Origin of the sequence: Streptomyces sp. NPDC085866 (assembly GCF_044541035.1) — a bacterium.
Lineage (GTDB): Bacteria > Actinomycetota > Actinomycetes > Streptomycetales > Streptomycetaceae > Streptomyces.
The window spans coordinates 1-57,671 of the sequence record NZ_JBITSQ010000002.1; the positions used below are offsets into that span (position 1 = coordinate 1).

Annotated in this window: 42 protein-coding genes and 3 pseudogenes; 24 read left to right on the forward strand and 21 right to left on the reverse strand. The window is 71.0% G+C overall.

What is annotated here, in order from left to right; translation table 11 throughout:
• Both ACIF83_RS03495 and ACIF83_RS03500 read left to right on the forward strand, forming a co-directional pair.
• Nucleotides 1–5,938 (forward strand): amino acid adenylation domain-containing protein (locus ACIF83_RS03495; protein ID WP_399723170.1); only part of this gene is annotated, 5,938 nt, incomplete at its 5' end.
• A 57-nt stretch (nt 5,939–5,995) separates the two neighbouring features.
• Nucleotides 5,996–6,988, forward strand: coding sequence for a class I SAM-dependent methyltransferase (locus ACIF83_RS03500; protein WP_393478291.1), 993 nt, complete (start codon nt 5,996–5,998; stop codon nt 6,986–6,988).
• A gap of 69 nt (nt 6,989–7,057) precedes the next feature.
• On the opposite strand, the gene ACIF83_RS03505 is transcribed toward ACIF83_RS03500, so the two are convergent.
• Nucleotides 7,058–7,618, reverse strand: a complete 561-nt coding sequence (locus tag ACIF83_RS03505) for an ATP-binding protein (protein ID WP_393478293.1) — start codon at nt 7,616–7,618, stop codon at nt 7,058–7,060.
• A gap of 284 nt (nt 7,619–7,902) precedes the next feature.
• Here ACIF83_RS03505 and ACIF83_RS03510 point away from each other — a divergent pair, with 284 nt between their 5' ends.
• Both ACIF83_RS03510 and putP read left to right on the forward strand, forming a co-directional pair.
• Complete coding sequence (locus tag ACIF83_RS03510) at nt 7,903–10,392, forward strand: SpoIIE family protein phosphatase (protein WP_399723173.1); 2,490 nt, start codon at nt 7,903–7,905, stop codon at nt 10,390–10,392.
• Between the two features lie 135 nt (nt 10,393–10,527).
• Nucleotides 10,528–14,109, forward strand: a complete 3,582-nt coding sequence (gene putP / locus ACIF83_RS03515) for a sodium/proline symporter PutP (protein ID WP_399723175.1) — start codon at nt 10,528–10,530, stop codon at nt 14,107–14,109.
• A gap of 95 nt (nt 14,110–14,204) precedes the next feature.
• Here the strand turns inward: putP and ACIF83_RS03520 are convergent, their stop codons facing one another.
• Nucleotides 14,205–15,896, reverse strand: a complete 1,692-nt coding sequence (locus ACIF83_RS03520; RefSeq protein ID WP_399723177.1) for an acetolactate synthase large subunit — start codon at nt 15,894–15,896, stop codon at nt 14,205–14,207.
• 264 nt (nt 15,897–16,160) lie between these two features.
• Here ACIF83_RS03520 and ACIF83_RS03525 point away from each other — a divergent pair, with 264 nt between their 5' ends.
• The 5 genes from ACIF83_RS03525 to ACIF83_RS03545 all read left to right on the forward strand — a co-directional run bounded on the left by ACIF83_RS03525 (nt 16,161) and on the right by ACIF83_RS03545 (nt 20,701).
• On the forward strand, nt 16,161–16,838 hold the full coding sequence (locus ACIF83_RS03525) for a flavodoxin family protein (protein WP_399724031.1): 678 nt from the start codon (nt 16,161–16,163) through the stop codon (nt 16,836–16,838).
• Between the two features lie 608 nt (nt 16,839–17,446).
• Nucleotides 17,447–18,883 carry a molybdopterin-dependent oxidoreductase gene (locus ACIF83_RS03530; RefSeq protein ID WP_399723179.1) on the forward strand — a complete coding sequence of 479 codons (1,437 nt, stop codon included), beginning with the start codon at nt 17,447–17,449 and terminating at the stop codon, nt 18,881–18,883.
• Nucleotides 18,884–18,885: 2 nt separating this feature from the next.
• Entirely contained in the window at nt 18,886–19,389 is a 504-nt protein-coding gene (locus ACIF83_RS03535) for a hypothetical protein (RefSeq protein ID WP_399724034.1), read from the forward strand.
• A complete protein-coding gene (locus tag ACIF83_RS03540; protein WP_393478306.1) occupies nt 19,386–20,078 on the forward strand; it encodes a class I SAM-dependent methyltransferase in 693 nt (230 codons plus the stop codon). The genes ACIF83_RS03535 and ACIF83_RS03540 overlap by 4 nt, the downstream gene beginning before the upstream one ends.
• Before the next feature lie 458 nt (nt 20,079–20,536).
• A complete protein-coding gene (locus ACIF83_RS03545) occupies nt 20,537–20,701 on the forward strand; it encodes a hypothetical protein (RefSeq protein ID WP_398139992.1) in 165 nt (54 codons plus the stop codon).
• 258 nt (nt 20,702–20,959) lie between these two features.
• Here ACIF83_RS03545 and ACIF83_RS03550 read toward each other — a convergent pair whose 3' ends face one another.
• Complete coding sequence (locus ACIF83_RS03550; protein WP_399723182.1) at nt 20,960–21,940, reverse strand: helix-turn-helix transcriptional regulator; 981 nt, start codon at nt 21,938–21,940, stop codon at nt 20,960–20,962.
• A gap of 288 nt (nt 21,941–22,228) precedes the next feature.
• On the opposite strand from ACIF83_RS03550, the gene ACIF83_RS03555 reads away from it, so the two are divergent.
• From ACIF83_RS03555 to ACIF83_RS03580, 6 genes and pseudogenes are all read left to right on the forward strand, one after another.
• A complete protein-coding gene (locus tag ACIF83_RS03555) occupies nt 22,229–23,539 on the forward strand; it encodes a S8 family peptidase (protein ID WP_399723184.1) in 1,311 nt (436 codons plus the stop codon).
• A 101-nt stretch (nt 23,540–23,640) separates the two neighbouring features.
• Nucleotides 23,641–25,350: an alkaline phosphatase family protein gene (locus tag ACIF83_RS03560; protein WP_399723187.1), complete on the forward strand. Its 1,710-nt coding sequence runs from the start codon at nt 23,641–23,643 to the stop codon at nt 25,348–25,350.
• A 103-nt stretch (nt 25,351–25,453) separates the two neighbouring features.
• On the forward strand, nt 25,454–26,728 hold the full coding sequence (locus tag ACIF83_RS03565) for an MFS transporter (protein WP_399723189.1): 1,275 nt from the start codon (nt 25,454–25,456) through the stop codon (nt 26,726–26,728).
• A complete protein-coding gene (locus ACIF83_RS03570; protein WP_399723190.1) occupies nt 26,725–27,738 on the forward strand; it encodes a TolB family protein in 1,014 nt (337 codons plus the stop codon). The genes ACIF83_RS03565 and ACIF83_RS03570 overlap by 4 nt, the downstream gene beginning before the upstream one ends.
• Entirely contained in the window at nt 27,735–29,069 is a 1,335-nt protein-coding gene (locus tag ACIF83_RS03575) for an L-serine ammonia-lyase (protein WP_399723192.1), read from the forward strand. The genes ACIF83_RS03570 and ACIF83_RS03575 overlap by 4 nt, the downstream gene beginning before the upstream one ends.
• Nucleotides 29,070–29,124: 55 nt before the next feature.
• Nucleotides 29,125–29,382: pseudogene (locus ACIF83_RS03580) on the forward strand (ATP-binding protein); the annotation flags it as partial.
• Nucleotides 29,383–29,577: 195 nt separating this feature from the next.
• Here the strand turns inward: ACIF83_RS03580 and ACIF83_RS03585 are convergent.
• From ACIF83_RS03585 to ACIF83_RS03600, 4 genes and pseudogenes are all read right to left on the reverse strand, one after another.
• The gene (locus ACIF83_RS03585; protein ID WP_399723194.1) at nt 29,578–30,798 is read right to left on the reverse strand and encodes a metallophosphoesterase; all 1,221 of its coding nucleotides are present in this window, start codon (nt 30,796–30,798) and stop codon (nt 29,578–29,580) included.
• Complete coding sequence (locus tag ACIF83_RS03590; RefSeq protein WP_399724075.1) at nt 30,761–31,864, reverse strand: hypothetical protein; 1,104 nt, start codon at nt 31,862–31,864, stop codon at nt 30,761–30,763. The genes ACIF83_RS03585 and ACIF83_RS03590 overlap by 38 nt, the downstream gene beginning before the upstream one ends.
• Before the next feature lie 1,043 nt (nt 31,865–32,907).
• On the reverse strand, nt 32,908–33,249 hold the full coding sequence (locus ACIF83_RS03595; RefSeq protein WP_393478329.1) for a hypothetical protein: 342 nt from the start codon (nt 33,247–33,249) through the stop codon (nt 32,908–32,910).
• A gap of 33 nt (nt 33,250–33,282) precedes the next feature.
• Nucleotides 33,283–33,589, reverse strand: a pseudogene (locus ACIF83_RS03600) (IS5/IS1182 family transposase); the annotation flags it as partial.
• 4 nt (nt 33,590–33,593) lie between these two features.
• On the opposite strand from ACIF83_RS03600, the gene ACIF83_RS03605 reads away from it, so the two are divergent.
• The 3 genes from ACIF83_RS03605 (at nt 33,594) to ACIF83_RS03615 (ending at nt 35,007) form a co-directional block, all read left to right on the forward strand.
• On the forward strand, nt 33,594–33,959 hold the full coding sequence (locus ACIF83_RS03605; RefSeq protein WP_399723196.1) for a hypothetical protein: 366 nt from the start codon (nt 33,594–33,596) through the stop codon (nt 33,957–33,959).
• A gap of 154 nt (nt 33,960–34,113) precedes the next feature.
• Complete coding sequence (locus ACIF83_RS03610; RefSeq protein WP_399723198.1) at nt 34,114–34,377, forward strand: hypothetical protein; 264 nt, start codon at nt 34,114–34,116, stop codon at nt 34,375–34,377.
• Between the two features lie 81 nt (nt 34,378–34,458).
• Nucleotides 34,459–35,007 carry a hypothetical protein gene (locus ACIF83_RS03615; protein ID WP_399723200.1) on the forward strand — a complete coding sequence of 183 codons (549 nt, stop codon included), beginning with the start codon at nt 34,459–34,461 and terminating at the stop codon, nt 35,005–35,007.
• Nucleotides 35,008–35,169: 162 nt separating this feature from the next.
• On the opposite strand, the gene adh is transcribed toward ACIF83_RS03615, so the two are convergent.
• The 7 genes from adh to xylB form a co-directional block, all read right to left on the reverse strand.
• A complete protein-coding gene (gene adh, locus ACIF83_RS03620) occupies nt 35,170–36,693 on the reverse strand; it encodes an aldehyde dehydrogenase (RefSeq protein WP_399723202.1) in 1,524 nt (507 codons plus the stop codon).
• Nucleotides 36,694–36,749: 56 nt separating this feature from the next.
• Complete coding sequence (locus ACIF83_RS03625) at nt 36,750–38,057, reverse strand: GAF domain-containing protein (protein ID WP_399723204.1); 1,308 nt, start codon at nt 38,055–38,057, stop codon at nt 36,750–36,752.
• Nucleotides 38,058–38,136: 79 nt separating this feature from the next.
• A complete protein-coding gene (locus tag ACIF83_RS03630; RefSeq protein ID WP_393478342.1) occupies nt 38,137–38,739 on the reverse strand; it encodes an N-acetylmuramoyl-L-alanine amidase in 603 nt (200 codons plus the stop codon).
• Nucleotides 38,740–38,801: 62 nt separating this feature from the next.
• Nucleotides 38,802–39,815, reverse strand: a complete 1,014-nt coding sequence (locus ACIF83_RS03635) for an acetamidase/formamidase family protein (protein ID WP_393478344.1) — start codon at nt 39,813–39,815, stop codon at nt 38,802–38,804.
• Nucleotides 39,816–39,900: 85 nt separating this feature from the next.
• Entirely contained in the window at nt 39,901–41,385 is a 1,485-nt protein-coding gene (locus tag ACIF83_RS03640) for an APC family permease (protein ID WP_399723206.1), read from the reverse strand.
• Nucleotides 41,386–41,630: 245 nt separating this feature from the next.
• The gene (locus ACIF83_RS03645) at nt 41,631–42,839 is read right to left on the reverse strand and encodes an ROK family protein (protein WP_399723208.1); all 1,209 of its coding nucleotides are present in this window, start codon (nt 42,837–42,839) and stop codon (nt 41,631–41,633) included.
• A 57-nt stretch (nt 42,840–42,896) separates the two neighbouring features.
• Entirely contained in the window at nt 42,897–44,342 is a 1,446-nt protein-coding gene (gene xylB, locus ACIF83_RS03650) for a xylulokinase (RefSeq protein ID WP_393478351.1), read from the reverse strand.
• Nucleotides 44,343–44,549: 207 nt separating this feature from the next.
• On the opposite strand from xylB, the gene xylA reads away from it, so the two are divergent.
• Both xylA and ACIF83_RS03660 read left to right on the forward strand, forming a co-directional pair.
• Nucleotides 44,550–45,716, forward strand: a complete 1,167-nt coding sequence (gene xylA / locus ACIF83_RS03655; RefSeq protein ID WP_399723210.1) for a xylose isomerase — start codon at nt 44,550–44,552, stop codon at nt 45,714–45,716.
• 354 nt (nt 45,717–46,070) lie between these two features.
• Entirely contained in the window at nt 46,071–46,343 is a 273-nt protein-coding gene (locus tag ACIF83_RS03660; protein ID WP_393478357.1) for a hypothetical protein, read from the forward strand.
• Nucleotides 46,344–46,352: 9 nt separating this feature from the next.
• Here ACIF83_RS03660 and ACIF83_RS03665 read toward each other — a convergent pair whose 3' ends face one another.
• The 3 genes and pseudogenes from ACIF83_RS03665 to ACIF83_RS03675 all read right to left on the reverse strand — a co-directional run bounded on the left by ACIF83_RS03665 (nt 46,353) and on the right by ACIF83_RS03675 (nt 51,957).
• A complete protein-coding gene (locus tag ACIF83_RS03665) occupies nt 46,353–47,693 on the reverse strand; it encodes an esterase-like activity of phytase family protein (RefSeq protein ID WP_399723212.1) in 1,341 nt (446 codons plus the stop codon).
• A gap of 130 nt (nt 47,694–47,823) precedes the next feature.
• The gene (locus ACIF83_RS03670) at nt 47,824–49,110 is read right to left on the reverse strand and encodes an SWF or SNF family helicase (protein ID WP_393478362.1); all 1,287 of its coding nucleotides are present in this window, start codon (nt 49,108–49,110) and stop codon (nt 47,824–47,826) included.
• Nucleotides 49,107–51,957 (reverse strand): annotated as a pseudogene (locus ACIF83_RS03675) (DEAD/DEAH box helicase). The gene ACIF83_RS03670 and the pseudogene ACIF83_RS03675 overlap by 4 nt, the downstream one beginning before the upstream one ends.
• 209 nt (nt 51,958–52,166) lie before the next feature.
• On the opposite strand from ACIF83_RS03675, the gene ACIF83_RS03680 reads away from it, so the two are divergent.
• Nucleotides 52,167–52,349: a hypothetical protein gene (locus tag ACIF83_RS03680; RefSeq protein ID WP_393478365.1), complete on the forward strand. Its 183-nt coding sequence runs from the start codon at nt 52,167–52,169 to the stop codon at nt 52,347–52,349.
• A gap of 100 nt (nt 52,350–52,449) precedes the next feature.
• On the opposite strand, the gene ACIF83_RS03685 is transcribed toward ACIF83_RS03680, so the two are convergent.
• Nucleotides 52,450–53,292, reverse strand: a complete 843-nt coding sequence (locus ACIF83_RS03685) for a hypothetical protein (RefSeq protein WP_398140009.1) — start codon at nt 53,290–53,292, stop codon at nt 52,450–52,452.
• Between the two features lie 138 nt (nt 53,293–53,430).
• Nucleotides 53,431–53,727, reverse strand: a complete 297-nt coding sequence (locus tag ACIF83_RS03690; RefSeq protein ID WP_393478371.1) for a hypothetical protein — start codon at nt 53,725–53,727, stop codon at nt 53,431–53,433.
• Nucleotides 53,728–53,823: 96 nt separating this feature from the next.
• Here ACIF83_RS03690 and ACIF83_RS03695 point away from each other — a divergent pair, with 96 nt between their 5' ends.
• The gene (locus tag ACIF83_RS03695; protein WP_399723216.1) at nt 53,824–54,729 is read left to right on the forward strand and encodes an oxygenase MpaB family protein; all 906 of its coding nucleotides are present in this window, start codon (nt 53,824–53,826) and stop codon (nt 54,727–54,729) included.
• Here ACIF83_RS03695 and ACIF83_RS03700 read toward each other — a convergent pair.
• Nucleotides 54,706–55,239, reverse strand: coding sequence for a PadR family transcriptional regulator (locus ACIF83_RS03700; protein ID WP_393478377.1), 534 nt, complete (start codon nt 55,237–55,239; stop codon nt 54,706–54,708). The genes ACIF83_RS03695 and ACIF83_RS03700 overlap by 24 nt on opposite strands.
• A 116-nt stretch (nt 55,240–55,355) precedes the next feature.
• Between ACIF83_RS03700 and ACIF83_RS03705 the strand changes: the two genes are divergently transcribed.
• Nucleotides 55,356–56,111 (forward strand): alpha/beta fold hydrolase, encoded by a 756-nt coding sequence (locus tag ACIF83_RS03705; RefSeq protein ID WP_399723218.1) that lies wholly within the window; start codon nt 55,356–55,358, stop codon nt 56,109–56,111.
• Nucleotides 56,112–56,124: 13 nt separating this feature from the next.
• Here ACIF83_RS03705 and ACIF83_RS03710 read toward each other — a convergent pair whose 3' ends face one another.
• Nucleotides 56,125–56,724, reverse strand: a complete 600-nt coding sequence (locus ACIF83_RS03710; RefSeq protein ID WP_393478383.1) for a class I SAM-dependent methyltransferase — start codon at nt 56,722–56,724, stop codon at nt 56,125–56,127.
• Between the two features lie 152 nt (nt 56,725–56,876).
• Between ACIF83_RS03710 and ACIF83_RS03715 the strand changes: the two genes are divergently transcribed.
• Entirely contained in the window at nt 56,877–57,650 is a 774-nt protein-coding gene (locus ACIF83_RS03715) for an MHYT domain-containing protein (RefSeq protein WP_399723220.1), read from the forward strand.
• The last annotated feature ends 21 nt before the right edge of the window (nt 57,651–57,671 follow it).

A 57,671-nucleotide genomic window follows, 5' to 3' on the forward strand; every position in this document is an offset into this window, starting at 1 on the left:
CGGGGGTGTCGCGGTCGATGTCCGGGTCAAGGACGGCAGTGCGCACAACGAGCTGACCCGGCACCGCTACGAGGTGGTGCTGCACAAGCCGGGCATCACGAAACCGGTGTCCCTGGACGCTGTTCCCACCGTGGTGTGGGACGGCGACCTCGACCGCCTCGCCGACCAGGTGGGCAGCCGTGACGAAGCAGTCGTACGGATCACCGGCGTCCCGAACGCGCGCCTGACCGAGGAGGTCGCGGCGGCACGTGAACTGGCCCTGGGGGAACCCCGCACGACGACGGCGCCGCCGCTCGACCCGTCCGCGATCCCCGCATGGGCCGAGCGACATGGGTGGGACGCGGTCGTCACGCTGTCGGCGGACGCGGTCGACCAGGTCGATGTGCTCGTCTTCCGGGACGGCCAGGTGGCGAGCCGGATCCTGACCGGGGCGTATCTGCCCGGGCGCGAGGACCGGGTGCCGGTCAACGACCCCGTGGCCGCCGGCGCCATCACCGCGCTGCTGCCCGCCCTGCGCGCGTACCTGCGGGAGACGCTGCCCGAGTACATGGTGCCGGCGGCGATCGTGCCGATCGGCAGCGTGCCGCTGACCGACAACGGCAAGCCGGACCGGCGCGCGCTGCCCGTGCCCGACTACTCGGCCGGCAGCAGCGGCCGGGCCCCTTCGACGCCGGAGGAGGAGTCGCTGTGCGCGCTCTTCGCCGCGGTGCTCGGACTCGACCGGGTCGGCGTGGACGACAACTTCTTCTCCGTGGGCGGGCATTCGCTGCTGGCCACCCGACTGGTCAGCCGTATTCGCGCCGTGCACGGCGTTGAGATCCCGATCCGGGTCGTCTTCCAGGCACCCACGGTCGCCGAGCTGGCGGCACACCTGACGACCGCGGGTACCGGCCGACCGCCACTGGTCCCCCAGGCCAGGCCGGAGCGGCTGCCGGTCTCCTTCGCGCAGCAGCGGCTGTGGTTCATCCACCGGTTCGAGGGGCCGTCGGCGACGTACAACGTGTCGCTGGCGCTGCGGATGCGCGGTGACCTCGACGGGGTTGCCCTCCGTGGGGCCCTGCGCGATGTCGTGGTGCGGCACGAGTCGTTGCGTACCGTCTTCGGTGAGGACGCCGGGCAGCCGTACCAGCAGGTCCTCCCGCCGACCGCGATCCAGGTGCCCTGGGAGGAACGCGAGGTCACGGAGGCCGAACTCCCCGACGCCCTGCGGGAGGCGGCGCGCCTGCCCTTCGACCTGGCGACCGAGATCCCGATCCGTGCGTGGTTGTTCCGGATCAGCGAGCTGGAGTCGGTGTTCCTGATCGGCGCGCACCACATCGCCGCGGACGGCTGGTCGGCCCGCCCGTTGGCGAAGGACCTCATCACCGCCTACGAGTCCCGTCGTGACGGCCGGACGCCGGAGTGGGAGCCGCTTCCGGTGCAGTACGCGGACTACACCCTGTGGCAGCGGAACCTGCTGGGGGACAGTGACACCCCGGAGAGCCTCTACCGGCGTCAGCTGGACTACTGGACGAACCACCTGGCCGGCCTGCCGGAGGCTATCGAGCTGCCTGCCGACCGGTCACGGCCCGCGGTGGCGTCCTTCGAGGGTGACCTGGTTCCGATCGAACTCGACGAGGAGCTGACCGAGGGCATCCGGAGGGTGGCCCGGGATACCGGCGCCACCGTGTCGATGGTGCTGCAGGCGGGGCTCGCTGCGCTGTTCACCCGGCTGGGCGTGGGCACGGACGTGCCCATCGGCTCGCCGATCGCGGGCCGTACCGACGAGGCGCTCAACGGACTGGTCGGCTTCTTCGTCAACACCTGGGTGCTCCGGGCGGACACCTCCGGCGACCCCGGCTTCAGCGAACTCGTCCGCCGGGTGCGGGAGCGGAGCCTGGCCGCGTACGACCACCAGGACATTCCGTTCGAGCATCTGGTCGAGGTGCTGAACCCGGTGCGCTCGACCGCGCACCACTCGCTCTTCCAGGTGCTCCTGGTGCTGCAGAACAACGCGGCAGCGGAGTTCACCCTGCCGGGCCTGAGCGTGACCGAGGAGCTGTTCAGCCCGGGTGTCGCGCACTTCGACCTGTCCATCAACCTCGGCGAACAGGACGACGACGGAGCGCGGGCCCGGATCGAGGGCTTCGCCGAGTACGCGACCGAGCTGTTCGACGCCGGCACGATCACCACGATGCTCGACCGCTGGGTCCGCTTCCTGCGGCAGGTGGTGGCAGCTCCGGACACGCCCATCGGGTCGGTGGACATCCTCGCGGGCAGTGAGCGGGCGACGCTGGACCGGTGGGGTGGTCAGGGCCGGGACGCCGGGTTCGAGGCCGGCACCGTCCACGAGCGGTTCGCCGCCACGGCCGCCGCGACGCCGGACGCGATCGCGCTGGTCTCCGCGGACGGCACGCACAGCTGGACCTACGCCGAACTGGACCGCTGGTCCAACCGCATCGCCCACCACCTCCGCGCGAGCGCCGCCCAGCCGCACAGCCGCGTGGCGCTGGTGCTCGACCGCTCACCGCTCCTGGTCGCGGCGATCCTCGGGGTGCTGAAGACGGGAGCCGCGTATGTGCCGGTCGACCCCACCTATCCGCCCGAGCGCATCGAGTTCATGCTCGGCGACCTCACTCCCACCGTCACCGTGGACGAAGGCCTCGCCGACGAGGACCTCGACGGGTGCCCGGACTCCCCGCTCGAAATCGGCGTCGGGGAGCACAGCACCGCGTACGTGATGTACACCTCCGGCTCCACCGGCCAGCCCAAGGGCGTCGAGGTGACCCACCGGAACGTGGTCGACCTCGCGCTCGACGACTGCTGGGCGGACGGGACGTACCGCCGTGTCCTGATCCACTCGGCCCACACGTTCGACGCGGCTACCTATGAGCTGTGGGTGCCGCTGCTCAACGGTGGCACCGCTGTGGTGGCGGCCGCCGGCCGGCTGGACACCGCGGTGCTTGCCGCCGTGATCGCGGAGCGCGGAATCACCGACGTGTGCCTGACCACGGGCCTGTTCGCCGTGATGGTGGAACAGCACCCGGAGTGCTTCGCGGGCGTGTCCGAGGTGTGGGCGGGCGGTGAGGTCATGCCGCCCTCCGCGGTCCGCCAGGTTCTCGACGCCTGCCCCGCCCTCACCGTGGTGAACGGGTACGGCCCGACGGAGACCACGGCCTTCGCCGCCCGGTACCGGCTGGCCTCGGTCGACGACTGCACCGACCCGGTGCCGATCGGTGGCCCCATGCAGGGCACCGTGCTGCATGTCCTGGACGAGCGCCTCCAGCCCGTGCCGCCCGGCGTGGTCGGGGAGCTGTACATCGCGGGCGCCGGTGTGGCTCGCGGGTACGCGGGCCGGCCGGGCCTGACCGGCGGCCGGTTCGTCGCCGACCCGTTCGGGTCGTCCGGGGCGCGCATGTACCGCACGGGTGACCTGGTGCGCTGGAGCTCCGCCGGGCACCTGGAATACGTCGGCCGGGTGGACGACCAGATCAAGATCCAGGGTTTCCGCGTGGAGCCGGGCGAGGTCGAGGCGGCACTGCGCAGGCGCGAGGGCGTGGCCCAGGCGGTCGTGGTCAGCCGCGAGGACCGGCTCGGCGAACGGCACCTCGTCGCCTACGTGGTGCCCGACGCGTCGGGGTCGTCCGACGGCGAGGCCGACCAGCAGGTCGGGGAGTGGCGCGAGATCTACGACTCCGTCTACGGCGACACCGAGGTGGACCTGGGCGGAGTCGGCGACGACTTCACCGGGTGGAACAGCTCCTACACCGGACAGGCCATCCCGCTGCCCGAAATGCGGGCCTGGCGCGATGCCATGGTGGGGCGGGTGCGCGCCCTGCGGCCGCAGCGAGTACTGGAGATCGGCGTCGGCTCGGGCCTGCTGCTGGGACCGCTCGCACCGGAGGTGACGGAGTACTGGGGCGTCGACTTCTCCGCCCCCGTCATCGAGCGGCTGCGCGCCCAGGTCCGCGCCGACCGGCGGCTGGCGGACAAGGTGACCCTGCGCTGCCGGCCCGCCGACGAGGCGGGCGACCTTCCGGCGGCTCACTTCGACACGGTGATCCTCAACTCGATCGTGTCGTACTTCCCGGACGCCGACTACCTCACCCGGGTGCTCGACATCGCCCTGGCCAGGCTGGCCCCGGGCGGGCGGATCGTCGTCGGTGACGTTCGCAACTACCGCACCCAGAAGGGGTTCACCGCGGCCGTCCACCGCTCGCGGCACCCGGACGACCGGGCCGCCGCCGTGCAGGCAGCGGTGTCCCGCGCGCTCGTGGACGAGAAGGAACTGGTCATCGATCCGGAGTACTTCACGCAGTGGGCCGATGCGCATCCGGACGTGGTCGCCACCGACATCCGCCTCAAACAGGGCAGCCACCACAACGAGCTGACCCGCCACCGCTACGAGATCGTGCTGCACAAGGGACCGAACCGGGCCCTGGACCTCGCGGACCTGCCGGTGGCGGCCTGGGGAAGCGACGTCCACCAGCTGTCCGACGTGGCCACCGCACTCGCGCGGCACGGCCGGGTCCGCCTGACCCGTGTGCCGAACGCCAGGCTGGCCACCGAGGCCGGCGAGTGGGGCGGCCCGATCGACGACCGGGGCACACTCGACCCGGCCGAGCTGGAGGCCTGGGGCACCGCACAGGGCCTCGCGGTGTACTGCACCTGGTCGCCTGAGTCGGCGGAGCACTTCGAGGCGGTCCTGCTGCCCGACGTCGACGCTCCCGTCTGCGACGGCGTGTACCGGCCCGCGCCGACGCCGTCCGGGCGGCTCGTCAACACGCCCGCGGTCTCCGGCCGTGCGTCCCGGCTGCCGTCGCAGCTGCGCGACGAACTGACCCGCGAGCTGCCCGCGTTCATGGTGCCGAGCGAGATCATGCTCCTCGACCGGCTGCCGCTCACCCAGAACGGGAAGGTGGACCGGGCAGCGCTGCCCGACCCCGACCCGACCGGCGGTGAGTACCGCGCCCCGCGCACACCGCGCGAGGAGGCACTGGCCGGACTCTTCGCCGAGGTGCTCGGCCTGGACCGGATCGGCATCGACGACGACTTCTTCGCCTGCGGTGGCCACTCGCTGCGACTGACCCGCCTGGTCTGGCAGATCCACGAGAAGCTGGGCATGGAGGTCCCGATCCGGACGGTGTTCCAGTACCCCACGGTGGCCGAACTGGCGGAACAGCTGTCCGCGGACACGGAGGTGACCTTCGAGGACCCGTTCGCAGCCCTCCTGCCGATCCGTACCGAGGGGGAGAAGCCGCCGCTGTGGTGGCTGCACCCCGGTGGCGGCCTGAGCTGGCCCTACCTGAGCTTCGGCCGGCACATCGACCGGTCCTGGCCGCTCTACGGGATCCAGGCGCGCGGCTTCGACGGGGTCACGCCCCGGGCGACGTCCATCGAGGACATGGTCGACGACTACGTGAACCAGGTGCAGGACGTCCAGCCGAGCGGTCCGTACTACCTGCTCGGCTGGTCCTTCGGCGGCACCCTGGCCCACGCGATGGCCGCGGAACTGCAGCGCCGCGGGCAGGAGGTGGCGCTGCTCGCGCTGCTGGACTCGGCACCCGCCAGCCACTTCGCCGACCTCGAACTCCTGGATGAGGACATGGTGCGCATGTTCCTCGTCAACTACATGGGCCACCTCAAGGGAATGGAGGAGTACGAGTTCCTGGTCAGCACCGCTTCGGAGATCTTCATCGAGCACCTGGAGCAGATGCGGCGCTACACCTCGCCCCGGTACTGCGGCGACGTCGTCTTCTTCAACGCCCTCCTCGACCCGGAGACCCACGACAAGCGCCATCTGGACGCGGAGATGGACGTGTTGTGGCACGAGTACGTCGACGGTCACGTGCAGCGCTACGACGTGGCCTGCGCCCACAACGAGATGTACTGGCCGCGCAACGCGGCCGAGATCAGCCGTGTCATCAACCGCGTGCTCCGGGAGGCCATGAACGGATAGCCCGAGCGGGACGAAATTCCGACAGTGATCCGGCAATTACTGAAAGGAACACAGTAGATGACTGCGAACCAGAACCCGGCCCGCGAGACGGCAGCGGACGCGGCGGGAGCGGCAGCGCTGTTGGAGATCGGCGACCGGATCGGGGTACTGCCCCACATCGACAAGGGCCAGCGGGTCGACGTCGAGCAGCTGGCGTCGGCCACCGGGCTGCCGAGGCAGGGCGTGGCGAACTACCTGGAGGCCCTGACCTCGGCGGCACTGGTCGTCGAGTCGGACGGGACGTACCAGGTGGCGGCGGACTTCGACCAGATCCTGTACGAGTCCGGCTACCTGTCCTGGGCGCTCAACGCGAACCGGCCGTTCGTGGAGAACGCGGTGGAGTTCCTCACCGACAACGTGGCCGCCGGCAAGCGGCACAGCCGCGACGGCCGGCAGGTCGCCGTCAGCTCGCAGTGGATGGGTTCGTTCGGCTTCTATCCCGTGGCACTGCAGACCATCCTCGACGCCCGTCCCTCGCACGTGGTCGACCTCGGCGCGGGCACCGCCCGGCTGCTCATCGAGATCATGCTGACCCTGAAGGACACCACGGCCGTGGCGCTCGACCTGGACGCCGAGGCGTGCCGGGAGGCGCAACTGGCGGCCGAGCGAGCGGGTGTGGCCGACCGGATCACCGTGTACGAGCGGTCGATCCAGTCGGTGGCCACCGACCCGACGCCGGTGAAGGACGCCGACGTGGTGCACGCCGGGTTCGTCTTCCACGACATGATGCCCGAGGAGGAGGACATCGCCGACCAGACCCTGGCCAGCTGCCGGGACGCGCTGCGGCCGGGCGGCATGATGGCGCTCACGGAGGCCGTGCCGTACGTGCCCGACCCGAGGGAGCGCCGGTTCAGCGCGATCGTGACGTACTACCACCAGCAGTTCATGCGTCGGCGGCTGCTCAACGAGCAGGAGTGGACCGACAAGCTGCTGGCGGCGGGCTTCTCGGACGTCCGGTGCCTGCCGCACCGGTTCCCCACGGGTCGGCTGTTCATCGCGAAGAAGCACTGACCCCACACCTGGCGGGCCGCGCCGCGCCGGTGGAAACCGGTGCGGCACGTCGACAAAGATCCAAGCAAGTCATGCATGGCCGACCGCTACGCCGCTCGCCGACCTGCCCTCGGCTTGGAGCTCGAACCAAGTGATCTTGCCGGTGGCCGTCCGGACGCTGCCCCAGGCGTCCGCGAGCAGTTCGAGCAGTTCGATGCCGCGACCACCCTCCGCGTCCGGATCGGCGACGTTGCGTACGGGGCCGGCGGACTCGGTGTCCTCGACCTCGCACAGCAGGCGGGAGTCGCGCAGCCGCAGGTTGAGCCTGAGCGGGCCCCGTGTGTGCCGCAGGGCGTTGGTGACCAGTTCGCTGACCAGGAGTTTCGCGGTGTCGGCCAGGCTGTCCACAGCCCAGTCGCCCAGCTGTGCGGTCACCAGCCGGCGGGCCTCGCGCACTGAGGTCAGTTCCCGCCGCAGGGGCCAGGAGGCGTCCCATGCGGTGGCGCGGCCGCGGGGCGCGTCCAGCGGCCGCAGCGGTGTGAGGCTGCGCGACCAGAGGGCCTGCTGCCTGGCGGCCCACGAGGGTGCACCGGTACGAGAGGGCCGACCTTCCCGGCGGTGGGCGAGGAGACGGCCAATGGCCCTGAGCATGGGGTCGGTCCCTTCTTGGCTGGTGGCGGACGGGTTCGGCGGTGACGTGCCGGCGTGCGCCAGGCTCGTACATGTAGCACCCGCTACACTTAAATATACACGTAACGGACGCTACGGTAAAGATGCCCCCAAAAGGGATTAAAACGGGCGCCTGGAGTCGCCTGGGTCGGTCCCTGCACGACCAGGGCCGCGTGACATGCGTTTTCGGCGCAGGGTGCGAGGGTGTCAAAGTATTCAGGGGGATAGTTCCGAGTCAGTCATTCGTCCACCAAGATGAGTGTTCAGTGACGACAGAGCATCAGACGCCCGAGTTGCCTGGCGCGCTTGGAGCAGAGCAGGCCGCGGACCTGCCGTACCAGCAGTCCGTCCTGGACGCTGCTTGCGCTGTGGCTCAGGGCGCCGCCCTGGCGGCAGCTGTGCTGGGCACAGCGGGTCTCTCCGGCTGGATCCTCGGCGTCGACGTCCTCAGGCGCATGCCCGGCGCCGACGAGACCATGAATGCGAACACCGCCGTGGCTCTGCTGGCACTCGGTGTCTCCGTGTTTCTGGTGGCTCGCGGACATGTCACCCCGTGGGTGATCACCGCGGCCCGTGCAGCCGCAGTCCTGGCCGCTTTGATCGGCGGGCTCACCGTGGTGGAGTACCTGACCGGGGCGGGCCTGGGCATCGATGAACTCCTCTTCAAGGACGACACGGCGCGGATGGCGACGGAAGTGCCCGGACGGATGGCACCGAACACGGCTGCGGCACTGATGGCCGGCGGTGTGGCGGCCCTCTGTGCGAGCACGCCCCGGCTTCCCGCCTGGACGAGTCAGGTCCCGGGCCTGGCCGTCCTCACACTGGGAATGCTGCGCCTGTACGGGTTCGCGTACGCCGTGCCCGAACTGGAACGGTTCGGCGCCTACAAGGGCATGGCCCTGTACACGGGGATGGCTCTCGTGCTGCTGGGCATCGCCGCCTTCCTCGTCCGGCCGGACCGGGGTCTGGCCGGACTGCTGATGAACGCGGGCACCACGGGCGCGCTGGGGCGCAGGCTGTTCGCCACCGTCCTCGTCGTACCACCTCTGCTGGGCTGGCTCGTCCTGGCCGGTGAGGATGCAAGGCTGTTCGGAGCGCGTCTGGGTACGGCGCTGCTGGTGTGCGGGCACGTGGCCGTGTTCACCACGGTCGTCTTCGCGACGTTGGCGGTGGGGCGCCGCATCGAGCTGGCGCACGCCCGTGCCGAATGGCAGGTGCGGCAGAACGCACTGCTGCAGGCGTTCATGGACCACACGCCCGCGGTGATGTTCGTCAAGGACCTGGACGGCCGCTTCCTGGCGGTCAACACGAGGTTCGAGCAGAGTACGGGCCTGTCCCGCGAGCAGGTACTGGGCCGCCGTGACCGGGATGTCATGCCGCCCGACCTCGCACGTCAGGCCCGCGCCGCCGACCTCGCCATGCTGGCACGGGGGACCCCTGTTCAGCGGGAGGAGATGCTCCCCCTGCCCGGAGGTCCACGGGACTTCCTCACCAGTCTGTTCCCGCTGAACACGCCGTCCGGCAGGCCCTACGCCGTATGTGGTGTGGTCACCGACATCACCGACCGGGTCGTGGCGCAGCGCGAGGTCCGGCGGGCCAACCAGCGCTTCCTCGCACTGCTGGACTCCGCGCCCGACGCCACCCTGATCACGGACGGCCGCGGCACCATCGTCATGGCCAACGCACAGGTGCAGCGCTTGTTCGGTCATGGTCCGGACGACCTCGTCGGCACCCAGGTCGTCGATCTGGTGCCCGTCCTTCGGCGCCGTCGGCACAGCGCACTCCTCCGCTCCTACCTGCGGCAGACGGACCCGAAGCCGATCGTGCTGGACCAGGGCTTGTACGGGCTGCACAGCCACCACGGTGAGTTCCCCGTCGAGGTGAGCGTCAGCAGCCTGCAGGCCGCGGAGGAGACGCTGGTGTTCCTTACCGTGCGGGACATCACCGAACGCAGACAGGTCGAGGCCGAACGCGCCGAGCGCTACGAGGAGCACCGGCGCATCGCCTACACCCTGCAGCACAGCCTCATGGGCGAGCCGCCCCGTCTGCCGTACCTGCCCAGCGCCCACCGGTACCTGGCATCCGTCCAGGATCCCGGGGTCGGCGGCGACTGGTTCGACATCATTCCCCTGGACCGAAACCGCACCGGCATCGTCGTCGGCGACGTGATGGGCCGCGGCCTGGAGGCGGCGGCCGTGATGGGCCAGCTGCGTGCGGCCTCGCACGCGCTGGCCCGCACGAACATACCGCCCAGTCGGCTCATGACCGGGCTGGACGCGTTCGTCGGCGACCTGGCGGACCAGCTCGTCACCTGCGTCTACCTGGTGATCGACCAGAGTTCCCACGACGTCACCCTGTGCTCGGCAGGGCACCTGCCCGTCATCGCCCTGCCGCCCGACGGTCCGGCCCGCCGACTTCAGGCACCGGTCGGCGTACCGCTGGGTGTCAACGATTCGTACGGCGGCGGGGTGGCGTTCCGGCAGACGACCCAGCAGCTGCCGCCGGGCAGCACTCTCGCTCTCTACACCGACGGACTGGTCGAAAGGCCCGGCACCGACATCGAGGACCAGATCGACATCCTCGCCCACACTCTCGATGTCGCGATGAAGGGCGCTCCCACGAATCCCGAGAGCCTCGATCAGGCCGCGGATCGGCTGCTCAGAACCCTCATCCCGGACATGGCCGCGCACGACGACGACGTGACCCTGCTCCTGGTCGGGCTGCCCGAGCCCCGGGGGAAAGGCAGCCGTGCCTGATCGGCACGGCGGGCGCCGACACGTTGCTGCTGTCGACCGACGGTGACCGAAATCTGTACATTTGCATGGAAGGACCAGGCTGTCAGGCGTGCGGCAGTCGCACCCGTGCTCGGGGACCTCGCAGGCGAGGGCAATATGTTCGAGTTGAGTGCGCCGATCATGGCCACATTCTTCGTGTACGTGGCCGTCATGGTCGGAACAGGAGTCTGGGCCTACAGCCGCACTCACACTTTCGCCGACTTCGCCCTGGGGGGCCGCAGGCTCAGCGCGTTCGTCGCCGCCCTGTCCGCAGGGGCCAGCGACATGTCCGGCTGGCTGTTCCTCGCGTTTCCCGGAGCGGTGTATGCGGCCGGCGTCGGCGCCAGCTGGATCGCGGTCGGTCTGGTGCTCGGCACCTACTTCAACTGGCTGTTCGTCGCGCCGAGGCTGCGCACCTACACCGAGCGAGCCGGGAACGCGGTAAGCCTGTCCGCCTATCTGGAGGAGCGGTTCGAGGACCGCACGCGGACGCTCCGGATGGTCTCGGCGGCGGTCACTCTTGTGTTCTTCACCGTCTACGTCGCCAGCGGGCTGGTCGCCGGCGGCCTGCTGTTCGAGCACATCTTCGACGTCGGGTTCGGGCTCGGAGTGACCGTGACCGCCCTCGTGATCGTCATCTACTCGTGCCTGGGCGGCTTCCTCGCCGTGAGCCTGACACACGTGATGCAGGCCACGCTGATGTTCCTCGCCCTGCTCGTGCTTCCCCTCGTCGGCATCGGGGCGCTGGGCGGCTTCGGGGCGCTGCGCGACACCCTCAACGACAAGACACCCAGCCTGCTGGACATGGGTGCCAAGGCCGACTTCACGGACGGACGGTGGTCGGCAGGCGGGTCGCTCGGCGCCGTCGCCATCATCTCGCTGCTGGCCTGGGGCCTCGGCTATTTCGGCCAGCCGCACATCCTGGCCCGCTTCATGGGCATCCGCAGCACCGGCGCCATCCCCAGCGCCCGCCGTATCGAAACCGGATGGGTCGTCGTCGTGCTCGCCGGCGCCACGCTCGTCGGCCTGGTGGGAATCGCGCAGACCGGCGCGCCGCTCCACGACCCGCAGACCGTGTACATCAGTCTCAGCCGGACACTGCTCGATCCCTGGGGCGCCGGGGTGATGCTGATCGCCGTACTGGCCGCGATCGTCTCGACCGCGGACAGTCAGCTGCTCGTGTCGTCCGTCGCTCTCACGGAGGACTTCTACCGCGCGTTCCTCAACCGGCGCGCCTCGGACAGAGCACTGGTGTGGGTCGGTCGTACCGCCGTCGTCGCGGTGACCCTGGTGGCCTTCGTGATCGCGCTCAGGGGCGGAGGGCTGCTGGGCATCGTCGCCTACGCCTGGGCGGGCTTCGGAGCCGCCTTCGGCCCGGTCGTCCTGCTCTCGCTGTACTGGCCGCGCATGACCTGGGCGGGGGCCATGGCCGGGATCGTGTCGGGCGCGGCCACGGTGCTGCTGTGGAAGAAGATCAATCCGCTGCTCGGCCCCTTCGAGTCGAGCATCTACGAAATGGTCCCCGGAGTCATTGTCGCCTCGGCCGCCGCGCTGGTCTTCGGCAGGTTCGTCGGCCGGCCCCCGAAACGGGCCTTCTGGCGGATGCCGGGCGGCGGGGTGAGCCAGCTGATGCTGACTCCGTTCCTCACCCACGCGCCCGTGGGCATCGCCGTCCTCGACATGGATCTGCGATACGTCTGGGTGAACGAACCCCTGGCCCGCCAGATCCCCCTCGAACGACGACTGGGCCGCCGGATGGCGGAAGTGCTGCCGAAGCCGGAGGCCGAGGCCTTCGAGGAGAAGATGCGCGCTGTCCTGCAGACCGGCACTCCGGTGATGGACTACGAGTACCGCGGGCCCAGCAACAACGATCCTGACGCCGACCGTGCGATCTCCGCATCCTTCTTCGCCATGAAGGACCGCCACGGTCGCAACGTGGGTGTCTGGTACATGGTCATCGATGTCACCGAGCGCTGGCGGGCACAAGGACGCCTGGCCCTGCTCAACGACGCCGCCGGTCGCATCGGCAGCACCCTGGACGTGACGCGAACCGCGCAGGAACTGGCCGACGACGCCGTGCCGTCCGTCGCCGACTTCGTCGCCGTCGACCTGCTGGACTCGGTCATGAGGGGCGAGGAACCGGCACCCGGGCCGGTCGGGATGTCACCCGTCATCCGGCGCGCAGGGCAGCGGTCGGTGCGGGAGGGCTCTCCCGAGTCGTCACTGGCCGTGGGGGAGACGGTCCGGCGCGCCCCTTCGTCGCCCGTGACCCGCTGCCTGCTGGAGAGCAGGACCCTCGTGGAAAGGGTCCTGGACCACACCGCCAGCCCGTGGGTGACCGAGGACGAGTCACTGGGTGCCTCCCTGCGCGATTACGACGTCCGCTCGATGATGGTGGTGCCGGTGCGGGCGCGTGGCGTCACCCTGGGCGCGGCGACGTTCGCCCGATCCCGGCGGCTCGGCCCCTTCGAGGAGGACGACGTACGTCTCGCCGAGGAACTCGTCTCGCGAGCGGCGGTGTGCATCGACAACGCGCGCCGTTTCACCCGCGAGCGCACTGCGGCCCGCTCCATGCAGCGCTACCTGCTGCCGCAGGAACTGACGGGAGGCTCCGCCCTGGAGGTGGCGTCGTGGTACCTCCCGGCGGACGCCCCCACCGGTGTGGGCGGCGACTGGTTCGACGTGATTCCGCTCTCCGGAACACGGGTCGCACTGGTCGTCGGGGACGTGGCCGGGCACGGCATCACCGCTGCGGCGACCATGGGACGCCTGCGCACCGCCGTGCGCACGCTGGCCAACCTCGAACTCTCCCCGGACGAAGTGCTGGCCCACCTGGACGACCTGGTCATCGGCCTCATGGGCGTGCACGACAGCGACGCTTCTCAGGCGCCCGAGGGTGAAGCCGCGGGCACCGCGTTCATGGGAGCCACCTGCCTGTACGCCGTGTACGACCCGGTCAGCAGGCGGTGCACGCTGGCCCGGGCCGGGCACCTTCCACCCGTGGTCGTCGGCCCCGACGGCGGCGCCGAGATCCTGGCCCTGCCCGCCGGACCGCCACTCGGCCTCGGGTATCTCCCCTTCGAGTCCGTCGAAGTGGAGCTGGCCGAGGGCAGCCTCATCGCGCTCTACACCGACGGCCTCATCGAGTCCTTCGACCGGGACATCGACGTCGGACTTGCCCGGCTGGAGGATGTCCTCGCGGTTCCCCGGCCGGCACTGGAGGAGACCGGCCGCAAGGTGATCGACAATCTGCTGGCCGGCCCGCCTGCCGACGATGCGGCCCTGCTCCTCGCCCGGACCCGTGTCCTGGCCCGGGACCGGGTCATCTCCTGGAACCTGCCCAGCGATCCGGCCGCCGTCGCACAGGCCCGCACCCTCGCCGCCCGGCAACTGACGGAGTGGGGCGTCACCGATCTGACGTTCACCACGGAACTCATCGTCAGCGAACTGGTCACCAACGCCATCCGCCATGCGAGCGGGCCGATCAGTCTCCGCCTGATCCTGGACCGTGGCCTGATCTGCGAGGTCTCCGACGCCAGCAGCACCTCACCACGCATGCGCCATGCCCGGACCACCGACGAGGGAGGACGGGGTCTGCTGATCGTGGCCCAACTCGCCCGCCGATGGGGCACCCGCTACACGGCCACCGGCAAGATCATCTGGACGGAGCAGGCTGTTCCGGACGACACCGCCGCCTAGCCGCCTCGGCGGCTAGGCGACGCGGCAGTCATCGGCTCCCCTACGCAGCGCTCGTACGGACTGCCCCGGCCGTTCTCCCGGAGTGGGCCGTCAGGTCAGAACGGGCCGTGGAGAGTGCCGAGTCGGTCGGTCAGACGCAGGTTCTCGGAGTAGTCGACGGGACAGGCGATCACGGAGACCGTGTCGTCGTCGAGGGCGCGGCGCAGCACGGGCAGGAGTTGGTCGGCGGCTTCGATCGTGTAGCCGCGGGCGCCGAAGCTTTCGGCGTAGGCGACCAGGTCCGGGTTGGTGAACCGGGTGTGGCTGTGGCGGCCGATCTCGAGTTCCATCTTCCAGGTGATCAGGCCGTATTCCTCGTCGACCAGGACCAGGACGACCAGCGGGATGTGTTCGCGGACGGCGGTCTCCAGTTCCTGGGAGTTCATCAGGAACGAGCCGTCGCCCATCATCGCCAGCACGCGCCGGTCCGGCCGTGCCAGCTTCGCGGCGATCGCGCCCGGCAGGGCGAACCCCATGGTCGACAGGCCGTTGGAGACCAGGCACGTGTCCGGCTCGTAGGTGGGGTAGAGGCGGGACATCCACATCTTCCCGGCGCCGGTGTCGGCGAGGACGATGTCGCGGCGGTCCAGCGCGGTACGCACGTCGGCCACGACACGCTGCGGCACCAGCGGGAACGTCTCGTTGTCGCGCCCGTACTGAAGCTCTTCGTCGAGCAGTGTCCGGATCTTCTCGTTGCTCCCGAAGTCGTAGGTGAGCCCGTCGGGCAGTGCTGCCGCGAGTGCGTCCAGCGCTTGTGAGGGGTCACCCTCGACGCCCACCGTGACCGGATAGTGGGCGTCCACCTCGGCGGGGAAGCGGTGCACGTGGACGATCCGCTTGTCGCCGTTCGGGTTGATCTTGACCGGGTCGAACTCCTGGATCTCGTAGCCCACGCAGATCAGCACGTCGGCCGCATCGAAGCCGAAGTTGCTGTAGTCGTGCCGCATGAATCCGACCGCGCCGAGGGCGTTCGGGTGGTCGTCGGGGAAGACGCCCTTGCCGTGAAAGGTGGTCGCGACCGGGATGTTCAGCCGCTCGGCGAACCGCACGAGGGCGGCTGTGGCTCCGGCTCTGGCAGCGCCGTGGCCTGCCAGCACGACCGGGTGCCGGGCAGCGGTGAGCACCTCCACCGCACGTGCGACCTGGGAGGGCGAGGGTGCATCGGTGTGCACCGCGTCGATCTGCAGGGGTGCCAGCGGCTCGGCGGGACGCTCCGCTTCGATGTCTTCCGGCACCGCCAGGAACACGGCACCGGGCCGCTCGCTCTGCGCGGTCTTGAACGCCTTGCGGGTCATCTCCGGCACCGCGTCGGGACACTCGATGCGGGCCGACCACTGGGTGACCGGAGCGAACATCGACACCAGGTCGATGACCTGGTGCGACTCCTTGTGGATACGGCGCAGCGACCCCTGCGCCGCCAGGGCCACCATCGGGGAGCTGTTGGTCATCGCGTCCGCGGTGCCGAGCAGCAGATTGATCGCACCGGGTCCCAGCGTCGCCGAGCACACCCCGGCGCGGCCGGTCAGCCGCCCGTAGATCTCCGCCATGAACGAGGCGGCCTGCTCGTGACGGACCAGGATGTACCGGATCCCGGAGTCGTTCAGCGCGTCGACGAACCGGATGTTCTCCTCGCCCGGAATCCCGAAGACGTACTCCACGCCCTCGGCCCGCAGACAACGCACCAAGAGGTGTGCGACGTCCTCCACTGCTGCCGTGTCCCGCGACTCGCTCGCGTCTTCGGTACCCATGAGACGAACGTAGGCACGCTCGCCGACCCCGGCCATTCATCGGCCGCCGACCGAGGCGGCCGTGCGGACACCGATGCCTCGAGCATGCCGAGGCCGTTCGGCGGCGCTGTGGTGGCGGCTGCCGCGGTCGTCCCGCAGGCTGGAGCCGGATGTGGACGCGCGCCGCCGAGCATCGTGCTGCGCAGAGGGTTCTGGGAGGACCGTGTGACCGCTTCGTCGCCCGCCACCGACACGCCGCCGGCCCGCTACGACGACCTGCGGGCGATGGTGATCAACTGCACCCTCAAGCGTTCGCCGGAGGTCAGCAACACCCAGGGGTTGATCGACCGGAGCACCGCCATCATGGCAGCGCAGGGCGTGCAGGTGGACGTCGTCCGGGCGGTGGATCATGACATCGCCACCGGCGTGTGGCCCGACATGACGGAGCACGGCTGGGAGAGGGATGCCTGGCCCGACCTCTACCAGCAGGTCCTGGCCGCCGACATCCTCGTCCTGGCGGGCCCGATCTGGCTGGGCGACAACAGCTCGGTGACCAAGCAGGTGATCGAACGCCTCTACGCCTGCTCCAGCCTGCTCAACGACTCCGGCCAGTACGCCTACTACGGCCGTGTCGGCGGCTGTCTGATCACCGGGAACGAGGACGGCGTCAAGCACTGTGCCATGAACGTGCTCTACAGCCTCCAGCACCTGGGCTACACCATCCCGCCGCAGGCGGACGCGGGTTGGATCGGTGAGGCCGGCCCCGGCCCCTCGTACCTCGATCCGGGCTCGGGTGGTCCGGAGAACGACTTCACCAACCGCAACACCACCTTCATGACCTGGAACCTGCTCCACCTGGCCCGAGCGCTGAAGGACCTCGGCGGCATCCCGGCCTACGGCAACCAGCGCACCGCCTGGGACGCCGGCTGCCGTCGCGACTACGAGAACCCCGAACACCGGTAGGGACACCAGGTTCTCAGCGAAGGCGTGGCCCTCGGCGATCCGACCACGACCCAACCGCGCATCGGGCGACCGGTCATGCCGGAGATCCTCGCGCCCGGGCCGGGTCGGAACCTGCTCGGTGGCCACGGGGCCGACCCGACCACGAGGTCGTCGCCGGTCACACCGACGGCCACGTCGCCGCGGCGGAGGAAAGCGATGCCACGCTCGGCCAGCCCCTTCGGCCTACGCCACGCCGAACCCGTCGCCTTCCGCCGGCCGGGTCAGCTCAGCCGTACGAGCTCACGCAGCCAGGCGCGCGGGTGGCGATCGAAGGAGCCGGCCGTGACTCCCGCGAAGCCCTACCGCCTCGACTCACTCGCCGCCCTGTTCGTCAGCTGTAGGCCCCTCGGTCGTCGGGAGGGTGACGCGACCCTGAGGCACGGGGGCCTGGGAGATCACCGGGACAGTGGTTCCGCCGTTCGGCCGACGACGGACACCCGCTTGCACCTCAGGCGCGGACAGCCCATCTGACCTGTGCCAGCTTGTAAGTGTCCTGTTTGTCCGGCATGGGTCGTGGCATTGCGACCGTCCTTTTGCGAGCGCAGCTCGAGGACTGGAGGAGACGGCCGATGGCAAGTGGCGGACGGCCGTCGGGCTCGGCCCCAACCGGTGGGCCGCGACGCCGCAGGCCGCAAGAGAAGCCGACGCCGAAGCGATTGAAGCGCCTGCACGGCACTGCGGTTGCTGCCGCTGCCGCGGGACGTGCCCGGACTCGTGCAGCCGCACGGCGCATCGGGCAGCTTCCCCCGCCCCCGGGGCCGTTCCGTCCCGGATTCTGGCGCAGCCCGATCCGCGGGCCGTGGCTGACATCCGTGTTCGGACTGGTCCTCCTGATCGGCATTCCGCTGCTGTTCATCACCGGACTGCTCTCCTACGCCTCCTACAACCCCGACCTGAGCCCCCTCAACGACGAGACCCCCGACAAGGGCGTGCTGGGCTTCTACCTCTTCAGCTGGCCCACGCATCCCTACTGGTTGTACCGGCTGCTGCAGGGCGTGCACGTGACGCTGGGCGTGGTGCTGGTGCCGGTGCTGCTGGCCAAGCTGTGGTCGGTGATCCCGAAGCTGTTCGAATGGCTGCCGGTACGCTCCATCGCCCACGGCCTGGAGAGACTGTCCCTGCTGATGCTGGTCGGCGGCGTCATCTTCGAATTCGTCACCGGCATCTTCAACATCCAGCTCTACTACGTCTTCCCGGGCTCGTTCTACCGCCTGCACTTCTATGGCGCCTGGGTGTTCATCGCCGCGTTCGTCGTCCACGTGTGCCTCAGACGCGGCCGGATGACACGGGCCCTGCGCTCGCGCGGCCTGGGCGCCGAGCTGCGCACCGATCTCGCCCACACCGTGCCCGAACCACCCGACCCCGACGGCCTGGTGGCGGCCGCGCCCGCCCCGCCGACGATGAGCCGCCGCGGCGCTCTCGGCATGGTGGGAGCGGGATCGCTGCTCCTCCTCATGGTGACCGCCGGGCAGAGCATCGGCGGGTGGCTGCGCGGCACAGCGCTGCTCGCACCGCACAATCGCGACCCGGGCAGCGGCCCGAACAGCTTCCAGATCAACAAGACGGCGGCGAAGGTCGGCGTCACCCCCGCGCTCGTCGGACCCAGCTGGCGGCTGGAGGTCCACGGACGCGGAGCGCCACGGGTCTTCACCCGCGAGCAGCTCCTGGCGATGCCCCAGCACGCCGCCGCCCTGCCGATCGCCTGTGTGGAGGGATGGTCCACCGAGGACCAGCACTGGAGCGGCCTACGGCTGGCCGACCTCGCCGCGCTCGCCGGACTGCCCGACGCAGGAAGTGTTCTGGTCCAGTCCATCCAGCCCCCGGGCCCCTTCACCAGGGTGGTTCTGCGGGGGAACCAGATCCGCGACCCCCGAGCGCTGCTGGCACTCCGCGTCAACGGCGTGGACCTCTCACTCGACCACGGCTACCCGGCCCGCATCATCGTCCCGGCCAACCCCGGTGTGAACAACACCAAGTGGGTCCACCGGCTCACCTTCAGGGCGTGACCATGGCACGATTCGTCCGCTGGTACGGCTCCGGACCTCTGCACCTGCTCGTCCTGATCGCCTCGTTCGCCCTGACCGGCTACGCCATGGTGCGCCTGTTCGCCGTCCAGCCCTGGGAGGTGGCGATCTGGTTCGTCGGTGCGGCGATCCTCCACGATCTCATCCTCCTGCCCCTGTACTCGCTGGCCGACTTGTCGGCCCTCTCCGTACTGCGGCACCGAGCCGCCGACGGACCGACGGTGCGGTGGATCAACTACCTGCGCGTCCCCGCCTTCCTCTCGGGTCTGCTCCTGCTGGTCTGGTTTCCCCTCATCCTCCGTCTGGCGGTCCCCTACCCCGGTGACACCGGGCTGTCCGACAGCGTCTACCTCGGCCGATGGCTGGCGATCACCGGCGTGCTCTTCGCGGCCTCCGCGGTGGCCTTCGCGATGAGACTGCGCCGCGTGCGGCGGGCCGGCCGCGTCGAGGAGAACCGACCCGCCGCAGGGCATGGCGCAGCACCGTGACAACGGACGAGAACGAGCTGTACGACGCCGAAGAGGATCCCTACGCGCTCGCCCTGCGACCCGGCCGTGGGCCGGTGTACCTACGGCTGGCCGACGGGCGCCGCATCCGGATGCCGGTCCACCGGTGGCACGAGCAGCCCACGGTGGACGACAAGTCCGTGCTGGAACGCTGCGCCGGTCCAGTCCTCGATGTCGGTTGCGGCCCGGGCCGCATGTGCAGGGCACTCCTGAGCCGGGGAGTCTTCGCCCTCGGGGTCGACGTGACACCTCGCGCGGTCGCCCTGACCTGTGCCCTGGGCGGGCTCGCACTGCGCCGATCGGTCTTCGACCGGCTGCCGGCCGAGAGAGGCTGGCAGACGGTACTGCTCGTCGACGGCAACATCGGGATCGGAGGCGACCCGCACGGCCTGCTGCGCCGGTGCGGCGAGCTCGTCGCCCCCACTGGGCGCCTCGTCGTCGAGGTCGACCCCCATGACGTCGAAGAGCTGTGCACCGCCCGGTTCGAGAACCTCGCGGGCCAGGGCGGTCCGTTCTTTCCCTGGGCGCGGCTCGGACGACCAGCGCTTCACAGGATCGCCGCCGACCTTGCCCTCGGCGTCATCGACCACTGGACGAGCGGGCACCGGTGCTTTGCCACCCTCGCGCATCAGGGGCCGTCCTCGCACCGCCCCGACGCGGGACGACGATGACGGCCGGGTGGGGATCGCGTGGCCCGAAAGCCTGTTCCCATCGAATGGGAAGGGTACGACAGGGCGGCCACTCGCCTTCCGAGGCGCTCCCGGTGTTGTCGATCACCAGGAGAACCCCGCGGCCGGAGAGCCCCGGTACCGGGGCGGTGGGCTCGAAGAGGATCACCGCTGCGGTGGTCGGTGCCCGGACCGTCCCGGCGAACACCGCACAGGGTGCGCGGGGTCCGTGGAAGCCGTGGTCTGGTGACAACGTTGAGAGCGGCCGGGTGGGCGTAGGGGAAGGAGGCCGGGTTCGAGCCGGCGGACGGGGCACCCGCGTCCGGGTGGACGTCGGCTATCACCGGGGTGGCCGCGCTGGTTCCGCCGCAGACACCCCAGCCGTTCTTCTGGTAGCTGCCGTACGCCGCGACACCGCGACACCGCGGGCGGGGTCGGCCACGGCGGCCACGTCGGCGGTCATGCGCCTGGCGCAGCCCGTGTCCTTCTGCCAGGCGGGCTTGGGCTCGTACGCCGAGCAGCCGGAGCCGGTGCCCTCGTCGGACTCGGTGTTCCAGACGGGTTCGTCCCAGCCGCGCGCACCGGACGACCTGACCAAGGAGGTGCCGCCGACCGAGGTCACGTAGGGCGAGCTGGAAACGCGACTTCGTGATCCAGATCCGCTCCACCCCGAGGCCGTGCCCGCCCGCTGCTCGGTCCACCACCGCCGACGGCTCGGCGCGGAACCCGAGATGAGCCGCCGCATCCCCGTCGGCGCCTTCCGGCAGACCCACGCCGTCCTGAGCAACGCCGCGCCCGGGGTCCACGTCATCTCCTGGACCTGGCCGCCCGGCTTCCCGGCCCCCTGATCCCGCGGCCGGGACCGGCCCGTGGTCTCCTGTGGCTCAGATCCACCCGTTGCGGACGGCGTAGAGCGCGAGCTGGAACCGGGTGCTGGTGCCCGCCCGGTGGTTGAGGTGCTCCAGGTTGCGGGACAGGGTGCGACGGCTGATACCGAGAAGCTGCGCGATCGCGTCGTCGGTGACACCGGTTCCGAGCAGCTCCAGGATCCGGACGTGCAGCGGGCGCAGCGCGGGAGGCACCCGGTCGCTCAGGTGCATGGGGAACGCCGAGCGCCAGGCGGACTCGAAGAGCCCGGTGAGAGCCGACAGCAGGCTGGAGGGGCGCACCACGAGCAGGGAGTCGTTGACCTCGGCCTCGACGAAGGACATCGAGACGATGGCGATCCGGCGGTCGAAGACCGTGAGCTTGACCGGGACGGTGGGCAGCACCCGGGCATGCTCGCCAGAGGCGATGCAGGGCTGGATGTTGGTGGTGTAGTAGACGCGGTTCTCCACCGCGGACCTGGAGTAGACGACCCGGTACTCCACACCGCGCTCCAGATTGCGCAGTTCGGTCGGGTTGGCGCCGGCCGGTATGTGGTACGGCGGAGAGTCGAAGCGCAGGACATCGGATTCCGCTGCCCTCTCCACCTGCAGAATCCGGTCGGCGATGCCGCCTCCGGTGACCACCTCGACGAGGTCCTCGGTGGCCTGCGGATGCACCGAACGCCGGTAGTCGCGATAGGCGTTGAGCGCCGAGCAGTGAGCCTGCCGCAGCTCCGCCACCCGGGTGTGGGAGAGGTGATCGAGGGCGATGGCGGGGTCCACCGGAGCGGCCTCGGTGCCGTCGGTCCCGAATTGCGCGGCCAGGCCGATGCCGATTAGGCGGCCGAGGCACCGCTCCGCCTCCTCGGGCCGCCAGTCGAGCTGTGCCGCCAGGCCGGACGCGCTGGTCCGGCCGGTGCGGAGCATGGTCAGGTAGATCGCTGCCTCTTGGGGTGACAGGCCGAGACGGCGCAGCTGCGCCGGCAGATCATCGTTCATGGGGGGTCCTTCACGTCGGCGCGGACGTGTTCGGGCGAGGGCAGGAGCGGGTGGGGAACCCGCTTTCGCACCTGGCTGGTTCAGGCCGGGATGGTGGCATGTCCGGGACGCCGTTGCAAAGGCCCCTGCGCCACGGAGCGACCATCAAGTGCCGCCCAGCGCATGGGACTTGGACTCGTGTGGCGGGTCCTGGCTACTGGCGACGGATGGCCACTCGACGGAGTGACAGGGGTGTAGACAGTCGTACCCGGACCTCCGGACCGCACCCCTCCCCTTCCTGGAGCAGACGTGATTCCCCTTGCCCGCATACCGGTTCTGGCCGCCCTGACGGCTGCCGGGCTCGTCGGTCTCTCCGTGCAGCCGTCCCGTGCGGCGGCAGACTCTCCGGCCGGCGCGATCCGCACCGTGGCAGGTGCGCTCGCCGGCCGCTACATCGTGGTCCTCAAGCACGATGCGACCGCGCCCGCCGCCTCCGTCCGCGACGAGGCCGCCCGGATCGCCCACGCCCACGGCGCGACGATCCGCCGTACCTACAGCACGGTGCTGCACGGATACGCGGCCGAGATGACCGCGGAGGAGGCACGCCGGACGGCGGCCGACCCGGGCGTGGCCTACGTGGAACAGGACGCCGAGCACCACGGCTCCGCCACCCGGACGGATCCGCCGTCCTGGGGCCTGGACCGCATCGACCAGCGGTATCTTCCCCTCGACCACGGCTACACCTACGCCACCACGGCGAGCAACGTGACGGCGTACCTGGTCGACAGCGGCCTGCGGAGCACGCACACCCAGTTCCAGGGCCGGGCGAGCATCGGTGTGGACGAGGTGGGCGACGGCCGGGCCGGACAGGACTGTCTCGGGCACGGCACCCATGTGGCAGGCACCGTCGGCGGCAGGGACTACGGGGTGGCCAAGGGCGTCGGACTCGTCGCCGTCCGCGTGCTCGACTGTCATGACTCGGCGAGCACTTCCTCGATCATCTCCGCCGCCGACTGGATCACGGCGCACGCCGTCAAGCCCGCCGTCGTCAACATGAGCATCAACGGAGGTGTGAGCAGCAGCGAGGACGCGGCGATCAAGAAGTCCATCGACTCCGGCATCACCTGGGTCGTCTCCTCCGGCAATGCCGGCAAGGACGCCTGCGACAACTCCCCGGGCGACATCTCCGCGGCGATCGTCGTCAACAACGCGGACTCCAGCGACACCCGGCGATCCGACTCCAACTACGGCCCCTGCACGGATCTGTTCGCCCCCGGCACCTCCATCACCTCGGCCTGGAACACCAGTGACACAGCCGCCAAGTCGATCAGCGGTACCTCCATGGCGGCACCGCACGTCACGGGCGCCGCCGCCCTGTACCTCTCCGCACATCCCGACGCCGGCCCGGCCGCCGTGCAGGCCGCCCTGGTCCGCAGTGCCACACCGGGCAAGATCAGGAGCGCGGGCGCCGACACACCCAACCGCCTGCTCTACACCGGCGACCCTGCCTCGGACGGTGCGAGCACGGCGTTCTCGGACGGCCACCCGGAGGCCGTCGAGGCCGGCACAGCCGGACTCCTCGCGGCCCAGGCCGGCGGTCTCACCCGCACCGAGGGGTGACCCGCCACCCTCTGTCCCCGCCGCCGCCCGCCCCCGGCGGTCCGGAGGCGGTGTGCACCGCTCCGCTCGTTCCCCGATCCCTTCATGTGGAGGTCAGCACCATGCGGCGCTCCCGCACAGCAACCCTGGCCGGGGCCTCGGCTCTCGCCCTCCTGACCGTCCTGGGCGCGCTCCCGTCGCATTCGGCGAGGACCGCCTCCAACAGGCCGGCCGAGGCACCCGTCGCCTCGTCCGTCCCACAGTTCGACCACGTGGTCGTCGCGATGTTCGAGAACAAGAACTACTCGACCATCAAGGGCGGTTCCAACGCCCCCTACCTCAACTCCCTAGCTTCACAGGGCACGTTGTTCACCAACGCCTTCGGCATCACCCACCCGAGTCAGCCGAACTACATCTCGCTGTTCTCCGGGTCCCAGCAGGGAGTCACCAACGACGACTGCCCCAAGTCGTTCAGCACGGGCAATCTCGGACAGCAACTCCTGAACGCGGGCCGCACCTTCAAGGGGTACTCCGAGGGCCTGCCCAGCGCCGGGTACACCGGCTGCAACAGCGGCAACTACCGGCGCAAGCACGCTCCCTGGGTGGACTTCCCCACCGTGAGCGGCTCCGCGTACAACGTGCCGTACTCCACGTTCCCCAGCGACTACGGCAAGCTGCCCACGGTCTCGTTCGTCATCCCCGACATGTGCGACGACATGCACGACTGCGCCGTGGGCACTGGTGACAGCTGGCTCAAGAAGAACCTCGACGGGTACGTCCAGTGGGCCAAGTCCCACAACAGCCTCCTGATCGCCACCTTCGACGAGGACAACTTCACCTCCGTCAACCAGATCTACACCGTCGTCGCCGGCGCCCACGTCAAGGCCGGCTACGAGTCCGGCACCCAGATCAACCACTACAACGTCCTGCGCACCATCGAGGACATGTACGGCCTGCCCGCCCTCGGCAACGCGGCGTACAAGACACCCATCACCGACGCCTGGACGACCTCCACCTCGGCCCTGACCGTCACCGACCCCGGCAGCCGCAGCGGCACGGCCGGCCGGCCCGACTCACTGGACCTGTCCGCGTCCGGCGGCACCGGCCCCTGCTCCTGGTCGGCCACCGGGCTGCCCGCCGGGCTGTCCGTCGACTCCGCGACCGGGCGGATCTCGGGCACCCCGACCACCGCGGGCACCTCCACGGTCACCGTGACCGCCACGGACGCCGCCGGCGCCACCGCGTCCACCACCTTCACCTGGACCGTGACCGCCTCGGGCGGTGGGAGCACGGTGTTCTCGGACGACTTCGAGTCGGACAAGGGATGGACGGTGAACGCGGCGGGCACGGACTCGGCGACGTCGGGGGTGTTCGAGCGCGGAGTGCCGCAGCAGACGACGTCCACCTACAGCAACCAGGTCAAGCAGCTGGCGGCGGCCTCGGGGTCGTACGCCCTGACCACGGGTGCGGCGGCCCGGAAGACGTACGGGGACAACGACCTGGACGGCGGAAGGACGACCGTGCTCTCCCCGCGGATCACACTGCCCGCGAGCGGCCCGCTGACGCTGCGCTTCTCCTACAACGTGGCCAACGGCGACAACTCCGGCTCGGACGACGGGCTGCGGATCGGGGTGGTGGACGGTTCCACGTCCACCACGGTGTTCGAGCAGACCGGGTCGGCGAGTGAGACGGCCGGGCAGTGGCGGACCGGAACCGCCGACCTGTCCGCGTTCGCGGGCAAGACCGTGCGGATCCAAGGGGAGGCCGCCGACGCGGGCGCTGCCAGTCTCTTCGAGGCCCAGATCGACGACCTCACCCTCACGCAGGGCTGACCCGCCACCGTCCCACCGGCCGGGAGGCCGGAGCACCCCACTCGTTCCGGCCTCCCTCCCACCCACCCTGCCCGATCTCAGCCCGAGGAGGCGAAACACGGCCGTGTACCTGTCCACCATCGACCGACCCCGAGGGAACCACCCGCACCGGGGCATGCGCGGCACCGTCGCCGCGGTCGGTGTCAATGTCCTGGCACTCGGGGTCGTGAGCCTGCTCACCGACGTCTCGGCCGAGATGGTCACCGCCGTCCTGCCGCTCTACTTCGTGCTCACCCTGCATCTGAGCCCGGCCGCCTACGGCCTGATGGACGGCCTCTACACCGGGGCGACCGCCCTGCTGCGGCTGGTCGGAGGCTATGCCGCCGACCGTCTCCACCGGCGCAAGGCGGTCGCCGGGATCGGCTACGGCATCTCCGCCGCGGCCAAACTGGGTCTCCTCGCCGCCGGTTCCTCCGTGCCGGCGCTCGGCGCGGTCATCGTCGCCGACCGCGCCGGCAAGGGGCTGCGCACCGCGCCACGGGATGCGCTCATCACCCTGTCGGTCCCCGAGCCGCTGCTCGGACGCGCCTTCGGCATCCACCGGGCGATGGACAGCATGGGCGCCTTCGCGGGCCCCCTGGCCGCGCTCGGCGTGCTCGCGGCCGTCGGCACGACCACCCAGGCCGCATTCGGAGCGCTGTTCCTCACCAGTTTCTGCGTCGCCGCCACTGGTCTGCTCGCCCTGGCCCTCCTCGCCCGCGACCGCCACGACGGGCGCTGCGCCGCCGCATCCGCCGCCGTCGATCTCCGCCGCGCGGGGGCACTGCTGCGGTCCGCCGCCGTCCGCAGACTGCTGTACGCGGCCGGGCTGCTGGGGCTCATCACCATCGGAGACGGCTTCGTCTACCTGCTGTTGATGCGGCGTCAGTCCATGCCGACCGGCTGGTTCCCCCTCATGGCGGTGGGCACCAACCTCGTCTACCTCCTCCTCGCCGCCCCCTTGGGCGCAGTCGCCGACCGGTACGGCCGCCGCACCGTGCTGCTGGCCGGCTACGGCGCTCTCCTCGCCGTCTACCTGCTGCTGTGCAGCCCGCTGTCCGGTGCCGTGCCGACCATGGCCGCGCTGGGCTGCTACGGCGCCTTCTATGCCGCCACCGACGGAGTCCTGATGGCCCTGGCCGGCCCCCTGCTGCCCCCGGGGCTGCGCACCACCGCTCTGGCCTGCGTGCAGACCGTCCAGGCGCTCGCCTACTTCGCCTCCTCCCTCGCCTTCGGGTTCGTCTGGTCCGGCTGGGGAAGCGCCGTGGCCACCGGGGCCGCGGCGGGCGGCGTGGTGCTGGCCACCGCCGCAACGGCCGTACTCCTCCCCGTCCGCACGGACCATGGAGCCGACGCATGATCCGGCCCGGCACCCGTGTGATCGGCGCGCTGGTCGCGGTCGTCGCGCTGACCGTCCTGGCGGCCCTGTCCATCGCGAACGCCCGCGAGAGCGCGACCCCCGCGCGAGCGGCGACGGACGGCACCGTCTCGCTCGCCCCGGGACCGCGTCTGGTGGCACGCAGTACCGCCCCGGGCAGTGCGGGCCACCTGGTCTCCGTCCCGGCCGGTGCACCGGCCGGGAAGCGCATCGTCTCGTCCTTGTCGTGCGCCCGGGTGTACGCGTCCGGCGGCAACGGGCTGTGCCTGCGCCTCGACGGCGGGCTGACGACCTACCAGCTCGTCGTCCTCGACACGCACCTGCACACGATCCGTGAGATCCCCCTGGTCGGCGTACCCGACCGGGCGCGCCTCTCACCCAGTGGCCGGATGGCCGCCTGGACCGTCTTCGTCACCGGTGACTCCTACAACGGGGGACGCTTCTCCACCCGGGCGGGCATCCTCGACACCCGCACCCAGGAACTGGTCCCCACCCTGGAGGACTGGACGGTCACCGTGGCGGGCAAGCCCTACCGGGCCTCGGACCGCAACTTCTGGGGCGTCACCTTCGCCTCGGACGACCGCCACTTCTACGCCACCATGTCCACGACGGGCCACCGCTACCTCGTTCTCGGTGACATGGCCACGCACCGCCTGCGGACCCTGACGGACCACGTGGAGTGCCCCTCGCTCTCGCCCGACGGCACCCGCATCGCCTTCAAGTCGGCCCACGGCGGCGACCCCGCCCGCGGCTGGCGCCTGTCCGTCCTGGACCTCGCCACCCACCGGGTGACCCCGCTCGCCGAGACCCGCAGTGTGGACGACCAGGCCGCCTGGACCGACCTGCACACCGTCGCCTATGCCCTGCCCCGGGGACGCGACCACTCCGATGTGTGGGCGGTCTCCGCCGACGGCACCGGCACCCCCCACGTCCTCATCCCCGACGCGGAGTCCCCGGCCGCCCTCGGCACCACCACCCCGGAGGCCCAGTGATCAGCGCGTTCGACCTCTTCACCGTGGGCATCGGCCCCTCCAGTTCGCACACCGTGGGCCCCATGCGCGCCGCACGTCTCTTCGCCCGGGCACTGGCCGACACCGCGCTGCTGGAGCGCGTGTCGTTCGTACGGATCGACCTGTACGGTTCGCTCGGCGCGACCGGGCCCGGCCACGGCACCGACAAGGCGGTCCTCCTCGGTCTGACGGGTGAGGAGCCCGCCACCGTGGACACGGAGACCGCGGACGAACGGGTAGGCCGGTTCAGAGCGGAAGGACAAGTCCCCCTCCTGGGCCGGCACATGGCCGACTACGACCTGGCACTCCACCGCCGGACCCTGCCCGGCCACCCCAACGGCATGAGCTTCACCGCCTGCGACCCCACCGGCTGCGCCCTCCTGTCGCGGACCTCCTACTCGGTCGGAGGAGGCTTCCTGCTCGGCGAGCGGTCAGCCTGTCCGGACAGCCCAGCGGTGCCCCACCCCTTCACCTCCGGCGAGGAACTCCTCGCGCGGGCGGGAGACAGGCGCATCAGCGACCTCGTGCTCGCCAACGAGAACACCTGGCGTCCGGAGAAGGACGTGCGAGCCGGACTGCTGGCGATCTGGGACGTCATGCGGGACTGCGTACGGCGGGGTTGTACGACCGAGGGGATCCTGCCCGGCGGCCTGAACGTCGCACGCCGCGCACCTGGTCTCCGGCGAGCGCTCGAAGCGAGCGCGGCCGGCGACGATCCGCTGCGGGCCATGGATCGCGTGGCGCTGCACGCCCTGGCCGTCAACGAGGAGAACGCGGCAGGCGGACGGGTCGTCACCGCCCCCACCAACGGAGCCGCCGGCATCATCCCGGCGGTCCTGTGCCATTACCAGGACTGCGTTCCCGAAGCCGACGACGAGGGCGTCGTCCGTTTCCTCCTCACCGCTGCGGCCATCGGCGGCCTCATCAAGGAGAACGCCTCCATCTCCGGTGCCGAGGTCGGCTGCCAGGGCGAGGTCGGCTCGGCCGCGTCCATGGCCGCCGCGGGCCTGGCGGAAGTGATGGGAGGAACAGCCGGACAGGCGGAGAACGCCGCGGAGATCGCCCTCGAACACCACCTCGGGCTGACCTGTGACCCGGTGGGCGGACTGGTCCAGATTCCGTGCATCGAACGCAACGCCGTCGCAGCCGTGAAGGCGATCACCGCGGCCCGGATGGCCGTCAGCGGAAACGGACAGCACGTCGTCCCGCTCGACACGGCGATCAGAACCATGCGCGAAACCGGCGCCGACATGAACTCCAAGTACAAGGAGACCGCCCGCGGCGGTCCGGCCGTCCACGTGATCCAGTGCTGATCTCCCGGGCGGCCGGCGCCGCCGGCCGCCCCTCACTTCCAGGAGCTGTCCTTCCATGCGCCGCACCGAGACCCGTATCACCTGCGCAGCGACACCCGCGGAGGTCAGTGCCACGCGGCACCGACTCTCGGCGACGGTGCGGGGCTGGGGTGTTCTCGACGAGGAACAGTGCGCGGATCTCGACGTGGTCGCATCCGAACTGCTCACCAACGCGGCGATGCACGGGGCCGGTCCGCTGACCGTCACGACGGCCCTGGACCACGGCCTCCTCCTGGTGGAGGTCCTCGACCACGCCGACACGGTGCCGCACCCGCGGCAGGCGGGCCCCTGCGACGAGAACGGCCGCGGCCTCACCCTCGTCGGCGCCCTAAGCCTCCTGCACGGGAGCACCCCGGCCCCCACCGGGAAACGCTGCTGGGCGGTCCTCCCTCTGCACCGGTTCGATGCGCACCCCGTCGACGGGTGCCCTGAGGACGCCGCCCTCCGCGACGCAGCACGCCGTGCTGCGCTACGGCGAGGTGGGCAGGTGCGGGGAGCGGAGCACGAGCAGGGTGATCTCGCTGGGGGCGAAGACGCGGAACGGCGGGCCCCAGAAGCCGGTGCCGCGGCTGGTGTAGAGGAGGGTGCGGGTGCCGTGGTGGCTGAGGCCGGCGAGGACGGGCTGGTCGATGCGGACCAGATGGTGGAAGGGCCAGATCTGGCCGCCGTGGGTGTGGCCGGAGAGTTGGAGGTCGATGCCGTCGGCTGCCGCCTGGTCGACGAACTTGGGCTGGTGTGCCAAGAGCAGGACGGGCAGGTCGGGGTCGGCGCCGTTCAAAGCTCCGGCGAGATGGGCGCGGTGGCCTGCCAGGCCGGAGGACTCGGCGGTGACGTCATCCACGCCGGCGACCACGAGGGTGTCGCCTCCGCGTTCGAGCAGCAGATGGCGGTTGCGGAGCGGCTCCCAGCCCAGCTCGTCCATCAGGTCGACCCAGCCCTGGGCCTCGCTGTAGTACTCGTGGTTGCCGGTGACGTATACACGGGCCCGGGTGGCCCGCACAGTACTGAGCGGGACGGCCTGGGCACGGCGGCGTTCGGCCGTGCCGTCCGCGATGTCGCCGGTGTGGCAGACCAGGTCGGCTTCCAGAGCGTTCACCGTCTCGCATACCCGTGCCGACCAGCGAGCGCGATCGAGTGGGCCGTAGTGGGTGTCGGTGATGAGGACGACGCGGATACCGTCCAACCCGGCACCCAGTCGCGGGAGTTGCACGTCGAGTCGGCGCACGCGTGGCACACGGCGGGCCTCGGCGTACCCCCAGGCGAGCAGTACGGCGGTGACGCCGAGGACGGCCCAAGTGACGATTCGTGCCCGGTCCTGGCTCTCGCCGACGCCGGCCACGGTCAGGGCGAGCCGCAGGAGGGCCCCGAGCAGAACGGACCAGGTGAACAGAACCCAGCTGGTGCCCAGCAGGGTGTCACCGATGATCGCCGCCGGGTCCTGCTGGCGCCGGCCGTGGCCGCGCACCATCGCGAGCGGCATACCGATGAGGCCGAGAACGAAAAGGGCGGTGCCGACCAGCGTGACGGGCAGCGGCCAGTGCTGGCCGCTGTGCAGGAGCACCCAGCAGGGCACGGCCCACAGCAGGACGGGGGCGATCAGGGGGATGTAGCGCATCAGGCGGAGCAGTCGGCTCTGCCGCTGCGCTTGCGCTTCACCCTCGGCGGGCCGGGTGTTGCTGGTGTCGGTCACGCTTCCCCTCCCTGACCAGGCTGCCGTCCCGCGCACTGTATCCGGTCGCCCTCGGGCCGGCGGGACCGGCGTTCATGGGGTCGATGATGGCCCGCACCAGGGCGTGACAGGCGTAGGCGTGACCTTCGAGATCGCGCGAGGTACCGCGGAGGACGTCGAGCGGGCGCTGGACGCCGCGCACGAGGCCGCGCCCGCGTGCGGCCGTACGTCGGTGCTGGTCAGAGGTGGGAGACAGGTGAGAGAAATCGGGAGTAAGGCCGAATTTCGCTTCGCGCGCCAGGGCGAGGAAGGGCCTGAGGTCGTCGGCCCGTGGCTCGGGGATGTCGGGCAGTCGGGGTGGTGTGTGTAATGGGTCGAGGCGCTCGACGGTGGATGCTGCCCAGCTGATCCATACTTCGGCTTCGGTTCTGGTCTGCCCCGGGGTCATGGCCTCGACTCGCGTGCGTACGGCGCTCAAGTACTCCGTCAGTCCGGTGGCGTGGCGCCATGCCGCTTCCTGCGCTTCAAAGTGTCTGAAGCGGTACGCCTCGGCGTACTGGATGCGGGCGTCTTCCATGGCGGATTCCCAGCGGATGCGCTTCTGGCGTGCGGCTTCGATCTCGTCGAGACGTCTGCATTCGGCGGCTTCGCCGCGGAGGGTGACCTCCTGTGCGATCTCGGCGAGCTGGTCTTCGAGGGGGTGGCCGGGGGCGTCGGACCATTCGCTTGCCCGGTGCGGTTGGCCGCCGCTGAGGACGAAGCGGAGGCGTTCGGATGGGGTGTAGTCGAAGCGGGGGATCCTGATCCAGGAGTTCTTCTTGGCGTCGACGAGTTCCTTCTCGGTGGCGACGTGCTCGGTCCGGTCCTGTTCCTGGAGGACGAGGAACCCCACGGTCTGGCCCTGTGCGGAGATGGTGAAGTGGGGAGACGCTCTGCGGCGGCGGTGAGACGGGGGCGCGAAGCCGGTCGCTCCCGCCGAACAGGAGTGTCCTTCGGCCTCGGCAGCGGTGATCAGCGCCTGGATGAGCCGGAGAGCACGTCCCTGGACAGGCCTGGACAGGCCCAGCGGCTGTTGTTCGTTCTGCATGGCCCGGACCACGGTGTGCGGGCGGATGAGCCGGGCGGGCACGGGGACGGGTTCGAGGACGGCAAGGCGCCAGGCGGGGATGTCGACGAGCTTGATCTCGTACCCGCCACGGGACCAACCGCCGTACAGCTCCTTCGTCTCCGGAATCCTTCCGGATCTGCGCGCCGCGGCGATCCGGGACGGCCACTTCTCCGAGTCTGGACTGCTGCCGGGCTTGACGATCTGGCCGCCTGCCTCCGCGAGCTCTTGCAGCAGTTGCTCCGTGAATGTCACGCGACGCTGTGGAGGAGGGCTTGGCTTTCACGTGGAGGCCGGAGTTTCCTGCGCTCGGGGGGACGGGGGTTGCGGAGCGGCGGCCTGGGTCTTCCGCGGGCGCGATCCACGGGGAGGGTATGCGCCGTGCGCCAGGTAGTGCTGGCCGGCGCTTGTCAAGGCGACGTTCCACTGCCCACCCTTCCGGGAGACCAGGACCAGGCCGCGGTTCTGCAGTGCCTGACAGGTGGTCTTGTAGGAGCTGGTCTCCCAATTGCCGGCAGGGCACCCGTCTTCCACCCACTTCAGCACCGAGAGTTGCCGCTCATTGGCCTGCCGTTCCAATGGCTCGCCTTCGACTCGAGGTTGACGTACGACGGCGGCATGGTGTCAGTTCCGTTTGTCAGCGGCGGGTGGTTCGAAACAATTCGCTCGAACGAGCGAAGGCTGACGTGGGCCGTGAGCCCCTTCCAACCTGGCTGTGAGATCGAGGGGTTGCGGTGACGGGACAACGAAGCCTCAGGTAGATGGGTTGTCGGCTAACACAACCTTCCCCGCCTAGAGCCCCGAGTCATTGCCCACCCATCCGGGCTGCATCTGTCCACTTCCGAGTCGCGGCTGCTGCGGCGGGGGTTGGCCGCTCGCCGACGACAGATCGGCACCCGGCGGCGGCTGACCTGCAGCCGCCAGGCGCTGACGACCCTGGCCCACCTGCGCTGCAACCACCACCTTTGCCGAGCTCGCAGCCAGATTCCGCGTGGGCCCGCCCCCAGTCGTGTCGCCGTGCGAAGTCAAAAACCAAGCTGCGGAGGAACGTCTGATCGCACGAGGTGGACTTGCGCGGCTGGTATGCGGCCGGGCAGGTAGACGAATCCGTTGCCGTTGTCGAGGAGCAACCCCTCATCGATGCCGTCCACGGACCAGAGATCAACCGGCCCACCGGTGTTGTTGATCTGAAGGAAGAACTCTGCTGTCTCCTCGCCCAGACAGACGAAGATCCCCTCCACCTCAGGGCGGCGGCTGCCGGCGATTCCCGGTGCGGCGCCCATCCGGGTCCAATCCAGGCCATGCTGTGCGATCGACTGCCGATTGAGCACGGACGAAACGTGGAAGAGGTTCGACGTATCAAACACGCCAGGAGTATAGGAGGCAGTGAGGCTTCCTCCTCAGGTTGAGGCGGTCAGCTCCAGGGTGGGGACGGCCTTGACGAGGTCGGTGATGCGGGTGGTGCCGCAGCGGAGCTTCCGCAGCAGGCGCCAGGACTTGAGGGTGGCCATGGCCTGTTCGCCGAGCGCGCGGATCTTCGGGTAGGCGCGGTCGACGGCCTTTCTTCCCGGCGCAGAGCTTGTTCCAGCGGCCGCGGAAGGGGACGCGGACGGCGGGGCCGAAGCCCTGGTACGCCTTGTCGGCCCGGCACCGGATGCCGCCGGTGTTGAGGGCGTCGAGCAGACCGTGGGAGCGGGCTGCCCCGACGACCATGCCCTCTGCCCTGCCCACCCACTTCGGCGTCCAGCTCCCCGCCTGGGTGACCTCCGAACTCCCCGACGTTCCCGACACCCTGCCCACCGACGAAGACCGCATTCGCCTCATCAACCGCCTCGCCGCAGGCAACCACCAGGAAGGCACCGGCGGCCCGTTCGCCGCTCTCGTCGTCGAGACCGAGACCGGCCGCATCCGATCAGCGGGCGTCAACCTGGGCATGGCCTCCGGCCTCTCCTCCACCCACGCCGCAGTCGTCGCCCTGTCGCTCGCCCAGGCCGGCTTCGGCAGCTGGGACCTGGGCGCCCGCGGAGGACCCGCCCTGGAACTCGTCGTCAACCGGCGGACCTGCGTCATGTGTTAGTGCGCCGCGATGTGGTCAGGCGTGCGCCGCCTGCTCATCGCCGGCCACGGACCCGAGGTCGAGGACCTGACCGGCTTCGTGGGTCGATTTGACGGCCGACAGTCCTGTGCCGACGGCTCCTGGGGCATTCACCTGCTCTCCTGCCCGTGCCCGGGTGGGGTACGTCCTGCTCGGCAGCCATGCAGTGGCGACGGTGAGGGCGAGCGGCGGTCAGTGGAGTGTTGTGGAGGTCGAGGTGCGCCGGGCGGCCGCGGAACTGAACGCGGTGGGGATGGATCGGCAAGACCTCGTCCGCATCGGTCCGTTTCGTGGGGCGCCGAAGCAGGACTGCAACGAGGAAACGCCGCTGCGTTGGCGCCGGCGCATCACGGGGGAACTGCAGGAGCTGGGCGGCCGGGGAGCGGGCAGCACGACGTGAAGTCGGCCGGCCGTACCCCCTGGCGGGGATCGACTGGCGACAGATAGTCGTGGAGCAGACCCGCGACGGGACGCAGCGCACGTGGTGGCTGCCGCGCTCTGTGGTCAGGCTGCTGGACGCGGCCTCTCGGGTGGGGTCGTCACGTCTGGCAAGGAGTGGACCGAGGACGGTGAGGTGCACGAGGTGCACTCGCTCAAGCGTCGCGCGGCAAGCGCGACGCGGCCTGTTCCCATCCCGCCGCAGTTCGTACGCATGCTGCGTGCCCATGTGAATCGGTTCGACGTGGCACCTGACGGTCGACTTTTCCGGAACCAGGCTGGCAACTACGTGGACGCTGCTGCCTACGGCATCACATGGGCGCGGGCCCGGGAATACGCCCTGACCCGTACTGAGCGCACTTCTCGCCTGGCCAAGCGGCCTTACGATCTCCGGCACGCCGGGATCTCGTTCTGGCTCTACTCCGGAGTGGACCCGGCCGAGTGCGCCCGCCGCGCCGGCCAGAGCATCGAGGTTCTCTTTCGTCACTACGCCAAGTTCCTTGACGGCCTTCGAGAGCAGGCGAACCGTCTCATCGAGCAGTCCATGGACGAGTGGCAGCGCGTCAGTCAAGGTGACGTACCCGAGGGCTGAACCGAGGGTTTGGTCCGTGACTGGTCCGGAAGCACTGGTCAGGAGGGGTGCAGTCGTGGGAGGAATTGGGAGTTAGCGCGCAAGCCGGGCCCGGTCGAGAGCGGGTTGCGCGAAGGGCGCCTGACGGGTGAAAACCCAGGTCAGGCGCCTTTTCGCATGTGTCTAGAAGAAGCCCAGCCTCTTCGGCGAGTACGACACCAGAAGATTCTTGGTCTGCTGGTAGTGCTCCAGCATCATCTTGTGCGTCTCGCGGCCGATACCGGACTGCTTGTAACCGCCGAACGCCGCATGCGCGGGGTAGGCGTGGTAGCAGTTCGTCCAGACCCGGCCCGCCTGGATCGCGCGGCCCGCACGGTACGCGGTGTTGATGTCCCGCGTCCACACGCCCGCGCCGAGGCCGTACAGCGTGTCGTTCGCGATCTTGATGGCGTCGCCGAAGTCGTCGAACGAGGCCACCGAGACGACCGGACCGAAGATCTCCTCCTGGAAGATCCGCATGCGGTTGTTGCCCTCGAAGATGGTCGGCTGGACGTAGTAACCGCCCTTCAACTCGCCGTCGTACTCCACGCGTTCGCCGCCGGTGAGGACCTTGGCGCCTTCCTGCCGGCCGATGTCCAGGTAGGAGAGGATCTTCTCCAGCTGGTCGTTCGAGGCCTGGGCACCGATCATCGTGTCGGTGTCGAGAGGGTGCCCCGGCTTGATCTGACGGGTGCGGGCCACGGCGGCCTCGAGGAACTCCGCGTAGTTGCCGCGCTGGACGAGTGCCCGCGAGGGGCAGGTGCACACCTCGCCCTGGTTGAGCGCGAACATGGTGAAGCCTTCGAGCGCCTTGTCCCGGAAGTCGTCGTCCTGGGCCCACACGTCGTCGAAGAAGATGTTCGGGGACTTGCCGCCGAGCTCCAGGGTGACCGGCTTGATGTTCTCCGAGGCGTACTGCATGATCAGCCGCCCGGTCGTGGTCTCCCCGGTGAACGCCACCTTCGCCACCCGAGGGCTGGACGCCAGCGGCTTGCCCGCCTCCACGCCGAAGCCGTTGACGATGTTGACCACGCCCGGCGGCAGCAGGTCGGCGATCAGGCTCATCCAGTAGTGGATGGACGCCGGGGTCTGCTCCGCGGGCTTGAGGACGACCGCGTTGCCCGCGGCCAGCGCCGGCGCGAGCTTCCAGGTCGCCATCAGGATCGGGAAGTTCCACGGGATGATCTGCGCGACCACACCGAGCGGTTCGTGGAAGTGGTACGCCACCGTGTCGTCGTCGATTTCGCCCAGCGAGCCCTCCTGCGCCCGGATGACGCCCGCGAAGTAGCGGAAGTGGTCGATGGCGAGCGGGATGTCGGCCGCCAGCGTCTCGCGCACCGGCTTGCCGTTCTCCCAGCTCTCGGCCACTGCGAGGGGTTCGAGGTAGGCCTCCATGCGGTCGGCGATCTTCAGCAGTATGTCGGCGCGCTCCGCCACCGACGTACGGCCCCACGCGGGCGCGGCCTCGTGCGCCGCGTCCAGCGCCCGCTCGACGTCCTCCGCGGTACCGCGCGCGATCTCGGTGAACGGCTGCCCGTTGACCGGCGACGGATTCTCGAAGTACTGCCCGCGCAACGGCGGCACGTACTCTCCGCCGATGAAGTGGTCGTAGCGCGCCTGGTAGGAGACGATCGCGCCCTCGGTGCCGGGCGCCGCGTAACGGGTCATGCTGGTCTGCCTCCCGGTGAAGCGCTGCCCGCCGTTGGGCAGCTCGCGGCGCGAGGCTAGGCGGGCGGATGTTGCAAGTACGTTGCGCCGCCGGCCGGCACCCGTGTCCGGTGAGCCGGTAGGGTCAGCTCGGCCTCCAGCGCTGCCAGCCGGGCCCGCACCGGCGCCGACGGCCGCACCGCCGCGAGGGCCCGCCACACCTCCAGGTCGTCCTCACCCCACGGCGCATGCGCCCAGTCCGCGAGCAGATCGGGGTCGCTGTGGGTGATCAGGGCTGCCCGCAGACCGTCGGCCAGGCGGCGCCGCAGCCGCACCACCGCCGGGGCCTGCGAACCCGGCAGCAGCGGGCCGGTGTACGCCTCCACCGCGGACGTCAACGCACCCGTCTCCAGCCGCCGCTCCACCACGCCGGCGTCGGACTCGAGCGCCGCCGTCAGCCGGTACGGCCGTGAGGCGAGCAGGCCGGGTCCCAACAGGCGCCTCAGCCGGGCCAGTTCGGCACGCAGCGTCACCGGGGTCACCGACTCGTCCGCGTACAGGGCGCACAGCAGTTCGTCGCCGGTCATCCCTTCCGGACGGCGGCCGAGGAGGACCAGGATCTCGCTGTGCCGACGGCTGAGCCTGATGCGGTGGCCGTCCAGCCGGAGCTCGGCCTCGTCGCGGCCCAGCGCGCTCAGCATCGCGGTGTCCTCGGCACGCCGGGGCGGGGCGAGCAACGCGAGCTGGGACTCGGCGGCCCGCGCCACCGCCTGCACGAAGCCCAGACTGTGCGGATGCGCCAGCCCGTCGCCACCGGTGATGTCGACGGCCCCGAGGACCCGGCCCGTGTGCGGATCGTGCACCGGCGCCGCCGCGCACGTCCACGGCTGGACCCGCCGTATGAAGTGCTCCGCAGCGAAGACCTGCACCGGCCGGTCCAAGGCGACCGCGGTACCCGGCGCGTTGGTGCCGACAGCCGTCTCCGACCAGCGTGCCCCGGGCACGAAGTTCATCCGGTCCGCCAGGCGCCGGGTCCCCGGATGTCCCTCGACCCACAACAGCCTTCCGTGTACGTCGCACACCGCCAGCAGATGCTCGCCGTCGGCGGCGAAGGTGCCCATCAGCTCCCTGAACAGTGGCATCACCCGGGCCAGTGGGTGCTCGGCCCGATAGGCACCGAGGTCGCCGTCGGTCAGCTCCACGCTCGCCGTGCCGTCCGGCCCCACACCGGCTCGCGCGCTGCGTCGCCACGACTCGGCCACCACATTGCGCACCGGGCGCGGCACCGTGCCGGCCGTGGTGAACGTCTCGTGCGCCCGGCGCAGCACCCGGACTCGCTCGGCGGGGTCGGCCCCCGGCTCCAGGGCCACCCACGGATCGGTCAACTCGCCCTCCCCGGACGGTGAAACGGCTGGGACCATCGTCACGCGCCGTGTTGGTGCGGACAACCGGTTCGACGTCCACCTAGGCGAAATTGACCAGTCTGATGTAGCGGACCCAGTCCCAGTACGGTCCCGGATCGGTGTGATCGGTGCCCGGAACCTGGTAGTGGCCGATGATGTGCTCCCTGTCCCTGGGGATGCCGTACCTGGCGCAGATGGCTGCCGTCAGCTGCGCGGACTGCTCGTAGAGGGCGTCGGTGAAGAGGGCGGGCTGGTTCACCCAGCCCTCGTGCTCGATGCCGATGCTGCGGGTGTTGTAGTCCCAGTTGCCCGCGTGCCAGGCGATATCGGCCTCGTGCACGCACTGGGCGACGTGCCCGTCGGCCGAGCGGACCACATAGTGCGCGGACACCTTCTTCTGCGGGTTCTGGAAGATGGCCAGCGTGTCCGTGTACGTCTCCTGCGTGACATGGATGATCACGCGGTCGACGGTGTAGTCCTCGGGGCGGTCGGACGAGGTGTAGTTGGCGGTGGTCGCCGGCTGCCACTCGGCCGGAGGGTAGTCGACGGCTCCCTGCGCACCGGCGCGGGCGTCGGGGAGCAGCGAGTAGGGGACGGCGGCGAGAGCCGCGCCCTTCAGGATCCGTCGCCTGCTGAGCTGCGGTCCGGGCCGGTTCGTGTCCATCGTCGGCTGCCTTTCAGGAACGGGTGTGGGTGGCGTCGCATGCCTGTGCGACTGATGTGGTGTCAGCGGCCGAGCGTCCGCGCCGTCTCCCGCAGCCGCGCGTGCATGCCGCGGTAGGTCTCCCGCGCGGGCAACCACTCCTTGCGGAGCTTGGCCACGCACGTGTAGTTGGTGTCGCACACGTTGGCCAACGGCGATTCGACCGCCTGGGTTGCGAACTGATACGCGTCCAGCTCACTGAATCCGTAGTCGCGCACCAGCCACTGCACCAGGTCGAGCTGCGATATCCGGAACGCGTCCTCCAGCGGGCGCGCCGATCCGGTCGAGATGAGGTGCGTGTCCGATTCCAGCCGGGGCCAGGGCGTGGCGACGTCCTTGAGGAGGTCGACGATCACCACGGTGTTCATCGCGCATTCCACGGCGACCCCGCAGGTCTCGCCCTCGCCCTGCCGCGCGTGCCCGTCACCGAGACTGAGCAGGGCGCCCTCGACATTGACCCCCAGATAGCAGGTGACGCCGGCCCGCATCTCGGGCGTGTCCATGTTCCCGCCGTGCGCGTCCGGGACCAGGGCCGAGCGCACCTCCAGGTTGGCGGGGGCCACGCCCACCGTGCCGTGCATCGGGTCGAGGGGCAGCTCCAGCTCGAGATCACTGTCCTGGGCGCGGAAGAGAGCGGTGCGCCGGGTGCGGTCGAGCTGCCAGATCCAGACCCGCTCCGGCAACGGCGGCTGCAGCGTGGCCGTGGCGTGCGTCGAGGTGAGCGCACCGAAGAGGGGGACCGTGGTCGAAGCGGCCCAGTCCCGGGCCGGCTCGACGGACACGAAGTGCACGGCCACGGTGTCGCCGGGCTCGGCGCCCTCGACATGGAAGGGGCCGGTCTGCGGATTCAGGAAGGGAAACTCGCAGACCTCGGAGACGAGGTCCTTCTCCGACCGCACCCGGCCGGCGAAGCAGTCCTCGGTGTAGAGGTCGAGAACCGTTCCGGGCTCGATCCGGGCCATCGGGGGAGCACCGCCGAACGTCCAGGCGTACTCGTCCGGTTCCGGGCGCACGGTCAGGATGCGGGGGTCGGTCATCGCGGAGTCGTTCCTTTCGGTGCGGCGGTCATGAAGTGAGAATCGGTCCCCGTCGGCCTTCCGGTGGGGCGGCTCGCCGGTACGGTCAGCGAGGCACTGCTCCGTCCTGCCGGTGGCCGGCCGTGTCGGGTTCCTCGACGTGCACCCGTGCGGTCTCGGCTATTCGCTCGGGGTGACGCCGCATCAGCACCAGCAGCACCAGCACGCCGGTCGCCATCCAGACGCCGACCACCGGGCCCGCGTACGAGACCGGCGCGGAGAGTGCCGTCACGAAGTCGAACACCGGGATCCCGGCGGCCGTCAGCAGTGCCGGGACGAACGCGGCGATGCCCAGCAACGGGAAGAGCAGATGCCTGACCGGCTTGAACGCCTCCCGGCCGCCCCGCAGGAAGTAACCCGCACAGGCGAGGTTAACGACGATGTAGACGCCGACGACGACCGTGACGATCACTGTGGCGAGGAGCAGGAACGCGGTCACCGGGTCGTAGGCGAGGCCGAGCCCCAGTACGGTGCCGACCGCGACGACGGTCTGCACCGTGATGCCCACCACGGGGGAGCGATGTCGGGGATGCAGGGTGGCGAGGAGGCGGGGCAGGACCCGGATGCGGGCCAGGGCGAAGGCCGTACGGGTGGAGACGCTGGCGCACGCGTTGGCGTTGGCGATCGCCGAGTTGACCACCGCCAGGAACACCAGCACCCAGAAGAGGCCGAACGAGGCCCGGGCCACGCCCTCCCAGGAGGCGGCTCCCGACGCGCCGAACCTCGCGAGGCGGTCCGGGCCGAAGTAGACGGTCATCGCGTAGGTCGTGACCACGTAGAACAGTCCGATGCCCAGAGCCGCTCCGAGGACCGCGCGGTGCATGGTCCGGCGCGGGTCGCGCGTCTCCTCGGCGAGCGGCGCCGCGGCCTCGAACCCGGCGAACGCGAGGACCGTGTACACGGACCCGGCGAAGACCCCGCTGATCCCGGCGTACCCGTCCGCGGTGTGTGACGTGCCGAAGACCGAGAGGGTGTTGGCGTCGCCCGCCCTGGCGACGAGCCAGACCGCGAACACCAGGAAGACGAGGATCTCGAAGCTCCCGAGGACGGTGCCGAAGCGGGCCGACGCGCGGACGCCCAGGTAACCGGCGACGGCGATCACGGCGGCGCCCGCCAGCGACCACGGCCACCACAGGTCCGCCGGATACGAGGACCACTCCTCGTGCAGTGTGCCCGCCGTGGTGAAGCCGAGCTGCAGGAGGAGCAGCGGAGGGACCAGCGTCTCCACGAACACGTAACCCCAGCCGACGAGGAAGCCGACGGCCGGGTGCAGCCCGCGCGCCGCGTAGGTGGCCACCGAGCCGGCCGCGGGCAGCTCCCGTGCCAGCTCGGCCACGCAGGACGCGGTGAACAGGCAGGCCACCAGGGCGATCAGCACGGCCAGCGGCAGGCTGCCGCCGGCGAAGGCGGCTCCCGCGGGGATCGATGCGGCCACGGCGGCGGCCGGCGCCATCGCCGTGATGCTCTGGAACAGGACCTCGCGCAGACCGATGGCGTTTCGCCGCAGCGCCCCGGTCGTCTCCGCGTGCATGTCTCCCCCCGATCCGTGTCAGCCGACTGTCACCCGACGTGAGTGCATCCCCTTGTCCCGCGAGCGCTTCGCCGGACAGGCAGGGCGACTGCGCCTCGCGTGAATCACGGTACGGCGCGGGGGAGTTGGGCAGAAGGGTGCGCCGCAGTTCCGTGGACAACCGGCGGACTGTGGACAACTACGCCACCCGATCGAGTGAGACCAGGCCGTCACCGGGCCGTTGGAGTCCACCCGGCAGCGAGCCGTCAGGGCCGCTCGGCCACCGCCGCCGGATCGTCGAGGACGGCCCGGACGACCGAGTGGGCAGCGCCCAGGAGCGGGCCCTCGGGCCCCAGTCCGGACACCGAAACCGGGCAGGCCGGTCCCGTCGTACGGCCCGTCAACTCGGCCTCCAGCGACGGCAGCAGCCAGGGGGAGAGGCCGGCGAGGGCCCCGCCGAGGACGACCGTCTCGGGGTCGAGCAGATTGACCGCCCCGGTCAGGGCGATGCCGAGTGCCGTGCCGGCGTCCCGCAGAGCCCGTCGTACGGCCTCGTCGCCCTCCTCGGCCCGTCCAGCGAGCAGGCCGACCAGGTCTTCCCTCGGCTCCAGCCCGGCCGCGCGCAGCACCGCCTCCTCACCGGCGTACTGCTCCAGGCACCCACGCCCGCCGCACGGGCAGGCGGGTCCGTCCGGGCGGACGGGCACATGACCCAGCTCGCCCGCGAACCCCCGCGTGCCGCGCAGCAGTTGCCCGTCCACGACGACTGCGGCGCCGATGCCGATCTCGGCCGACACGTGCAGGAAGTCGCGAGGGGTGCCGGCGGCGAGCCACAACTCGGCCAGAGCACCGAAGTTGGCCTCGTTGTCCACGGTCACGGGCAGACCGCCGGGCAGCAGGGGGCCGAGGTCCGTGTCGTTCCAGTCGAGGTTCGGGGCGCGCACGACCGTGCGGCCGTCCCGCGCCACCAGTCCCGGTACGGCGACCGCGAGACCGGCGGGCCACAGCCCATCCCGCTCCGCCTCGGCCACGACCCGGCGGACCAGCGCCGTCAGCTCCTCGATCACCGGTCCCGGGGCGCGGCCCCGGTTCGCGCCGTGCCGCACGGCCCGGGCGCGGACCGCGCCGCGCAGGTCGACCGCGCACACCGCGAGGTGGTCGACGCCGATCTCGGCCCCGATGCCGGCGGGACCGTGCCCGCTCACCGCGAGCGCGGATCCGGGGCGGCCCACCCGGCCCGGCCGTTCCGGGCCCAGTTCCTCCAGCAGCCCCCAGCGGATCAGCTCGTCCACGAGTGTCGACACCGCCGCCCGCGTCAGGCCGATGTGCGAGGCGACCGCGGCCCGCGACAGCGGGCCCTGCGCGCTGACGGCGTGCATCACCCGGGCGAGGTTGCGCCGGCGCATGCCCTGCTGGGTGTCCGGCAGAGAGCGTCCGGTACCGGGCGGGCGGCCCTCGTGCGGCGATGCGGTCATGCCCTGGTCAATCCTCGGTGTCTGCGGCCGGGCTCAGCTCGGGTGCGGCGGCTGGGCTCAGCGGGATTCCGGCCTCCGCTCCAGCAGCGGGGCCGCGTCGGAGAGTACCCCGGTGATCCGGGCGAGCGTCGCCTCGTCCCGCTCCACCGCGTCCAGCACCGGGCCGGCGGCCGTGTTCCAGCGACGGGCCACCGCGCCCGGGTCCTCGCCGGTCAGCAGGCCCGCGGCCTGTGCCGCGGCCCCTAGGGCGACCAGTTCCCCGGCCTCCGGGACCTGGACCGGCCGCCCCGACAGCCGCCGTACCGTCTGCTGCCAGGCCGTGCCCCGGGCTCCGCCGCCGATCAGCAGCAGTGGGGTGGTGCGGTCCGCGTCCTGGTCGAGGACCAGGTCGAGCGCGCCGAGCAGTGCGTGCACCGCGCCGTCGTAGGCCGCCTGCAGCAGCTGGCCGGCGGTGGTGTCGTGCCGCAGCCCGTGCAGCAGGCCGGAGGCGTTCGGCAGGTTCGGAGTGCGCTCGCCGTCCAGGTACGGCAGCAGGGTGACGGAGGTACCGGGCTCGACGGCCTCTCGGTCCAGGCCCAGCAGCGCCGCGACGCGGTCCACGGCGAGGGTGCAGTTCAGGGTGCAGGCCAGCGGCAGCCAGTCGCCGTGCGCGTCCGCGAAGCCCGCCACCGTGCCCGTCGGATCGGCGGGGCGGTGCTTGGAGACGGCGTACACGGTTCCTGACGTCCCGAGGCTCAGCACCGGCGTGCCCGGCCGCAGGCCGAGACCCAGCGCCGCGGCCGCGTTGTCACCGGTGCCCGGCGCCACCAGGGTGCCCTTGGAGAACGGCAGGTCGTGGTGCTCGCGCACGGTGCCCGCCACCTCGCCGGGCCGCACCACCCGGGGCAGCAGCGCCGGGTCGAGGCCCACGTGCGCCAGCGTCTCCTCGTCGTACGCCTCCGTCCCGGACGCCCACCAGCCGGTGCCGGAGGCATCGCCGCGGTCCGTCGTGCCCTGTCCGGTCATGCGCTCGGTGAGGTAGTCGTGGGGGAGCCGCACCGCCCTGGTGGCACGGACCGCCTCCGGCTCGTGCTCGGCCAGCCACGCCCACTTCGTGACCGTGAACGACGCTCCGGGCACGCTGCCGGTGCGCTCCGCCCAGCCCTTCGGGCCGCCCAGCTGCTCGACGAGCCTGCGGGCCTGCGGTGCCGAGCGGACGTCGTTCCAGAGCAGCGCCGGACGTACCGGCTCGCCCCGCTCGTCCAGGGTGACCAGGCCGTGCTGCTGCCCGCCGACCGACACCGCGGCCGCCTCGTGCGCGGGCTCACCGCACTGGCGCAGCGCCTCGCACAGGGCGTCCCACCACTGGCGCGGATCACTCTCCCGGCCCGCACCGGAGGAAACGGTGTGTGGCGCCTGGCCGCTCGCCACGACCTCCCCGGTGGCCGCGTCGACGACCAGCGCCTTCGTGGACTGGGTGGATGTGTCCACGCCGACGACGAGCGGACCCTCGGCTGCTGACATCGGGTTCTCCTCCTCCGCGGCTGCGCGGGATGTGCTGTGAGCTGGCAAGACTTCTGTCAACGGCATCGGTCGACGACACAGGTCAAGGACATCCGCCGAAGACTCCTTGTCGCCGAAGACACACCTTGTCTCTTCCCAGAGGTGCGTCCGCATACTAATTTGTAAACGGCCATGACGAAATAGTCGTACGAAGCAAGGAGTCGCGGCATGAGCTACCAGCCCACCCCCGAGGACAGGTTCACCTTCGGCCTGTGGACCGTCGGCTGGCAGGGAAGGGACCCGTTCGGCGACGCCACCCGCCGCGCCCTCGACCCGGTCGAGACGGTGCAGCGGCTGGCCGAGCTCGGCGCTCACGGGGTGACCTTCCACGACGACGACCTGATCCCCTTCGGCGCCACGGACACCGAGCGCGAGTCGCACATCAAGCGCTTCCGTCAGGCCCTGGACGCGACCGGCATGACCGTCCCGATGGCCACCACGAACCTCTTCACGCACCCCGTCTTCAAGGACGGCGCCTTCACCGCCAACGACCGCGACGTCCGCCGCTACGCACTGCGCAAGACGATCCGGAACATCGATCTCGCCGTCGAGCTGGGCGCCAGGACGTACGTCGCCTGGGGCGGCCGTGAGGGCGCCGAGTCCGGCGCCGCCAAGGACGTGCGCGCGGCCCTCGACCGGATGAAGGAGGCGTTCGACCTCCTGGGCGAGTACGTCACCTCCCAGGGCTACGACGTCCGCTTTGCCATCGAGCCCAAGCCGAACGAGCCGCGCGGCGACATCCTGCTGCCCACGGTCGGTCACGCGCTGGCCTTCATCGAGCGTCTGGAGCGCCCCGAGCTGTACGGCGTCAATCCCGAGGTGGGCCACGAGCAGATGGCCGGGCTCAACTTCCCGCACGGCATCGCGCAGGCCCTGTGGGCCGGGAAGCTCTTCCACATCGACCTCAACGGGCAGTCCGGCATCAAGTACGACCAGGACCTGCGGTTCGGCGCCGGCGACCTGCGTGCCGCCTTCTGGCTCGTGGACCTCCTGGAGAGCGCCGGTTACGAAGGGCCCCGCCACTTCGACTTCAAGCCGCCACGGACCGAGGACCTCGACGGTGTGTGGGCGTCGGCGGCCGGCTGCATGCGCAACTACCTCATCCTGAAGGAGCGTGCGGCCGCCTTCCGTGCCGACCAGGAGGTCCAGGAGGCGCTGCGTGCCTCCCGGCTGGACCAGCTGGCCCGGCCGACCGCCGCGGACGGCCTGCAGGCCCTGCTCGCCGACCGCACGGCCTTCGAGGACTTCGACGTGGAGGCGGCCGCCGCGCGCGGTATGGCCTTCGAACGGCTGGACCAGCTGGCGATGGACCACCTGCTGGGCGCACGGGGCTGAGTGCGCACGCGCGCGTGCGAGGGCCGTTTCCGAGCGGCCCGCACGCGCGTGCTCGTCGAATTCGGCGGCGCCGGTTGGGGCTGACCGCCCGCCGCGCGGGATGCGGCGGAATCGTGCGGTGCATGACATGAGCCGGTATCAGCTTCCGTGCGCGGGTGGCCTCATGGCCGGGCGGTGGCGACTCTGGACGGTATGTCTCTGCCGCCTGTACCTCCCGTCCCGCCCGGACCGCCGGGCGGCACCCCGCCTCCGCCCGGCGGTTTCGGCCCGCCGCAGGGCGGCTTCGGCCCGCCCCCTCCGGGCGAGCCGGACCGGTCGTGGCCTCCGGTGCCTTCGCGGCGGAGCCGGGGCCCGTTGTTCGCCGTCCTGGCCCTCCTCGTGGCCGCCGCGACCGTCCTCACCGTGGTGCTGATGGCCTCCGGGAAGCACAGCTCGGGGGACGAGAAGGCGCCGAAGGAGAGCGGCACGAGCGCAAGCCGCTCTCCCCGGCCCTCCTTCGACCTTCCCACCGAGCTGCCCAGCCGGCTGCCTTCGCGGCTGCCGACCGAGCTGCCCTCGGGCTTCCCGAGCACGCTGCCGAGCGACCTGGAGTCGATCCTGCCCTCGCTCTCCGACGAGCTGCCCTGAAAGCGCCTCTCACAGGCCTTCGGGCAGCCGGACGTACGTCAGGGTCGTCTTGATCCCGCTGTCGACGAGGCGGCCCTGGGCGTCGAACGCGCCCGCTCCGTCGGTCATCCCGAAGTCGTTGGCATTGAGGAGTGCGAGCGTGTCGCGGTCCACGCGCGCGATGCCCTCGATCTTCCCCGGCACACCACTCACCTTGCCCAGGTCGACGACGAGCCGCTTGTTCAGCACCGGCACGCCTGCCGCTGCCGGGTCGTCCAGCTGCTCCAGAGACGGAGAGGTCGTGTCGTCGTCCCAGGGGCCGCCGAGGATGTCGGCCTTCTGCCCCAGCCTGACCAGCTGCAGCCGGGCCGCCTTGTCGGTGCGCTCCTCCACCAGCAGACGGTCACCGCCGACGGCCACCACCGAGGAGATCTTCAGCTCGGAGGTGTCGTCCTCGCCGGGGTCGACGACGTTCACCGGGTCGAAGCGGTAGGCGTACTCCGCGGTGACGGCCTGCTTCCGCGGTGAGAAGCGCAGCAGACGGGTCGTGCGCGAGGCCTCCCCGGCGGCCGTGTCGGGCAGCGAGAGCGGGCTCTGCAGGGCTATCACCAGGTCGCCGCAGGGAAGCTGCGCCAGCCCCTCGAAGCCGCGGTTGATCTTCCGGTGCAGCAGGACGGACGGCAGCGCCTCCACCACCGGGTAGTCGGCGCCGGTGAGGGTCAGCCCCTTGGGCACGTAACGAGTGAGCACCTGCCCACGCGCGGAGACGTGGATGAGCGAGGGGCCGTACTCGTCCACGAGCCAGAAGGTCCCGTCCCCGGCCCGCACGATGCCCTCGGTGTCCAGACCGTTCGGGTCGTACGACAGCGGGGTCGTGGCGTCGTAGGTGTACGGCGCCTCGTCGCGGCTCTTCTGGTTGGGCAGCCCGGTGACGGCCTTCCCCGAGGACGTGGTGATCGGGATCGCGTCGATCACCTCGATCTCGTCCCCGGAGACCCGGATCTTCGCGATCGAGGGGTCGAATCCCGGCATCGGGAAGGTCCGGCGCTTCTTGCCGTCCACCTTGACCTGACCGTTGGGGCCGCGGTCGGTCACGGTCCAGTACTCGCCCTTGCGGCCGGCCGGGTAGATGTCGCTGCCGATGCCCCCGAGGTCCACTCCGTGGTCGTCGTCCACGCTGCCGGGCAGCAGCGCGTTGCTGAACGCGCCGAGCGGGATCTCCCCGAGGGTCGCCGTGCGGATGACACGGGCGTCCCCGGACGGCGCCGCTGTGGCCGTCCCCGCGGCCACGAGGGCGGCGGCCAGGGCCAGGGGCAGGCCCGTGGCGACGGATCGGTGGACACGGCGCCGGCCGGTGGCGTGCGGGGACATCTGGCCTCCTGGGGGCAAGTTCGCTGACTGCGGCCAGATTTGGACCCCAGGAGGAACATCGCGCGACCCCGGGGTGAACAAGCGGCGTCCACCACTCGTCGGGTCGCACTCGCCATGGACTGACAGTCCGTCAAGTTCCCGCGTGCGACTGGTCCTCCGGCACGAGCCGCGCCGCGGCCAGTGCCGTCGCCGGATCCCGGTCCGCGCCGCCCGCCGGAACCCAGCGCCCGTCCTCCTCGCGGTAAGGCCACCAGCGGCCCTCCTGGCCGAGGCGTAGCTGAACCCCTTCGGCCGGGACGGTCCAGCGGTTGCCGACCGGCCGGAACAACGGCCGCTCGTCCTCCTCCCAGGCCGCCTCCAGGGCCGCACGCGCGCGTGCGAGCGCCGCGCCCTCCACCTGCCACTCCTCGTCGAGCACGGCCAGGGCCGCCGCACCTCCGGCACGCCAGGCACGAACGGCCGTCGCCAGCCCGTCGCCGCCCCGCCCCGTACCTTCGGCGAGCCGGTCGGCGACAGCACCGGGAGCGGCGCCTTCGGCGAGCCGTACGGCGTCCTGCGCGGCCGTCAGCCCGATGTCCGGCTCCCCGTCGGTGCCGAGGCTCTGCCCGAGCAATCGGTGGGCCTCGACGGCCGTTCGCCCGGCCAGGTACTCCAGCGCCACGGGGTCGATCCCGGGCGACGCCTGAGCCGTCTCGGGCTCGAAGGACAGCGGTTCGCCGGGGGTCTCCGGGAGGCGGGGCAGAGCAGGCAGCGGAGGCAGGATGTCGGCGGCCGCCCAAGCCTCCGCCGCGTCCACGCCCTCCGCCCCGGCGGACTCGTCCGGAGAGGCGGCGCTCCGCAGATGCAGCTCCTCCAGGAACGCGCTCCGCGCCCGGCCCCGCATGAGCAGGAGCACGAACGGATCCTCGTCCAGCAGACGCGCCACCTGATGGCACAGGGCGGCGGTGTGCCCGCAGTGGTCCCATGCGTCACAGTCGCACTTGGGCTCCAGATCGCCCAGACCCGGAAGGAGTTCGATGCCCCTGACCGCCGCGTCCTCGATCAGATGCGAGGGCAGTTCCCCGTCGAGGAGCGCGGCCAGGTGTCCCGCCTGCTCCACGGCCAGGTCCAGAAAACCGGCCCACTGCTCTGCGGAGAGCTCGGGCACCAGGACGTCGGCCCGGTGCGCCGCCGCGCCCTTCGGATCACGGACGACTGCGGTGACCCGGCCCGGCCGTACCGTCACCGCGCCGACGCCGCCCCCGCGCGCGAGTCGGCGCCCCGCTTTCACAGCGGCGGAGTCCAGCGCCGCCTCCTCCAGCGCCCCAAGCCAGGCGCGGCCCCACCAGGTCTGCGCGAACCCGCGCCCGCGCGCGGGCGGCAGCGCGGCGAACGTGCGCTCCAGGCCACGGTCGTGCTCATCGGCGTAGTGATTCATCGTGCCTCCCCGCGCAGTTCCACCAGTTCGGCCAGTTCCGCGTCCGTCAGCTCCGTCAGTGCCGCCTCGCCCGCGCCGAGCACGGCGTCCGCCAGTTCCCGCTTGCGCCCCAGCATTTCGGCGATGCGGTCCTCGACGGTCCCCTCGGCGATGAGCCGGTGCACCTGCACCGGGCGGGTCTGCCCGATGCGGTACGCGCGGTCGGTGGCCTGCGCCTCGACCGCCGGGTTCCACCAGCGGTCGTAGTGCACGACATGCTCGGCCCGCGTGAGGTTCAGGCCCGTTCCCGCCGCCTTCAGCGAGAGCAGGAACACCGGCACCTCGCCCGCCTGGAAGCGGTGCACCAGCGCCTCGCGCCCGGCGACCGGGGTGCCGCCGTGCAGGAGCTGCGAGGGCACCCCACGGGCCGTCAGGTGCCGTTCGAGCAGGCGTGCCATCCGCACGTACTGCGTGAAGACCAGGACACCCGAGCCCTCCGCGAGGATGGTGTCCAGCAGTTCGTCCAGCAGCTCCAGCTTCCCCGAGCGTCCCGTGAGCCTCGGGTCGTCCTCCTTGAGGAACTGCGCCGGGTGGTTGCAGATCTGCTTCAGCCCGGTCAGCAGCTTCACGATCAGACCACGACGGGCCATGTCGTCGGCGTCCGCGATCCGCTCGAGGGTCTCGCGGACCAACGCCTCGTACAGGCCCGCCTGTTCCTGCGTCAGTGCCACCGGGTGATCGGTCTCGGTCTTCGGCGGCAGTTCCGGGGCGATACCGGGGTCGGACTTCCGGCGCCGCAGCAGGAACGGTCGCACGAGCCGCGCCAGATGCTCCGCGGCGGCGGGATCCCGGCCGCCCTCGACCGGCAGGGCGTACCGTGCGCGGAAGGCGCCGAGGCGGCCGAGCAGACCCGGTGTGGTCCAGTCGAGGATCGCCCACAGTTCCGTGAGGTTGTTCTCCACCGGCGTGCCCGTGAGCGCCACACGCGCGCGGGCTCCGATGGACCGCAGCGCACGCGCGGTCGCCGCATACGGATTCTTCACATGCTGTGCCTCGTCGGCGACGACCATGCCCCAGCGCACCTCGGCGAGCCGCTCGGCGTCCAGGCGCATGGTGCCGTACGTCGTGAGGACGAACTCCCCGTCCGCCAGGGAGCCGAGACCGCGCCCGGGGCCGTGGAACCGGCGCACCGGGACACCGGGCGCGAACCTCTCGATCTCGCGTTGCCAGTTGCCGAGCAGGGACGCCGGGCAGACCACCAGCGTGGGGCCGGCCGACGAGGCGTCCGCCTGCCGGTGAAGGTGCAGTGCGATCAGCGTGACCGTCTTGCCGAGCCCCATGTCGTCGGCCAGACAGCAGCCCAGCCCGAGCGCCGTCGTCCGGGCCAGCCAGCCGAGGCCGCGCAGCTGGTAGTCCCGCAGAGTGGCGGCAAGGGCCGGGGGCGGGACGACGGGCTGTCCCGCCTCCGGATCCGCGAGCCGCTCCCGCAGCTGCGCCAGCCATCCCGTGGGCCGTACGTCGACCCGGTGGCCGTCGACCTCGGCCGAGCCCGTCAGAGCGGCGGCCAGCGCCTCGACCGGGGCGATGGAGCGGTCCTGCCGGTCACGGGCGCGGTCCGCCTCCCGCGGGTCGACCAGCACCCATCGGTCGCGCAGCCGCACGAGGGGGCGCTTGGCCTCGGCGAGCCGGTCCAGTTCCTCGCGCGACAGCTCGCGTCCGCCCAGCGCGAACCACCAGCGGAACGTGAGCAGGGCGTCGGCCGAGAGGAACGACGGCAGCACCGAACCCTTCCCGTCCGGCGGGCCGACGGCCGCGTGTGCGGTCAGCTCGCGGGACAGCTCTTTCGGCCAGTGCACGTCGACTCCCGCGGCGGCCAGTGACCGGGCGCCTTCGCCCAGAAGTTCGGCGATCTCGTCGTCGACTAGGTCCACGACGTCGGGCACGGAGGCGGAGAGCAGTGGCGTCAGCGGCGGCCACGCCCGGGCCGCCCGGCGCAGTGCCAGCAGCGTGTCTGCCCGCGCGCGGGGCCCGAACGCGTCGCGCGCGGGTCCCGAGCCGGCCCACAGGTCGGCTGCGTCCGCGACGTCCGCTGCCCCGCTCACGCCGTGCACTTGGAGCACCGCACGGAACCGCACGGGGGAGTCGTCCTCGTGGACGGCGTCCTGCAGACCTGGCGCCTCCACGCGCAGCGACAGGCGGACGCCCGCGTCGTGCCCGGCGGCGATGTCGTCGGCCCACGCGCGCAGGCCGGGCAGATGCTGCGGCTCCGGTGCCGCGAACGCCGCACCACCCGTCACGAGCGGTGCGGCCGGAGAGCGGGGGAGCGTGTCGGCGACCGCGTCCAGGAAGCTGTGCAGCAGCCGCTCGGGATCGGGGAGCCGAGGGTGCTCGCCGACGGTGAGCGGCACGGCGTGTGCCTCCGGAGGCATGGCCGTGGCGAGTTCGCGGACCAGCTCCGCATCGCCCGCGGACAGCGGCCCCACCCGCCAGACGTCGTGATCGCCGGAGGAGAGACCCGGCAGGAGCAGGCCGCGCGCCAGGAAGTGCAGGGCCAGCAGGCCGGCCGTGCCCCAGAATGCGGTGGCCCGATGGATGCCCGCCTCTGCACGCGCGCGTCAGCACCGGCAGGGCGGCGCGCACCGGCAGCAGCAGGGCGGGCACCCGTACCCGCTCGACGGCCCGGTCCGGCGCGGGCACCACCAGGTCCAGCTCCGAGGCGGACCCCTGGGCGAGGTCGGGAAGAGTCTCGCCGTCCGGTCGCCAGAAGGCCATCAGGCCGGCGCGGGCGGGGTCGGACGGTACGAACACCGCGCAGCAGCGGGCCAGTTCGGACAGGTCGGAGGATACTTCCGTGGGAGTCCTCTGCACAGTTCCGCTGCACTCCTCAAATTTGACTACTTGCTTGGAGTGGCCGAGGTTACAGCACGTGGCGAGTCCGCCTCGAAGGCTTACGCTGTGACCTGGACCACTAGGGGGCGCGTCTCAGGGATGTCTCAGGGGCGAGCTCCGGAACCGTCGGGAGCGCGGGGCCGTTTTCAGAGCAGAGAGCGGCAGTGGCCGCGAAGGAGGCGACGCTCATGTCCAAGAACGCGAAGATCGCCGTAGGGGGTGTGGCGGTCGGTCTCATCCTGCTGATATGGCTGCCCTGGTGGGTGGCGTTCCTCATCGTGGTGGGGGTTCCGGCCGCCGCGTACCTGGCGCTGGACCCCTCGCAGCGGCGCAGGCTCCGCCGAGTCGGACGCAAGGAGCTCGGCCGCTGAGAGACCGGCGAACGGACCTGGTCCGTTCGCCGGGGCGGCCGCGGGCCCGCCCCGGGCCGTCGGGGACCGCGCCTCCGCGGAGGGGGCGGCCCCCACTGGGTCAGCTGGGCCGTACGGCCATCTTGTCGAGCGCCTCCAGGAGACCGGGCAGTTCGGGACCCCGGCCCACCGGCAGGACCTCACCGGGCTCCTCGTCGAGCAGGACGAACGCGATGTCGTCGGTGCGCGCCACCATCGACCATCCGGGGCCGTCGGCGCGCAGTGTCCGGGCGTCGCCCGGGGCGAACGACGAGCGCACCCGGCCCAGCGGCGGCGGAGCGTCGACGTAGGCGCGCGCCTCCGCGAGCACCCGTCGGATGCCTTGGTGGCCGCTTTTCGGTGCGTTCTCCTCGTCGTCCGCCGCGGCCTCCGGCGTCTCCGTCCGCTCACCGGACGAGGGGAGATAGTCGTCGCCGATCTGCTCCCGCCAGACCGCCCACTGCAGCGCGATCTCGTCGGCGCCCAAACGCCGCTGGGCCGGACCCCAGGAACTGGTGTCCGGCGGGGTCAGGGCCGGCCCCTCCGCGACCTCGGGGCCGGGGTCGTGCGGCGCCGGCACGCCGGGGGCGGCGACGGCGACCGCCAGCGGCCAGCCCGGCAGGGCCGCCACGACCGTGCGCTCGTCCGGCGACAGCTCGTACTCCATGCCGCAGTCCCAGGATGCGATCGCCACGGCGACCAGCGAGACGTCGTCGATCACGACCGTCCAGCGGGCGCCCTCGCCGTCCTGCCCGAGCACCAGGCCGTACCCGTCGGCGCGCGGCGCGAGGTCCAGCGCCGCGCAGGCCTCCAGGTAGTCGTCGCCCAGCACGCTCGGAAACTGCGCCGGCGTCAGCAGCACCGCCGTGAGCACGTACAGCGCGTCGTCCGCGGCGGCGACGGCCTCATCGTCCGTCCCGGCCATCCCTGCCTCCCCAGTGGTTCGTCCATCGGCGCGCACCCTAGTGCGAGCGGAAGCCGCTTGTCACGACTCCGCACACCACGCGGAGCTGCAGGTTTCCACCTGGACGGGGGCGAAATGGCCACCGGCGGGGTTCGCCTTTCAGGCCGTCGGCAGCCCGAGGAGGTCGCGAGCCACCGCCCCGGGCGACTCGTCGCGCTCCCGGGCGAGCGCGATGACGGCCCGGCACGCCAGCTCGCTCACCCCGAACGACAGCGCCTCGGGAGACACCCAAGCCGCCGCCTCGTCGATCCGGTCCTGATCGTCCTCCGCGCAGGCCGCCACATAGGCGGCCGCCGCTTCGAACAAGTTGTGTGCACGCCGGTCCCTAGTGTCCACCGTCTCCGCGTGCGAGGAGGTGCGGAATCTGGCGGCGTACTTGCGCATCACGTCGAACACGTGCCCCACCTTACCCCTGAACGGTCGTCGCTGATCGCTCACTTGCTCCTGTTCAACGTAGAGTTGGAGCTTCGGCAACAGAAGGGGGGCGGCGCGGTGAAGCGCTTCGAGCGGCTTGAGCAGATCCGCCGGATGGATCCGGTGGCGGACGCTCTTGAGATCTACCGGCTCAGCGTGGCGTTCGAATTCCCCTGGGACTACACGCGTGCCTTGGAGCTGGCTCTGTACCGCACCTACGCCGTGCCCAGCATCGGACGGCTGCTGGCGCAGACCGCTGAGCTGACCGAGCGCACACAGAAGCGTTACGACGACACCGTGCTGCTCCTCGACGCCGTCGTGGAACACGGGTTCACCGCTGACGCGGGCCGCGCCGCGATCCGCCGCATCAACCAGATGCACCGCAGCTACGACATCGGCGACGACGACATGCGCTACGTGCTGTCCACCTTCGTGGTGGTGCCCAGGCGCTGGATCGACGCATACGGCTGGCGTCGCCTGTCCCGGCACGAGGTCGTCGCCACCACCGAGTACTACCGCACCCTCGGCCGGCACATGGGCATTCCCGGCATCCCCGAGACCTACGAGGAGTTCGAAGCGCTCCTCGACGCCTACGAAGAGGCGCACTTCGACTGGGACGCCCAGGGCCGGCGGGTCTCCGACGCCACACTCGACCTGATGGCGTCCTGGTACCCGCGCCCGCTGGCACCGCTGCTGCGCACGGCCACCCTCGCTCTCCTCGACGAGCCGCTGCTGAGCGCCTTCCACTACGAGCCGCCGAGCCCGGCCATGTCCTCGCTCGTGCGCCGCGCGGTGCGCACCCGTGGCCGGTTGGTCCGGCTGCTGCCGCCGCGCCGCACACCGCACTTCGCACGGCAGAACCGGGAGATCAAGGGCTATCCGAACGGCTACCGGCCGGCCGACCTGGGCACCCGTCCGGTCCCGGGGATGGGCGGCTGCCCGGTACGGCACCTGGACACCTCAGCGGCCGACGGCCTCGAGTGAGGCGAGGGTCTCGCGCAGCCAGGTGAGTTCGGCGCGGCTCGTGGCACGCGCGATCTTGAGCACCCCGCGCCGGAACGGGTCGTCCAGTTCCTCGGCGGCCAGCGGCCGGTCGCCGTCGTAGAAGAAGCTCGCCGGTTCCTCCAGGAAGGCCAGTCGGCGCCGTAGCACGGCCGCCTGGGCCGCCGGGTCGTCCAGGTGGCGCAGGAACGCGAGCAGCGTGAACCAGTGGTTCTCGTCGGTGATCTCGCGCTGCCCGGGGTCGGCGAGGCGGCGCCGCAACTCCTGCCTGCCCTCCTCGGTGAGCGTCAGCACGTGACGCGGCGCGGCCACGGCACCGGGCTCGGTGGCCCGCGCCAGCAGGCCCGCCTTCTCCAGCCGTTTGATCGCCGGGTACAGCGTGCTCTCGGCGACGGGCCGCACGTGCCCGGTGAGCGCGGCGATGTGCCTGCGCAGGACGTAGCCGTGCAGCGGGGCGTCGTACAGGAAACCGAGGATGGCGAGTTCCAGCATGCCCGCATTCTCTCGTATGTCCGCTGTACAACGGGACCTCAATATTCTGTTTCCGCTATACATCGGTGTCGATGTATCTTGGCTGCACGTCATCGCAGGCATCAGGGAGGGGCACCGTGAAGCAGGCCGAATTCGACGGCAAGGGGAGCCGGATCCGGTGGACGGAGGTGCCCGGTGAGGGGCCCGCGCGCGTGTACCTGCACGGACTCGGATCGGTCTCCTCCGTGTACCACGCGCACATCGCGGCCCGCCCCGAACTCGCGGGCAGGCGCAGCCTGTTCGTGGATCTTCCCGGGCACGGCATCAGCGACCGGCCCGAGCACTTCGGCTACACACTGGAGGAGAACGCCGACGCCGTGGCGGCCGCACTGGACCAGGCCGGCGTCACCGGTGCCGAGTTGATCGCGCACAGCATGGGCGGCGCCGTCGCGATCGTGCTCGCCCACCGGCGGCTCGACCTCGCCTCCCGGCTGGTCCTCACGGAGGCCAATCTGGACGCCTTCCCGCCGCAGACGGCGGCGAGCAGCGGCATCGCCGCCTACGGTGAGGACGAGTTCGTCGAGGAGCAGTACGCGCGCGTGCTGGAGGCCGTGGGCCCGCTGTGGGCGGCCACGATGCGGCTGGCCGATCCGCGTGCGCTGCACCGCAGCGCGGTCGGTCTGCGGCGTGGCTCTGACCCCGTGATGCGCACCCTTCTGGAAGACCTGGCGATCGACCGCGTCTACCTTCAGGGCGAGCACAGCGGCGAACTCCCGGGCAGGGAGGACCTGGAAGCCGCCGGGGTCCGCGTGGTGACGGTGCCCGGCGCCGGGCACAACGTCATGTTCGACAACCCCGACGCCTTCGTGGCCGCCGTGGCGGGGCGGAACTGATCCGCACCTGCCGTCAGGCCTCGCGCACCGCCAGGGCGAGGAAACGGGCGTCCTCGTCGACGTACGACGTCATGCGCCATCCCGAGCGGGCCAGGAGAGGGCCGAGGTTGGCCTCGGCCCGCAGGTCGTCGGGGGTGATCTGCCGCCCCTGACGCGCCGCCAGGGCCGCCCGGCCGATGGGATGGAACAGCGCGAGCACGCCGCCCGGCCGCACCACGCGGACCAGCTCCCGCAGATTCTCGGAGGGCTTGGGCAGGTGCGCGATCAGGCCCGCCGCGAACACGGCGTCCATCGAACCCGACCGCAGCGGCAGGGCGGCGACGTCCGCGAGCAGCAGCCGCCCCGCCTGGTGCCGCCCGGCCCGCACGGCGGCCTGAAGCATCGCCGGGGTCAGATCGACCCCGGCCACCACTCCGGACGGCCCCACGGCGGCACGCAAGGGCGCAAGGGCGCGTCCGGTGCCGCAGCCGGCGTCGAGCACGCGGTCACCCTGGCGCAGGTCGAGGTTCGCGACGGCGGCCGTGTAGGCGGGACCGTCATCGGGGAACCTGCTGTCCCAGTCGGCGGCGCGGGCGGTGAAGAACTCCTGGACATGCGTGTGGTCGTCGCTCATGCCCCGCATGATCCCTCACCGGCACGGGGGACGTGCCTGCGCGCATGTTCGAGCTGGACGCGATCGTTCCATCGCCTCTCTGTGTCATATTCCAACACCTTTCGAAATGCGCCCCCTTCGTGCGCCCCTGCCCCGACTAGCGTCCTTGGGCCATGGGACACCTGGACCACGCCGCCTTCGGCTGGCTGACCCCCGCGCTGTCGTACGTGATGGCCTGCATAGGCGCCGCACTGGGACTGCGCTGCACCGTGCGCGCGCTCGCCACGACCGGCCGGTCGCGTCGCAACTGGCTCGTCACCGCCGCCTCCGCGATCGGGACGGGCATCTGGACCATGCACTTCGTGGCCATGCTCGGCTTCCGCGTCAGCGGCACCGACATCCGGTACGACGTGCCGCTGACCGTCCTGAGTCTCGTCGTCGCCATGGTCGTCGTCTGCGCCGGCGTCTTCGCCGTCGGATACAGCAAGGACCGCAACCGGGCGCTCCTCCTGGGAGGTCTCACCACCGGGCTGGGCGTCGCGAGCATGCACTACCTGGGCATGGCCGCGGTACGGCTGCACGGTCAAGTGCACTACGACCCCGTCCTCGTCGGGCTCTCGGTCCTGATCGCCGTCGTGGCGGCGACCGCGGCCCTGTGGGCGGGGCTCAACATCAAGTCACCCCTCGCGGTCTCTCTCGCCTCCCTCGTCATGGGGGCGGCCGTCAGCAGCATGCACTACACCGGGATGTTCGCGGTGAGTGCGCGCGTCACCCCCTCGGGCGAGGTTCTGCCCGGGGCCACGGCGATGCAGTTCATCTTCCCCCTCGCCGTCGGCCTCGGGTCCTATCTGTTCCTCACCTCGGCCTTCGTCGCCCTCTCGCCCACGGCCGACGAACGCGAGGCGTCCGCCTCGGCCCAGCGGCCCGTCCGGAGTGTCGCCCGCTAGCGGGAGCCCGGCCCCGGAGCC

Bases quoted from the DNA above. Each gene is read 5' to 3' on its own strand.
- ACIF83_RS03700 (WP_393478377.1), bottom strand. From the start codon at position 55,239: ATGCTGGAACTCGCCATCCTCGGTTTCCTGTACGACGCCCCGCTGCAC.
- putP (WP_399723175.1), top strand. From the start codon at position 10,528: ATGTTCGAGTTGAGTGCGCCGATCATGGCCACATTCTTCGTGTACGTG.
- ACIF83_RS03535 (WP_399724034.1), top strand. From the start codon at position 18,886: ATGGCACGATTCGTCCGCTGGTACGGCTCCGGACCTCTGCACCTGCTC.
- ACIF83_RS03635 (WP_393478344.1), bottom strand. From the start codon at position 39,815: ATGACCGACCCCCGCATCCTGACCGTGCGCCCGGAACCGGACGAGTAC.
- adh (WP_399723202.1), bottom strand. From the start codon at position 36,693: ATGACCCGTTACGCGGCGCCCGGCACCGAGGGCGCGATCGTCTCCTAC.
- ACIF83_RS03680 (WP_393478365.1), top strand. From the start codon at position 52,167: ATGTCCAAGAACGCGAAGATCGCCGTAGGGGGTGTGGCGGTCGGTCTC.
- ACIF83_RS03645 (WP_399723208.1), bottom strand. From the start codon at position 42,839: ATGACCGCATCGCCGCACGAGGGCCGCCCGCCCGGTACCGGACGCTCT.
- ACIF83_RS03670 (WP_393478362.1), bottom strand. From the start codon at position 49,110: ATGAATCACTACGCCGATGAGCACGACCGTGGCCTGGAGCGCACGTTC.
- ACIF83_RS03605 (WP_399723196.1), top strand. From the start codon at position 33,594: ATGCCCTCTGCCCTGCCCACCCACTTCGGCGTCCAGCTCCCCGCCTGG.
- ACIF83_RS03560 (WP_399723187.1), top strand. From the start codon at position 23,641: ATGCGGCGCTCCCGCACAGCAACCCTGGCCGGGGCCTCGGCTCTCGCC.
- ACIF83_RS03545 (WP_398139992.1), top strand. From the start codon at position 20,537: ATGCGCCTGGCGCAGCCCGTGTCCTTCTGCCAGGCGGGCTTGGGCTCG.
- ACIF83_RS03550 (WP_399723182.1), bottom strand. From the start codon at position 21,940: ATGAACGATGATCTGCCGGCGCAGCTGCGCCGTCTCGGCCTGTCACCC.
- ACIF83_RS03665 (WP_399723212.1), bottom strand. From the start codon at position 47,693: ATGTCCCCGCACGCCACCGGCCGGCGCCGTGTCCACCGATCCGTCGCC.
- ACIF83_RS03525 (WP_399724031.1), top strand. From the start codon at position 16,161: ATGGTGATCAACTGCACCCTCAAGCGTTCGCCGGAGGTCAGCAACACC.
- ACIF83_RS03505 (WP_393478293.1), bottom strand. From the start codon at position 7,618: ATGCTCAGGGCCATTGGCCGTCTCCTCGCCCACCGCCGGGAAGGTCGG.
- ACIF83_RS03640 (WP_399723206.1), bottom strand. From the start codon at position 41,385: ATGCACGCGGAGACGACCGGGGCGCTGCGGCGAAACGCCATCGGTCTG.
- ACIF83_RS03500 (WP_393478291.1), top strand. From the start codon at position 5,996: ATGACTGCGAACCAGAACCCGGCCCGCGAGACGGCAGCGGACGCGGCG.
- ACIF83_RS03520 (WP_399723177.1), bottom strand. From the start codon at position 15,896: ATGGGTACCGAAGACGCGAGCGAGTCGCGGGACACGGCAGCAGTGGAG.
- ACIF83_RS03590 (WP_399724075.1), bottom strand. From the start codon at position 31,864: ATGCAGAACGAACAACAGCCGCTGGGCCTGTCCAGGCCTGTCCAGGGA.
- ACIF83_RS03570 (WP_399723190.1), top strand. From the start codon at position 26,725: ATGATCCGGCCCGGCACCCGTGTGATCGGCGCGCTGGTCGCGGTCGTC.
- xylA (WP_399723210.1), top strand. From the start codon at position 44,550: ATGAGCTACCAGCCCACCCCCGAGGACAGGTTCACCTTCGGCCTGTGG.
- ACIF83_RS03710 (WP_393478383.1), bottom strand. From the start codon at position 56,724: ATGAGCGACGACCACACGCATGTCCAGGAGTTCTTCACCGCCCGCGCC.
- ACIF83_RS03715 (WP_399723220.1), top strand. From the start codon at position 56,877: ATGGGACACCTGGACCACGCCGCCTTCGGCTGGCTGACCCCCGCGCTG.
- ACIF83_RS03530 (WP_399723179.1), top strand. From the start codon at position 17,447: ATGGCAAGTGGCGGACGGCCGTCGGGCTCGGCCCCAACCGGTGGGCCG.
- xylB (WP_393478351.1), bottom strand. From the start codon at position 44,342: ATGTCAGCAGCCGAGGGTCCGCTCGTCGTCGGCGTGGACACATCCACC.
- ACIF83_RS03630 (WP_393478342.1), bottom strand. From the start codon at position 38,739: ATGGACACGAACCGGCCCGGACCGCAGCTCAGCAGGCGACGGATCCTG.
- ACIF83_RS03685 (WP_398140009.1), bottom strand. From the start codon at position 53,292: ATGGCCGGGACGGACGATGAGGCCGTCGCCGCCGCGGACGACGCGCTG.